General features: G+C 56.6%; 55 protein-coding genes and 6 pseudogenes (1 of these 61 running past the window's edge). 43 read left to right on the top strand and 18 right to left on the bottom strand.

Going from position 1 to position 55,559, the window contains the following annotated elements:
* The 3 genes from PCPL58_RS02000 to PCPL58_RS01990 form a co-directional block, all read right to left on the bottom strand.
* A protein-coding gene (locus tag PCPL58_RS02000; protein ID WP_005769724.1) for a recombinase family protein crosses the window boundary here: on the bottom strand, positions 1 to 368 show its 5' portion. The gene continues 253 nt to the left of window position 1, outside the view; the window shows 368 of its 621 coding nt (coding positions 1-368); the start codon lies at positions 366 to 368; its stop codon lies beyond the left edge, outside the window.
* Positions 369 to 754: 386 nt separating this feature from the next.
* Entirely contained in the window at positions 755 to 1,075 is a 321-nt protein-coding gene (locus PCPL58_RS28790; RefSeq protein WP_015060653.1) for a type II toxin-antitoxin system YafQ family toxin, read from the bottom strand.
* Positions 1,002 to 1,331 carry a type II toxin-antitoxin system RelB/DinJ family antitoxin gene (locus PCPL58_RS01990; protein ID WP_003381772.1) on the bottom strand — a complete coding sequence of 110 codons (330 nt, stop codon included), beginning with the start codon at positions 1,329 to 1,331 and terminating at the stop codon, positions 1,002 to 1,004. Before PCPL58_RS01990 ends, PCPL58_RS28790 begins: the two co-directional genes overlap by 74 nt.
* Before the next feature lie 361 nt (positions 1,332 to 1,692).
* Between PCPL58_RS01990 and PCPL58_RS31910 the strand changes: the two genes are divergently transcribed.
* The 6 genes from PCPL58_RS31910 (at position 1,693) to PCPL58_RS01960 (ending at position 6,059) form a co-directional block, all read left to right on the top strand.
* On the top strand, positions 1,693 to 2,136 hold the full coding sequence (locus PCPL58_RS31910) for a hypothetical protein (RefSeq protein ID WP_065348697.1): 444 nt from the start codon (positions 1,693 to 1,695) through the stop codon (positions 2,134 to 2,136).
* A gap of 434 nt (positions 2,137 to 2,570) precedes the next feature.
* The gene (locus PCPL58_RS01980) at positions 2,571 to 2,948 is read left to right on the top strand and encodes a hypothetical protein (RefSeq protein ID WP_065348696.1); all 378 of its coding nucleotides are present in this window, start codon (positions 2,571 to 2,573) and stop codon (positions 2,946 to 2,948) included.
* A 46-nt stretch (positions 2,949 to 2,994) separates the two neighbouring features.
* Positions 2,995 to 3,831, top strand: coding sequence for a DUF932 domain-containing protein (locus PCPL58_RS01975; protein ID WP_065348695.1), 837 nt, complete (start codon positions 2,995 to 2,997; stop codon positions 3,829 to 3,831).
* Between the two features lie 107 nt (positions 3,832 to 3,938).
* The gene (istA, locus tag PCPL58_RS01970; protein WP_002551322.1) at positions 3,939 to 4,961 is read left to right on the top strand and encodes an IS21-like element ISPsy4 family transposase; all 1,023 of its coding nucleotides are present in this window, start codon (positions 3,939 to 3,941) and stop codon (positions 4,959 to 4,961) included.
* Positions 4,958 to 5,767 (top strand): IS21-like element ISPsy4 family helper ATPase IstB, encoded by an 810-nt coding sequence (gene istB, locus PCPL58_RS01965; RefSeq protein ID WP_005741073.1) that lies wholly within the window; start codon positions 4,958 to 4,960, stop codon positions 5,765 to 5,767. Before istA (PCPL58_RS01970) ends, istB (PCPL58_RS01965) begins: the two co-directional genes overlap by 4 nt.
* Before the next feature lie 91 nt (positions 5,768 to 5,858).
* The gene (locus PCPL58_RS01960; RefSeq protein WP_065348694.1) at positions 5,859 to 6,059 is read left to right on the top strand and encodes a hypothetical protein; all 201 of its coding nucleotides are present in this window, start codon (positions 5,859 to 5,861) and stop codon (positions 6,057 to 6,059) included.
* A gap of 66 nt (positions 6,060 to 6,125) precedes the next feature.
* Here PCPL58_RS01960 and PCPL58_RS01955 read toward each other — a convergent pair whose 3' ends face one another.
* Both PCPL58_RS01955 and PCPL58_RS01950 read right to left on the bottom strand, forming a co-directional pair.
* Positions 6,126 to 6,404, bottom strand: a complete 279-nt coding sequence (locus tag PCPL58_RS01955) for a mobilization protein (RefSeq protein WP_004661031.1) — start codon at positions 6,402 to 6,404, stop codon at positions 6,126 to 6,128.
* 297 nt (positions 6,405 to 6,701) lie between these two features.
* Positions 6,702 to 7,046, bottom strand: coding sequence for a hypothetical protein (locus PCPL58_RS01950; protein ID WP_005622131.1), 345 nt, complete (start codon positions 7,044 to 7,046; stop codon positions 6,702 to 6,704).
* Between the two features lie 259 nt (positions 7,047 to 7,305).
* Between PCPL58_RS01950 and mobA the strand changes: the two genes are divergently transcribed.
* Together mobA and traI are read left to right on the top strand one after the other, a co-directional pair.
* Positions 7,306 to 7,635, top strand: a complete 330-nt coding sequence (gene mobA, locus PCPL58_RS01945) for a plasmid mobilization protein MobA (RefSeq protein ID WP_003344297.1) — start codon at positions 7,306 to 7,308, stop codon at positions 7,633 to 7,635.
* A 10-nt stretch (positions 7,636 to 7,645) separates the two neighbouring features.
* Positions 7,646 to 9,601 carry a TraI/MobA(P) family conjugative relaxase gene (traI, locus tag PCPL58_RS01940; RefSeq protein WP_065348693.1) on the top strand — a complete coding sequence of 652 codons (1,956 nt, stop codon included), beginning with the start codon at positions 7,646 to 7,648 and terminating at the stop codon, positions 9,599 to 9,601.
* Between the two features lie 243 nt (positions 9,602 to 9,844).
* Here the strand turns inward: traI and PCPL58_RS01935 are convergent, their stop codons facing one another.
* On the bottom strand, positions 9,845 to 10,210 hold the full coding sequence (locus PCPL58_RS01935) for a helix-turn-helix domain-containing protein (protein ID WP_019740136.1): 366 nt from the start codon (positions 10,208 to 10,210) through the stop codon (positions 9,845 to 9,847).
* 394 nt (positions 10,211 to 10,604) lie between these two features.
* Between PCPL58_RS01935 and PCPL58_RS01930 the strand changes: the two genes are divergently transcribed.
* The 30 genes from PCPL58_RS01930 to PCPL58_RS01785 all read left to right on the top strand — a co-directional run bounded on the left by PCPL58_RS01930 (position 10,605) and on the right by PCPL58_RS01785 (position 40,859).
* Positions 10,605 to 10,808, top strand: a complete 204-nt coding sequence (locus PCPL58_RS01930; protein WP_053486275.1) for a hypothetical protein — start codon at positions 10,605 to 10,607, stop codon at positions 10,806 to 10,808.
* A gap of 292 nt (positions 10,809 to 11,100) precedes the next feature.
* Positions 11,101 to 11,592: a lytic transglycosylase domain-containing protein gene (locus PCPL58_RS01925; protein WP_065348692.1), complete on the top strand. Its 492-nt coding sequence runs from the start codon at positions 11,101 to 11,103 to the stop codon at positions 11,590 to 11,592.
* 36 nt (positions 11,593 to 11,628) lie between these two features.
* Positions 11,629 to 12,102 (top strand): DotD/TraH family lipoprotein, encoded by a 474-nt coding sequence (locus PCPL58_RS01920; protein WP_065348691.1) that lies wholly within the window; start codon positions 11,629 to 11,631, stop codon positions 12,100 to 12,102.
* The gene (locus PCPL58_RS01915) at positions 12,099 to 12,899 is read left to right on the top strand and encodes a type IV secretion system DotC family protein (protein ID WP_007247253.1); all 801 of its coding nucleotides are present in this window, start codon (positions 12,099 to 12,101) and stop codon (positions 12,897 to 12,899) included. The genes PCPL58_RS01920 and PCPL58_RS01915 overlap by 4 nt, the downstream gene beginning before the upstream one ends.
* Positions 12,896 to 14,077, top strand: a complete 1,182-nt coding sequence (gene traJ, locus PCPL58_RS01910; RefSeq protein WP_065348690.1) for a plasmid transfer ATPase TraJ — start codon at positions 12,896 to 12,898, stop codon at positions 14,075 to 14,077. The genes PCPL58_RS01915 and traJ overlap by 4 nt, the downstream gene beginning before the upstream one ends.
* A 131-nt stretch (positions 14,078 to 14,208) precedes the next feature.
* Positions 14,209 to 14,442: a hypothetical protein gene (locus tag PCPL58_RS01905; protein ID WP_010209171.1), complete on the top strand. Its 234-nt coding sequence runs from the start codon at positions 14,209 to 14,211 to the stop codon at positions 14,440 to 14,442.
* A gap of 37 nt (positions 14,443 to 14,479) precedes the next feature.
* Positions 14,480 to 14,728 (top strand): hypothetical protein, encoded by a 249-nt coding sequence (locus PCPL58_RS01900; protein ID WP_053486299.1) that lies wholly within the window; start codon positions 14,480 to 14,482, stop codon positions 14,726 to 14,728.
* A gap of 79 nt (positions 14,729 to 14,807) precedes the next feature.
* Positions 14,808 to 15,305 carry a phospholipase D family nuclease gene (locus PCPL58_RS01895; protein ID WP_054998780.1) on the top strand — a complete coding sequence of 166 codons (498 nt, stop codon included), beginning with the start codon at positions 14,808 to 14,810 and terminating at the stop codon, positions 15,303 to 15,305.
* Between the two features lie 36 nt (positions 15,306 to 15,341).
* Positions 15,342 to 15,587, top strand: a complete 246-nt coding sequence (locus PCPL58_RS01890) for a hypothetical protein (RefSeq protein WP_004666892.1) — start codon at positions 15,342 to 15,344, stop codon at positions 15,585 to 15,587.
* A 28-nt stretch (positions 15,588 to 15,615) separates the two neighbouring features.
* Complete coding sequence (gene icmT / locus PCPL58_RS01885; protein ID WP_010208375.1) at positions 15,616 to 15,897, top strand: IcmT/TraK family protein; 282 nt, start codon at positions 15,616 to 15,618, stop codon at positions 15,895 to 15,897.
* A 504-nt stretch (positions 15,898 to 16,401) separates the two neighbouring features.
* Positions 16,402 to 20,382 carry an LPD7 domain-containing protein gene (locus PCPL58_RS01880; RefSeq protein WP_414860600.1) on the top strand — a complete coding sequence of 1,327 codons (3,981 nt, stop codon included), beginning with the start codon at positions 16,402 to 16,404 and terminating at the stop codon, positions 20,380 to 20,382.
* A gap of 25 nt (positions 20,383 to 20,407) precedes the next feature.
* A complete protein-coding gene (locus PCPL58_RS01875; RefSeq protein ID WP_010214729.1) occupies positions 20,408 to 20,761 on the top strand; it encodes a hypothetical protein in 354 nt (117 codons plus the stop codon).
* Positions 20,758 to 21,462, top strand: coding sequence for a DotI/IcmL family type IV secretion protein (locus PCPL58_RS01870; RefSeq protein WP_065348546.1), 705 nt, complete (start codon positions 20,758 to 20,760; stop codon positions 21,460 to 21,462). Before PCPL58_RS01875 ends, PCPL58_RS01870 begins: the two co-directional genes overlap by 4 nt.
* A 43-nt stretch (positions 21,463 to 21,505) precedes the next feature.
* On the top strand, positions 21,506 to 22,564 hold the full coding sequence (locus tag PCPL58_RS28770; protein ID WP_083188289.1) for a DotH/IcmK family type IV secretion protein: 1,059 nt from the start codon (positions 21,506 to 21,508) through the stop codon (positions 22,562 to 22,564).
* A 5-nt stretch (positions 22,565 to 22,569) separates the two neighbouring features.
* On the top strand, positions 22,570 to 23,928 hold the full coding sequence (traO, locus tag PCPL58_RS01860) for a conjugal transfer protein TraO (RefSeq protein WP_065348689.1): 1,359 nt from the start codon (positions 22,570 to 22,572) through the stop codon (positions 23,926 to 23,928).
* A complete protein-coding gene (gene traP, locus PCPL58_RS01855) occupies positions 23,925 to 24,635 on the top strand; it encodes a conjugal transfer protein TraP (protein ID WP_065348688.1) in 711 nt (236 codons plus the stop codon). Before traO ends, traP begins: the two co-directional genes overlap by 4 nt.
* 8 nt (positions 24,636 to 24,643) lie before the next feature.
* Positions 24,644 to 25,186, top strand: a complete 543-nt coding sequence (gene traQ / locus PCPL58_RS01850; RefSeq protein WP_065348687.1) for a conjugal transfer protein TraQ — start codon at positions 24,644 to 24,646, stop codon at positions 25,184 to 25,186.
* Between the two features lie 75 nt (positions 25,187 to 25,261).
* Positions 25,262 to 25,657 (top strand): DUF6750 family protein, encoded by a 396-nt coding sequence (locus PCPL58_RS01845; RefSeq protein ID WP_005740383.1) that lies wholly within the window; start codon positions 25,262 to 25,264, stop codon positions 25,655 to 25,657.
* Between the two features lie 81 nt (positions 25,658 to 25,738).
* Entirely contained in the window at positions 25,739 to 26,350 is a 612-nt protein-coding gene (locus tag PCPL58_RS01840; RefSeq protein ID WP_060404095.1) for a hypothetical protein, read from the top strand.
* On the top strand, positions 26,325 to 29,381 hold the full coding sequence (locus tag PCPL58_RS01835) for a conjugal transfer protein (RefSeq protein ID WP_065348686.1): 3,057 nt from the start codon (positions 26,325 to 26,327) through the stop codon (positions 29,379 to 29,381). The genes PCPL58_RS01840 and PCPL58_RS01835 overlap by 26 nt, the downstream gene beginning before the upstream one ends.
* Before the next feature lie 23 nt (positions 29,382 to 29,404).
* On the top strand, positions 29,405 to 29,641 hold the full coding sequence (locus PCPL58_RS01830; protein WP_007247241.1) for a hypothetical protein: 237 nt from the start codon (positions 29,405 to 29,407) through the stop codon (positions 29,639 to 29,641).
* Positions 29,642 to 29,683: 42 nt separating this feature from the next.
* Positions 29,684 to 30,898 (top strand): conjugal transfer protein TraW, encoded by a 1,215-nt coding sequence (gene traW, locus PCPL58_RS01825; RefSeq protein ID WP_065348685.1) that lies wholly within the window; start codon positions 29,684 to 29,686, stop codon positions 30,896 to 30,898.
* Positions 30,888 to 31,466, top strand: coding sequence for a conjugal transfer protein TraX (gene traX, locus PCPL58_RS01820; protein WP_004642775.1), 579 nt, complete (start codon positions 30,888 to 30,890; stop codon positions 31,464 to 31,466). Before traW ends, traX begins: the two co-directional genes overlap by 11 nt.
* Positions 31,467 to 31,596: 130 nt before the next feature.
* The gene (locus PCPL58_RS01815; RefSeq protein ID WP_032707393.1) at positions 31,597 to 33,741 is read left to right on the top strand and encodes a DotA/TraY family protein; all 2,145 of its coding nucleotides are present in this window, start codon (positions 31,597 to 31,599) and stop codon (positions 33,739 to 33,741) included.
* Positions 33,728 to 34,387 (top strand): plasmid IncI1-type surface exclusion protein ExcA, encoded by a 660-nt coding sequence (gene excA, locus PCPL58_RS01810; protein WP_044424882.1) that lies wholly within the window; start codon positions 33,728 to 33,730, stop codon positions 34,385 to 34,387. Before PCPL58_RS01815 ends, excA begins: the two co-directional genes overlap by 14 nt.
* A gap of 92 nt (positions 34,388 to 34,479) precedes the next feature.
* The gene (locus PCPL58_RS01805) at positions 34,480 to 35,679 is read left to right on the top strand and encodes a secretion/conjugation apparatus DotM-related subunit (protein WP_065348684.1); all 1,200 of its coding nucleotides are present in this window, start codon (positions 34,480 to 34,482) and stop codon (positions 35,677 to 35,679) included.
* Positions 35,680 to 35,764: 85 nt separating this feature from the next.
* Positions 35,765 to 36,850, top strand: a complete 1,086-nt coding sequence (locus tag PCPL58_RS01800) for a thioredoxin fold domain-containing protein (protein ID WP_065348683.1) — start codon at positions 35,765 to 35,767, stop codon at positions 36,848 to 36,850.
* Positions 36,837 to 39,125, top strand: a complete 2,289-nt coding sequence (gene trbC, locus PCPL58_RS01795; RefSeq protein WP_065348682.1) for an F-type conjugative transfer protein TrbC — start codon at positions 36,837 to 36,839, stop codon at positions 39,123 to 39,125. Before PCPL58_RS01800 ends, trbC begins: the two co-directional genes overlap by 14 nt.
* 77 nt (positions 39,126 to 39,202) lie before the next feature.
* On the top strand, positions 39,203 to 39,631 hold the full coding sequence (locus tag PCPL58_RS01790; RefSeq protein WP_011107000.1) for a GntR family transcriptional regulator: 429 nt from the start codon (positions 39,203 to 39,205) through the stop codon (positions 39,629 to 39,631).
* 409 nt (positions 39,632 to 40,040) lie between these two features.
* Positions 40,041 to 40,859: a hypothetical protein gene (locus PCPL58_RS01785; RefSeq protein ID WP_232002789.1), complete on the top strand. Its 819-nt coding sequence runs from the start codon at positions 40,041 to 40,043 to the stop codon at positions 40,857 to 40,859.
* A 750-nt stretch (positions 40,860 to 41,609) separates the two neighbouring features.
* Here PCPL58_RS01785 and PCPL58_RS01780 read toward each other — a convergent pair.
* Both PCPL58_RS01780 and PCPL58_RS30500 read right to left on the bottom strand, forming a co-directional pair.
* Complete coding sequence (locus PCPL58_RS01780; RefSeq protein WP_065348681.1) at positions 41,610 to 42,839, bottom strand: IS91 family transposase; 1,230 nt, start codon at positions 42,837 to 42,839, stop codon at positions 41,610 to 41,612.
* Positions 42,820 to 43,101: a hypothetical protein gene (locus PCPL58_RS30500; protein WP_065348680.1), complete on the bottom strand. Its 282-nt coding sequence runs from the start codon at positions 43,099 to 43,101 to the stop codon at positions 42,820 to 42,822. The genes PCPL58_RS01780 and PCPL58_RS30500 overlap by 20 nt, the downstream gene beginning before the upstream one ends.
* Positions 43,102 to 43,219: 118 nt before the next feature.
* Here PCPL58_RS30500 and hopBF1 point away from each other — a divergent pair, with 118 nt between their 5' ends.
* Positions 43,220 to 43,825: a T3SS effector protein kinase HopBF1 gene (hopBF1, locus tag PCPL58_RS01770; RefSeq protein ID WP_060403786.1), complete on the top strand. Its 606-nt coding sequence runs from the start codon at positions 43,220 to 43,222 to the stop codon at positions 43,823 to 43,825.
* Positions 43,826 to 44,304: 479 nt separating this feature from the next.
* Here the strand turns inward: hopBF1 and PCPL58_RS31905 are convergent.
* From PCPL58_RS31905 to istA (PCPL58_RS01760), 3 genes and pseudogenes are all read right to left on the bottom strand, one after another.
* Positions 44,305 to 44,400: pseudogene (locus PCPL58_RS31905) on the bottom strand (helix-turn-helix domain-containing protein); the annotation flags it as partial.
* Between the two features lie 491 nt (positions 44,401 to 44,891).
* On the bottom strand, positions 44,892 to 45,701 hold the full coding sequence (gene istB / locus PCPL58_RS01765) for an IS21-like element ISPsy4 family helper ATPase IstB (RefSeq protein ID WP_005741073.1): 810 nt from the start codon (positions 45,699 to 45,701) through the stop codon (positions 44,892 to 44,894).
* A pseudogene (gene istA, locus PCPL58_RS01760) lies at positions 45,698 to 46,375 on the bottom strand (IS21-like element ISPsy4 family transposase); the annotation flags it as partial. The pseudogene istA (PCPL58_RS01760) and the gene istB (PCPL58_RS01765), both read right to left, overlap by 4 nt.
* Positions 46,376 to 47,161: 786 nt before the next feature.
* Between istA (PCPL58_RS01760) and PCPL58_RS31900 the strand changes: the two are divergent.
* Positions 47,162 to 47,293: pseudogene (locus tag PCPL58_RS31900) on the top strand (hypothetical protein); the annotation flags it as partial.
* 150 nt (positions 47,294 to 47,443) lie between these two features.
* On the opposite strand, the pseudogene PCPL58_RS01755 reads toward PCPL58_RS31900, so the two are convergent.
* The 4 genes and pseudogenes from PCPL58_RS01755 to PCPL58_RS01740 form a co-directional block, all read right to left on the bottom strand.
* Positions 47,444 to 47,836 (bottom strand): annotated as a pseudogene (locus tag PCPL58_RS01755) (transposase); the annotation flags it as partial.
* Positions 47,799 to 48,542: a MobA/MobL family protein gene (locus tag PCPL58_RS01750; RefSeq protein ID WP_272939307.1), complete on the bottom strand. Its 744-nt coding sequence runs from the start codon at positions 48,540 to 48,542 to the stop codon at positions 47,799 to 47,801. The gene PCPL58_RS01750 and the pseudogene PCPL58_RS01755, both read right to left, overlap by 38 nt.
* A 153-nt stretch (positions 48,543 to 48,695) precedes the next feature.
* A complete protein-coding gene (locus tag PCPL58_RS01745) occupies positions 48,696 to 48,968 on the bottom strand; it encodes an arylsulfatase regulator (protein WP_065348678.1) in 273 nt (90 codons plus the stop codon).
* Positions 48,969 to 49,060: 92 nt separating this feature from the next.
* Positions 49,061 to 49,690: a recombinase family protein gene (locus PCPL58_RS01740; RefSeq protein ID WP_065348677.1), complete on the bottom strand. Its 630-nt coding sequence runs from the start codon at positions 49,688 to 49,690 to the stop codon at positions 49,061 to 49,063.
* 229 nt (positions 49,691 to 49,919) lie between these two features.
* Here PCPL58_RS01740 and PCPL58_RS01735 point away from each other — a divergent pair.
* Together PCPL58_RS01735 and PCPL58_RS30490 are read left to right on the top strand one after the other, a co-directional pair.
* A pseudogene (locus PCPL58_RS01735) lies at positions 49,920 to 50,892 on the top strand (Y-family DNA polymerase); the annotation flags it as partial.
* A 114-nt stretch (positions 50,893 to 51,006) separates the two neighbouring features.
* Entirely contained in the window at positions 51,007 to 51,312 is a 306-nt protein-coding gene (locus tag PCPL58_RS30490; protein WP_229687586.1) for a DUF4113 domain-containing protein, read from the top strand.
* A gap of 33 nt (positions 51,313 to 51,345) precedes the next feature.
* Here PCPL58_RS30490 and PCPL58_RS31895 read toward each other — a convergent pair whose 3' ends face one another.
* The 3 genes from PCPL58_RS31895 to PCPL58_RS01715 form a co-directional block, all read right to left on the bottom strand.
* Positions 51,346 to 51,765 (bottom strand): hypothetical protein, encoded by a 420-nt coding sequence (locus tag PCPL58_RS31895; protein WP_229687585.1) that lies wholly within the window; start codon positions 51,763 to 51,765, stop codon positions 51,346 to 51,348.
* A gap of 50 nt (positions 51,766 to 51,815) precedes the next feature.
* Entirely contained in the window at positions 51,816 to 52,820 is a 1,005-nt protein-coding gene (locus tag PCPL58_RS01720; protein WP_005615818.1) for a ParB/RepB/Spo0J family partition protein, read from the bottom strand.
* 100 nt (positions 52,821 to 52,920) lie between these two features.
* On the bottom strand, positions 52,921 to 54,048 hold the full coding sequence (locus PCPL58_RS01715; protein ID WP_065348599.1) for a ParA family protein: 1,128 nt from the start codon (positions 54,046 to 54,048) through the stop codon (positions 52,921 to 52,923).
* 742 nt (positions 54,049 to 54,790) lie between these two features.
* On the opposite strand from PCPL58_RS01715, the pseudogene istA (PCPL58_RS01710) reads away from it, so the two are divergent.
* Positions 54,791 to 55,559, top strand: a pseudogene (gene istA, locus PCPL58_RS01710) (IS21-like element ISPsy20 family transposase); the annotation flags it as partial.

Raw genomic sequence — 55,559 nt, 5'->3', positions numbered from 1 at the left:
ATGGCCGCCAGCATGCGGTCGGTGAACTCGTCCCCCGACTGGGCCGTCATGCCTTGATGACTGGTAGGCAGATCCACAGAGACGATCCGTATGCCTCGGTTATCGATTGCTGTTTTGAGGGATCGCCAAGCCTGGTCATCCATCCGCGACAGCCGATCGATGCTTTCCACCAGCAGCACGTCACCTCGGCGAGCATCTTTGAGTAGTCGGATTAATTCCGGGCGGTCGGCATGGCTGCCACTGGCATTTTCCATGTAGCACGATGCGATGGCCTTGCCGTAGCCGGAGACAAACGTTTCCAAATAATCGCGCGCTCGACTTGCGTCCTGGTCATCGGTCGATGCTCGAAGGTATGCACGAATGAACATCAGTAGATCCGTCTCATTTTGGGTGTAGTCAAATGATTGTATCAAATTGGGTGTGCGTTAAGTGCGCAAAGCTGAAATCGGGTCGTGCTGATTTTCGTGTCACTTGGGGTAGACCCTATATTGACATTTGTAGTAGCTACAACTGGTGACAAAATAGGTTGAGGACGTAACTGAACAAATGTAGCGACAAGTGATGACGAATCTAGCCAAAATCTTAGGCAAGCTGTCATAAACGTCATAAGGCGGCATTGCACCGCACAGATAGGCCTAAAGTGGTTCCGTTGATTGCTAATTCCGACACTGATCGCGAGTCGGCCTGCTCCGGTCTGCTGTCATGGTGCGCTCGCGGGCCATTCCACAGGCATAAAGAAACCGCCGCAGCGGGGTCATTTGAACAGCTCTGCATGAGTGCCTATATCAACAAAAATCACATCTGTTTTCGTAACCTGGTAGACCAGTAAGAAATCTCCTCGGATATGGCATTCTCGGTTACCCGCCCATTCGCCTTGCAATTCGTGATCTAGGTACTGAGCCGGCAACGTATCACCCTCCCAAAGCATTCTCATCACATCCCTGGCTTCGGTCATAGGCTGCCGGCCGGCATCATTGTGCCGCTTCCATGATTTCTTAAATTCAGGCGTGTACGCCGTTCTCTTTGGCAACGGGGCGCGCTTTAGATTTGCCGGTCTTGCGGGCTTCTTTGCCATCTAGATCCTCGAACAATTCGTCAATCGAGTCGAACCGACTGCGGATCTCACGGGCTTGAGCCAAAGCTCGAGCCGTTTTCTCGGAAGGCGCCTTCACTTCAAAAGGGAGCCCCCTGGTTTCCACAACTTGACGAAGAAAGAGACGCATCGCATCGCTCAGGCTCAGGCCGCAAGCGCTCAGCACTGCAGTAGCTCGCTCTTTCAAATCTTCTTCGATGCGGCAACGCACGTCGGTACTTTTCAGTAGTGCTGTCATAATATCACCTTTCAATGCTGTTTGTAGCTACATTGTTACTACGCTAATTCTGGGCCCTTTCGCAAGTAACTACAAGTAATCGCGCATCATTTCTGATCATCGGTCCAACCTGTGAAAGGCCTACAGCGAATTCCCACCGGCGGTGGAGACCGGCTGAATCGCAAGCCTATGTTCCCATCAGCGGTGCAAACCTGAACTCCCTCCTGGTATAGCAGGCATGAACGACTCGTTCAGCTTGACCCTGCGGCGAACGGTGGGCCTAGGACAGAAGTAGCTACATGTGGTGACGCTAATTACAATTTACAAGTTTAATCAAGTGTAGTTACATGTGATGACATAATAGATTTACTGGAATTATCTAATGTCCGTCCGTGATGATATGGTTTTGGCCACAGCTTCACAGATCCAGCAAACCTTCACTCCAACCCAAATAGCTCAGCTCATACGGTTGATCAGTCCTACATCGCAGTGCGCATTGATGAATCCACACGCGTTTGAGCGAGTGGTGACGTTTATGTCATGCAGCAGTGGGCACCGAGCCTATTCCGCAAAATCTCTGCATGCAGCCAGGCTCGTCCTGGTGATGGGGGCGAGCGTTGCAGAAGCGGCTGCTGATGCGGGATTAACAAGGCAGGTGGTACACAGACTCATGGCGCGCATCAAAGCGCGATTGGATGCTTCCCCTGATCACTCGAGCGACATCGGCGGTTCGACTTGTTCTGCAGCTGCAGGAGCTACGATCAGACAAGTTGAATCGCTCGAGCCAGATCGAGCAATGGGGGAGGAGAACGCTCTGTCCACCTGAGGCATACCTGGTTTGATCATTGCTCCACCCTGACGAGCGTTCCCCTCGCTGCGCTCAGGGCCGGGCTTTCGTGCTGCGCATCGAGCCAGGCCATGAAGCCGGCCCGTCTCGACCCTTCGGGCTTCAATCCTCGCCGGCAAGCCGGCTCTAACGCCTCCGGCCTCTCGGCCTGCGCGCTCCGCTTGCCGTCGCTGCCTGTACCTCCCGTATCACCTGCAGGCTTTGCTGCGCACCTTTCGCCGTGCGCTTGACGGTAGATCGAGCGCGGCACCTGACAAGGGTTCGGCTGCGCCCGCGACACTCCCCCGTTCAGACTCGCTTCGCTCCCTTAGCTGCGGCCTCGCATCGCGCCCTTGTCATGCACCTATGCGCCCGATCGACCTAAGCGCATCGGCGAAAGGCACTCAGCAAAGCCGGCACAGAGGTGAGACGAAATGAACAGACAAGCAAAGCAACAGCTGATGAAGCGCTTCACAAGCGGTCAGGTCGAGATCTGCAAAAAGCTGCTGAAACTGAGTCGCCAGGTACACAAGTTCAATGCCCGCGTCGAGTTCCTGGTGCTGACGTTCAAGCATGACCTGGCAGACGCCATAGTCCGGTATGAACTTTGGGACAACGGTTTCGAAGGCCTGGGCGAACGCCAGTTCGACAACTGCTTTGAAATGGGTGACTCGGCCGAGGTGATCGCCGAGCTAATCACCACAGCGCGTCGTGAAGGCTTCGTGGAAAAAATTCAGACCTGGTGCGGCAACGAATCGTTTGCCCGCTGGTGCAGCTACGCCGACCGCCAGGGCGACCTTTTCGCCGCTTAACCCCGCTTACGCCCGTCAGGCCGGGCGCTACACCAGGAGAAAAAATATGCGTATGTCCAGCAACTTCCGTAACCCATGCATGATCCGCAGTGACGTCGCACTGAGCAACGATCAGATCGCCCACTATGTGCCTTCCATCTTCGCCGAAGAAGCGCACGACAGTAGGTCGGCACGTTATCTGTATATCCCGACCGTGCAGGTACTTGATGCGCTGCGCGCCGAAGGATTTGAACCATTCATGGCCTGTCAGACACGCGTGCGTGACCAGGGCAAACGTGAGCACACCAAGCACATGCTGCGCCTGCGCCATGCGAGCCAGATCCTGGACCAGGAAGCCAACGAAGTCATCCTGCTCAACAGCCACGATGGCAGCAGCAGCTATCAGATGATTGGAGGAAAATTCCGTTTCGTGTGTGCAAATGGACTGGTACTGGGAGACGTTGCCGCTGACCAGAAAGTGCGACACAGCGGTCGTGGTGATGTGGTGCATGACGTGATCGAAGGCGCCTTCGAAGTGTTGAAGCATTTCGAACAGATCGACCACATCACCGCTGACATGAAGCATCAACAATTAGACCAGGACGAGCAAGAGGCTTTCGCATTGGCTGCCTTGGCGTATCGCTACGATCCGGCAGAAGGACCTGCGCCTGTTACCCCGTCCCAGTTGCTCATGCCACGCCGTCGGGAGGACCGTAGCAGCGACCTTTGGACCACCTTCAATCGAGTCCAGGAAAACACCATCAAAGGCGGTTTGACCGGGCGTAACAAGCAAGGCCGACGCACGACCACGCGAGCGGTCAATGGGATTGATCAGGACGTGAAACTGAACCGGGCCTTGTGGGTACTTGCGCAGGCTATGGGTGAGCACAGAAAAGCCGCTTAATTCAACACAACTGGGCGTTGGCTGTCACCGCCACTGTAAAAATGACCCCCTAACGCCAACCTAGAATTGACCCCCCTGGGTAAAACTGGCGGCTTTGAGCTGCCAATATGTTGACCCAGGAGCAGTCTGTGGAAATTAAAGTGTTGGCCCGTCAGGGCCATGGCATCAAATTCATCGCCCGTGAGCTGGGTATTTCGCGTAACACCGTGCGCAAGTACCTGCGAAAGGCCCGGTCGCTACCCAGTGACAAGGTGAGACCCGCACGTCCGTGCAAAATCGACCCCTTCAAGGACTACCTGCACGAGCGTATTGAGGCGGCGCGCCCACACTGGATTCCGGCGACCGTCCTGCTGCGTGAGATCACGGCATTGGGGTACAGCGGCGGCGTCAGTCGTCTGAAGGCTTATATTCGCCCCTTCAAACGTAAGGCAGAAGAGCCGGTGGTACGTTTCGAGACACTGCCCGGCAAGCAGATACAGGTGGACTTCACCACCATTCGACGAGGCCGTCAGCCGCTTAAGGCGTTCGTGGCGACACTTGGTTTTAGTCGAGCAAGCTTTGTCCGTTTCTCCGAGCGAGAGGACAGCGAAGCCTGGCTGACAGGGCTTCGGGAGGCGTTCGCTTACTTTGGCGGCGTGCCCGAGCAGGCATTGTTTGATAACGCCGGAACCATCATCACCGAGCGAGATGCTTTTGGGGAGGGCCAGCACCGTTGGCATCCCCGATTGGCTGCGCTGGCCGATGAGTTTGGTTTTATTCCCAAGGTCTGCCGCCCTTACCGTGCCCAGACCAAGGGCAAGGTTGAGCGCTTCAACGGGTATCTGAAGGGCAGTTTCATTACCCCGTTGGCCGCTACGCTCAAGAGTGCGGGTCTGACGCTGGATGTGGTGACGGCCAACGCACATATCGGCCAATGGCTCGACGAAGTCGCTCATCAGCGGATTCACGGCACGACGGGTGTTCAACCGGCGGTACGTCTGGCCCAAGAGCAGCAGGTACTATTACCACTGCCAACACAGAGCCTGCGCCCACAACCCGCCCAAGGCCTACGCCTGGGACGGGTCCTGCCGTACGAGAGCTTGCAGCATCCGCTGTCGGTTTATGAGCAACTGCTGGAGGTGAGAGCATGAACCTTCAGCATGCTCGCCTGACAGAACTATGCAAGGGGCTAAAGCTTGAGCGCGTCGGGGTGGACTGGCCGCACCTGGCCCAACAAGCAGCAAGCGGCGAAGACAGCTTTGCCGACTTCCTCGAAAAGCTGCTGGCTGCCGAGACCGATGCCCGAAGTGAACGCTCTCGACAGGCCCTGCTGAAAACTGCCGCGCTGCCCGCTGTGAAAACGCTGGAGCAATACGACTTCGCGTTTGCCACCGGCGTCCCCCGGGCACAGCTCCAGGAGCTGGCAGCACTGAGTTTTGTTGGACGTGCCGAGAACATCGTGTTCCTGGGGCCTAGTGGTGTAGGCAAGAGCCACCTGGCTATCGCCCTGGCCTACCGGGCAGTGATGGCCGGTATCAAAACCCGCTTCGTCACGGCGGCTGACTTGATGCTGCAACTGACCGCTGCGCACCGCCAGGAACGGCTCAAGGAATACTTCAGTCGTGTGGTGATGGCCCCTGGGTTGTTGGTCATCGATGAAATCGGCTACCTGCCGTTTGGTCGTGATGAAGCCAACCTGTTCTTCAATGTTGTCGCCAAGCGCTACGAGCAAGGCAGCCTGATCCTCACGAGTAACTTGCCGTTTACCCAGTGGGCCGGAACCTTTGCGGATGATCAAACACTGACAGCGGCCATGCTGGACAGGCTGTTACATCATGCCCATATCGTGCAGATGACAGGTGAAAGCTATCGACTCAAGGACAAGCGCAAAGCAGGAACCAAATCTTCTCGGGCCGAACCGGCTCGAAAATATGAACCCGAGGGGGGTCAAAACTAAGTTGGCGATTTAGCACGGAAGGGGGTCACTTTTTAGTTGGCGTTGACAGTTGGCGGCGCCCAACTCTGACATCAACGTAAGGATGAAGATAATGAACGGCTACGTAGTCACCTGGACCATCTACACTGAAGCGGTAGGCGCACATAAAGAAGCCGCCCTTGACGTCGCACAGCGTTTCTTCCAGGCACGTATCGCTGACGGCGAACCAGACAGCGCGTGTACATTTTTTGTCACCGGTATGGATGGTCAATCGGAAAAAATCGATCTTGCTGATTATCTTTACACTGATTGAAGACGGCTGCCTTGGAACAAAAAAGCCCCTCGATGTGGGGCTTTTTTTTTGGCTGGCTTTGAGCGCTCAGGCAACCTGAGGCTTCGCCCGAGGTGCCGCACGTTTGCGCTTAGTGGTCAGGTCGGTAATTTCCCGAACACTCACGTTCAGACCAACATCAGCGAGAGCCTGTTTAACCTCCGAGACGGAGTAACCCTTGGCCGAACACAGCTCAACGATTTGTTCTTTGAGCGACTGTAGCACTTCGGCCTGGCTCATTTTGTCCTTGCTCAGGTCTGGCAGATCGGCCAGTTTTTGACGGGCGGCTTCCAGGTCTTGTTGGGTGAATGTTTTCTGCTTGGCCATAGGCTTGGTATCCTGATGTACTGATGGGTTACTCTACATTAAGTTAGTGCTTTGAGCCGTGCTCTCGTTTCTTTGACCGTCTGGCGTATTCAGTTACCAGCAACGCAATACGTGCAGGGCATGTTCTCACACCTATTGTTCTGAGGGCTTCTTGTATGGCCAGCAGTGAGTATCCCTTTTCTTGAGACAACGTGTGAAATCTATCCGCAAGCGCGCTCAGAAATTGACCTTTCGACATTCTGTCCTGACTGAGGTCCGGCAAAGCCGCAAGAGCTCGCCTGGCGACCTCTACCTGATCTAGCGTGATTTTTTTCTTTTTATCCACGTATGCACCCGCATTCTGCTGATATCAATACACCGTGATGGGTCACGGGATTCAGGCTGATCAATGTCAAGCGTGAACATCACTCTACGCATCGTGCGCAGTTTGTCTACCGTCGAGCTGAATCCATGCTTTTCCAGGAAGTGCAAAATATCCGTGAGGGTAAAGTCTTCATCGTGCAGGGCCGCGTACAGTTTTTCGCTGACTGACGCTTCAGGCCCAAAGCGCTGGAACTTGTCCACCTTCAGCGAGGGGAGGCCGTCCAGAAACTCTCGGGCCGCAGCCAGATCATGCTGGGTGTACAGCCTTGTCTTTGCCATGAAAATCAGCCCCTTACGTGTCCTGCGCTTTTCAAAGGTCTGGAGAGCCTGCTCGAATTTCGGGCCCCAACCACCCCCGCAGCGCTCTTGCCCGCTTTAGGGTAATATGGTATTTAAAAGGTGTAAAGACGGTTTAAGATATTGACCGGAAATGTTTTGTACGGACGGCCCGCACGCGGTCCATCCGACAAAACCCGGATCAGGGCTCCGCCCCGACACCCCGACAGCGTTATTCAGTTAGTTAAGGTTGAGTCAGAGCATGTCGAAAAGCACAGCGCGTCAAGCAACGGTGAGGATCGAAATTCGTTGCACTGAAGAGGATGCGGCCTTGATTCGCGAAAAAGCGCTGGCTGCCGAGATATCTGTTTCAGATCTGATGCGTCGTGCTGCGCTGAATCGCAAAATAAAGACACCGACTGACAAGAAGCTTATGGCCGCGCTGCTACAGCTCGGTGGCTTGCAAAAGCACCTGTTCAACCAGATGCAGGACAGCATGACAACTGATCTGAGCAAGCAATTCTCTGACGTGTTGGTCGCCATCCGAAATGCCGTCAATGCCATCGATCTGTCCCAGACTCGCATCAAGTAGCTAATCAGCCATGAACGTCATCATCCCCCCGAAACGCGGCGATAAGGGCTCCAGCTTTAACCGGCTGGTGAGCTATATCAGCGACCGTGGTGACAAGCCCAAAGATGATGATCTAGTCAGCGCTGCGCCTCGCCAGAATGCTTCGCGCACCAAGAAGGCGATGTTTGATCGGCTTGTCGATTATGCGGATCGGAATGATAGTGAAAACCGTGCTGTCGTAATCACTGACGTGTTCCCCGATGGTCGTCAGCGCTTGATCAGTGGAGGCATTTCTTGCGAGACAAACTGCTTCTCCTGGGAGACATCGGCGGCGGAAATGAACATGGTTGCCGCCCAGAGTCGTCGCTGCCAAGACCCGGTCTATCACTTCATCTTGTCGTGGCGCGAAAACGAACTGCCTACTGATGCGCAGATATTCGAATGCGCCGAACACTGCATTCGTCAGCTGGGCATGGAAGGGCATCAGTACGTCACCGCTATTCACCAAGACACAGACAATACGCACTGTCATGTGGCGGTGAACCGAGTCAATCCCATTACCTACAAAGCCGCCGCCCTGTGGAATGATGCTGACATTTTGCAGAAAAGCTGTCGCGTTCTCGAACGCAAATACGGATTCATTCAGGATAATGGGAGCTGGCAGTGGGGCGTCAACGACCAATTGGTCCGCGCACCTTTCCGATATGGCAGCGCTCCGCAAGGGACTGTTCCATTGCAGGTCTATTCCAACACCGAGAGTCTCTATCATTACGCCGTGCGTGAGGTGCGTGAAAAAGTATCTGAGCTTATCGAGTCGCGAGCTATTACCTGGCGTCAAATCCACCTGGCCTTGCATGAACGTGGCTTGGGATTAAGGGAGCAAGGCGATGGATTGGTGATCTATGATTTCCTGCGACCAGAGGGTCCTGTGGTCAAGGCTTCTTCAGTCCATCCGACGCTGACCAAGTTTCGATTGGAAGCCCACATAGGTCCGTTTGAAGGACCTCCCACCTTCGAACATGAAGAATGGAGCTATGGTATTTTTTCCACTTACCAGCCTGCATTTGAACTCCGAGATAAAGACGTGCGTTTCGATCGCCGGCAGGCGAGAGCTGAGGCTCGGCTGGACTTAAAAATGCGCTACAAACGCTATCGTGAGGGATGGGAAAAACCTGATCTTCATGTCAAGGATCGATACCAGCAAGTGGCTGCTCGGTACCAGGCAATGAAGGCGGACGTAAAACGCTCTCAGCACGATCCTTTGCTTCGCAAGTTGCTGTATCGAGTTGCCGAGTTCGACCGGATGAAAGCCATGGCTGAGTTGCGCATCGAGCTTCGTGATGAGCGGCAAGCGCTTGCCGAAAAGGGCTTGCTTCGTCCGCTTGCATACCGTCCCTGGGTCGAGCAGCAAGCTCTCAGAGGAGACGTTGCGGCAGTCAGTCAACTGCGTGGATTTGTGTATCGAGAAAAGCGGAAGGAGCGCACTCCGAACGGTGGGTTTGATCGTCTTATCCAGTGCGGCCAGGCAGATGATTCTGCTGTCTATCACCTGCGCTCTTACACGTCACATTTGCATCGTGACGGCACTGTCGAATATCTGCGCGATGGCAGGGCGGGTGTGATCGACCGTGGCGATTTCGTCCACGTAAAACCGGGGTTCAATGACGACGATGAGTTGGACAACTATCGGCTGGCCGCCAACCTGGTATCCACGAAAAGCGGTGACGCTGTGAAGATCGTTGGTGATAACCAGTTCGTTGATCAGTTGCTTGATGCGGGATGTGGCGTAAACCATCGTGGAGGTCAGTACACGTTCCAGGTAACCGATCCAGACCAGATGGCACGCTACGACGTGATCGAGAGGGATCACCGTCAGTATTACGGCTACGACGAACCGGAGGTGAGAACGCATTCCCCAGCTCGGCATGACCCGGTGGATGACGCCCCCGATGATGGTTACCAGCCTCCAAGGCCGTTCGTTGGTTGAGGCGAAACATTGACCAGGACCGCGATAATCAGCATTTGGATCAGTAGGATCGCGGTGGCTCTTTAGTGGAAGTTGAGTGAGCCTAAGTAGTACCCTGATGCGGCGGCGAAGCTGGTGTGCAAGGCCCCCATATGGAGAAGAAGTCAAAACCCGTCATGCGGGCGATAACGACGTTGGCGAGCGCTACCAAGATTGACGTGGCCAAACCGCACAACGCGATGCCAAAGCTTTCGAGTAAGCCCTTCATTTATCACTGGATTCTGCAAGATCCAATATCACCCTCAGCTTTTCAGGGTTGTCTATGCACAGGGCGACCGTGAAAAGCTTTTCTCTTAAATCGACCAATTCCTGTCGTGAAATTTCATAAGACGAAGGGATGATTTCCGCTGGGCTTACCCCTAGGACGTCAGCCATTTTGGCGATCTGCTCGACGCTTGGGGAAAACTCTCCTCGTTCGTATCGCCCTATTGTCGCGGTTTCACAAGCCATTGCTTCCGCTAGCGCCTCCTGCGTGAGGCTACGATGCTTGCGAAGAGCCTTAATTCTAGTCCCAATGATTTTTTTGAGAGTGTCCACTAATCCCTCACCATTAAATTGGCGATGGTCCATTGTTGCTCCCTCCCAAAAAACGACCATAACTGCTTAAAAACTCAAAACTGTTGTAATTGTGCGGAATTGAATTATGCTCATCGAGAGATTTGCTATTACTTTAAATCGATTACTGGTTTTTTATACACGCTGTACATGCATACAGTTATTATGCTTCGTGCAGTTGAATTGAAGGCAGCGATGGGTCGGCCTTAACGGCTCAGAGGGTTGGCAACTGACCTAGGGTGCGCAGCGTAAAGCCCCAAACAAGTTTTCCGGCGGACAGGGGTCGCGGTCGGAAAGAACAGTGAGAGATAAGCCTCGGCTCGCCGCCAGTAGCGGAGCCGAGGGTTTCCCGATTGGCCTTGTATTGCAGGGCCAATCGGGAAACCAAACAGCCTTACTAGGAGTACCTATGACAGAAACCAAGCAGCAGCCACCCGCCAAGTCATCCAATGTGCACGTTGGTTTCGGGCGGTATGCAGCCCTAACCAAGACCGCCATTGATGCCAGCTACCAAACCGGTCAACAAATCACTACCTCACAGGTTGCGCAGTACCTCGTAGACAACTACTTGGAGGCGGCCTATATGGCCTTGATCAACGAGAGACAAAAATAGCCATGCGGGGGAGATAGTTTATGCAAGCTCGCATAGTTTTAACTGTGGTAGTTGCATCGCTTGCTGGTTGCGTTACAGCACCCAACCTGACCCAGGTTACGGCGGGGCAGTGGGTGGATGAGCAGATCCGGCAGAGCGCTTCTTCGGTCAGCCAAGCGCAGAGCCGGTTGCACCAGACCAGCGCTGTTCCTTCCTTTGCTCCCGTGTCAGCACCGGTCAAACCGACCGCTAAAGCACAGGCTCCCGCAGTCAAAGCTCCCGTCAGGCCTGTGCCTGTTGCCGGGGGTTAGCCATGCGCGGCCTATGGCTGGTTTTGGTGTTGTCGATGCCGTTGCAGGCCTGTGCTTTCTGCTTCCAGGAGGCTGGCCAGCGCTATGGAGTTGATCCGGTGCTACTGCAAGCGATCGGCATCACGGAAAGCAACCTGCAGCCTGGTGCTGTGAACCTTAACCGCGATTCGTCTGGAAACGTGCTCAGCACCGACTACGGCGTCATGCAGATCAGCACGCGCAACGCTAACCGACTGGTCAGGATGGGACTGATCACGCGAGCGGAGGACCTGCTCACCAACGCCTGCTTTAACGTTCAGGCGGGGGCTTGGGTACTGGCTCAACATCTTCGTGTGTGCGGCAATACCTGGCGTTGCCTAGGTTCGTATAACGCAGGCTTTGACCCTTCGCAACGCCAGGAGCAACGGCGCCTGCATTACGCGCAGCAAGTGCGCAATGTCTACGACCGCCTCAAAGCATTGGGCGCTGCACCGGCCCACCTCGCTATCCGTTAATGACTGCGCCCGGTTTGGGGTGTCAGGAGACTATCGATGAAATACTCCCTTTGGGCTGCGCCGGCGGCGGCATTGCTGCTGTCTGGCTGCCAGAGTTTTTGTGAGAAGCCGCCGGCGGCTCCTACGCCTTCTGCGACAGCTGCGCCGGTACTTGATCGGGTTGCGTTACAGCAAGAAACGCTGTGGATGGAAGGTGCGATCAATACCCGGTCAACCCTGCCGACCGATGCTATTCGTGCTCAGAGCGACCTGGTGGCGGTTGACTGGAGCGGTGACGCGATTGAGCTGCTGTCCCATCTGGCCCGCCAGCGCGGTCAGACGTTTGCCTGGACCGGCGTGCGTCTGCCCTTGCCGGTGAACCTCAAGGTCAATGGCATCACCTATGCGAATCTGCTGCGCCTGATCGAGATGCAAACAGCCTGGCGTGCGACCTTGACCCAGCTTCCAGGGCAACTAACCCTGGCCTTTGTGCAGGCAGAGCCTGCCAGGAAGGCGGGAGGGCGTCAGTGAAAAAATCAATTCTGACGCTTGTCCTGTTGCAGGGCCTCCAAGGGTGTGGACATACGCCACCTTCCACACCCTCCGATACGCCGGCTCCACTGGAAAGCTATCTTGCCCCCGCTGACCCGCCGTCAGCAGACGTGACCGAATCGCGGCGACAACTGCTGGAGGAATCGGGACGCAATACAGGGTTTCGCGGCGGTAAGGCTGAGCGCGCGTGGGAATTACGCCAGGCATTGGAGGGGCAGATCGGACGGCTCAACACCTTGTATGACTTTCGGACCCTGATCAGCCGTGAGGGCTGGCTACCGCCAGTCATCGACGAGGCGGTGGACGTGGCCCATATCACGCCACGGCAGATACGCACTGCAAGCCATGTTTACGAAATCATCGTGCCCGAACGGTTCGTCAGTAACCCTCCGTCGTGGCGTACCTGGTTGATGGCGGGCCTGTCATCGTCGGGCCCTGATGAAACCGTGGCAGTCACACCTGAAAACCGTTTGCAGAAGGCGCTTTGGCAAGCGGCGGTCCGCCAGGGCTGGGGTGAAGGGCGGCAAAGTGCCGATCAGACCCTTGAAGCCAATTTCAACCGCCTGACCCGAGATTACCGGGGCATGCTGATGTACTCGCAGTTACTGCGTCAGGGGTTCATCACGGCGCCGGTCGTCACGGATCAACAGCAGACCGTGACGGGGGATCGGCAGAAGCTGACCACCGGCGATCGCGTACGAAGCCTCAAGGAGAACGCTGGCTTTGTTCCCGACAAAACTCAGTGGCATCCGGTGATACGCAAGGTGCAGCCATGACCCAGACGACACAGACAATGGATTTTGCCCCCTACGCTTTTGAAGACGGGCTGAATGCAGACACCTTGCGCGATTTTTTCGTCTGGTGTGCACGGCAGTCAGCCAGCGACATTCACATCCAGGGCGGTAACCACCTGGTGGTCGGGCATCAAGGTCGCTTGCGCCAGGCCAGCCGGTTTGTGCTGGCTGACGATACGTGGTCCAAGCTCCTCGATGATCTATTCAGCCCTGAAATCCGGCCGACGGTACGCGGTGGTCGCCCTGTAGACCGGGCCATACAGCTGGATGGCGACATCAACCAGCGCTACGGCCTGGAGCGTGGCGAGCGATTACGCTTTCGCTGCAACTTTGTGCAGGCCACTGCTGGGCGGCTGGACGCCACCATCGCCCTGACGATGCGGATCATTCCATCTGATATCCCGGATCTAACAAAGATGGGGCTGGAAGAGGACCTGTTCGAAGCGTTGTTGCCGTCCAATGGTCTAGGACTCATTGGTGGAATCACGGGATCGGGTAAAAGTACCCAGGCGGCCGCTATCTACCGCTTTTGCCTGGACACCGATCCTGACCGCAAGGTGACCACGATCGAAGACCCGATCGAATTCATTCTCGCGCGTCCAGGGGATGTATTGGCCTCGACGCAGCTGCAGATAGGTCGAGACGTTGCCAACTATGCCGAAGGCATTCGGGCAGATCTTCGCCGGGCACCGTCGATCATCGGGGTGGGTGAAATGCGGGATCTGGAGACCTTCCAGGCGGCCGTTCTGGCGGGCCAGGTGGGCCATTTCAATCTCAGCACCTTGCACATCCACTCACCTGGAGAGGCGATTCCACGGTGCCTGACCATGGTGCCCTCAGAGATGCGCGAAGCTACGGCCCACGATCTACTGAGCGTTCTGCAATACATCATCGTGCAAAAGCTGCTGCGTACTACCGACGGCAAACGCCAGGCCGTACGCGAATACATCATCTTCGACGATGCGCTGCGCGCCAAGCTGGCCAGCATGCCTTACCCCGAATGGGGTCGGCATATCGACTCCATTATTCGCTTGGAGCAACGACGCTTCGCTGATCAGGCCTGGCGTCTTCATCTGGAAGGGCGCATTGACCGGCGTGAACTGGCGGTGGCGATGACCGCCTCTCAATTGCGAGAACTCGAACAGCGGGCCGTGTCATGAGTGACTTATTGGCTATACCGCTTCGGCGGGGAGGACTTCATATGCCTATCGAAACAATCGAGAAGGAGACCGATCTGCGCACCCTGTTCATCAGGGACTCTAATCAGCCATCGCCATAAGAGGGATACGCCATGTCCTGGGCCGATGCAGCAGCACCCATCGTTGCGCAAGTGATTCGCCAGGTCGGACGCACTGATATGAGAGTGCTGCGCAAGGCACTGGTGTCTGCCTACCCATGGGGTGAGCGTGAAAACGCACCGTACAAGGCTTGGCTGGCCGAGATACGTCGCCAGTTGGGTCATCCACTGAACGCGCCGAAGGCAGATCCGGCGAACAGGCAGATTGACCTGTTCGACCCACGTTAAGAAAACGTCCGCAATCATCCAACCAAAGGTCTTAACCATGAATGTTCGCGCTCTGCTCGTGGCCGCTACGGTCACTGCCTGCCTGACAGGTTGTACTACCCCGGCCCAACTCCAACAGCAGAACGACCAGTTGCTGCTGATCAATACCAATCTATTGCAGATCCAGGCTAACCAGCTTCAAGCCCTGGCGCTGCAGAAAACACAGGTTTCGCTACAGATCGAGAGCAACAACCTGCAGGCCCTGCGCAATGCTCAGGCTCAGCCAAAGGGGCCACGCCATGATTGAGCCTTTGGTGCAGTTCAGTCCCGCCAGTCTGGCAAACAAGGCGCGGTCCAGTTCGACGGTGAGAGCACTGGTGGCCTCGGTGCTGCTGTGCAATCTGACCTTTACTGTTCAGGCGGCTGAAATCCAGGTGGGTTTCTCACCCGAGGGCAGCGCGGAGCAGTTGGTACTCAATGTGATCCAGGGAGCCCGGCAGCAGATACGGCTGATGGCCTACAGCTTCACCTCTCCGAGCGTAGTCAAGGCGTTGGTGCAAGCCAAACGGCGCGGCGTCGATGTACAGGTGGTGGTCGATGCCCATGGCAACGACAACAGGGCCAGTCGCGCTGCGATGAACCTGCTGGCCAACGCGCAAATCCCTGTGCGCACCAACGCTGCGTACAAGATTCAGCACGACAAGGTGATCATCACCGATGGCCAGAACGTCGAGACAGGCTCGTTCAACTACTCGGCCTCGGCTGCCAAGGCCAACAGCGAAAATGCGGTGGTGATGTGGGACGTTCCTGCGGTGGCCAGCGTGTACCTGGAGCATTGGCAATCACGCTGGGTGCAGGGCCAGCCTTATCAGCCGACTTACTGAAGAGGATGTGGTGAAACGACTAGGGAAGGGAACGTCATGTGCCAAAACGCTCAGCAGTGCTGCTCAACCCCAGACGAATGCAAGGCCTTCCGAGACATTGAGGAACAGATCGGCCATTGCACGCCCGATCAGGCCTGGGGCATGTACTTCGTATCGACAGGGAGCGTGCGTGAAAACATCAGACTGGCGGTGATGAAACACATTGCCCAGGGCAACAAGGCATTGCTGGTTGAGTTCCCGGAACTTGCGCCGGCGAAAAAAGGAGATCACGAATCGGGCTAGCGTCCCAACCGCAGCATAGGAGTTATCCATGTCTGACCAGCAACTGCAACCGGGCTATTGGCGCAACGCCTCACGCCTTCTCAATCTCTACGGCATACCAGCCCCCTTGTTCTTGTTGTACCTGGCGTGGTTTCGCTTCCCCTCCATGGTCACGATCTACGTCATCACCGCCATTATTGGCGGCTTTCGGCTGCTCTCGTTCTTTGGGTGGACGTTCAAGGTCCTGGTGATGCGACTGGCTTACCTGATGCGCGGCAAGCGCTTGTCGGGGCGGCCCTGGTGGTATCGGCGTTTTACTGAGGGGGAGTAAGTAATGGCTTTGTCTTATGATGATGCAGAGGCGGTGATCGATGAGTTTTGCAAAACGTACCCGCAAGCCCTTACGATCACCTACAACCTTGCTTTGAACCAGGAAGAGTTATATGGACCACAAAATAGTGTCGCACTCCGGGGAAGAATTGACGGTTCGTATCGAGCGGCATCCAGAAGGGCAGATTTTGCCCTTGCCAACTGTGATTCGAACCAAGAGTTTGAAAGAACTCTTAGGCACGAAATACTCGGACATTATGGGATCAACACCTTCAGCCCTGCCGAGAAAAGAGCAGTCCTAGACGGGATTGTTGCGGGTCGAAATGCACCGAAACTGGTGGAGTTATGGGCCCAGGTTGATCAGCTTTATCCCGCGCTCAATGACTCGCGTAAAGCCGAAGAGGTCTTTGCATTTGCGTGCGAAAATATTGAGCCACAGGCCCGCGCTGACGCTACCTTGGGTGCCCAATCATTCAAGGAAACCTGCATAGATCGCTCTCGACCCATGCAGATCAGTGACCTCATCAACCTCACGACGATGGTGGCCGAAGGGTTGCACGACCGCAGCCGGTCGCAACAGAACTTCCCAGCGTCGGACAATGCCCAGTTCAAGATCGAAACAGCCCCTCGCACATCCGAATACCCGGTCTGGCTGGCCGTGCCGCCTGATGATCGTGATAAGGCTCGACTGTCTGCCGGACGACTCAGTGACGGTCGTGCGGCCATTGCCTGGAACAAAGAGGAAAAGCTGTGGTTTGCGAGACCTGGATGTGACCTTGATCGCATCACCGACTGGTTGCCTGATCCAAGCCGCCGCGCCGGTGGTGGGGACGCCGAATCAGAGTTTCTGGATGTACTGACTCAAGCCGGCCTGGTCGTCAAAGGCATGCCGGTGATGGACGGTAGTCGGCAGCGTGTAGCGACGGTCGATGACAAGCACGGCAAGAAAAGCGGTGTCTATTGCGGCTTTCTGGATCGTCGCCCTGCAGGCTGGTTCATCAACTACCATCGTGCCGATTCGCCCAAGGATGTGACCAACTGGGCGGCGACTGGCGGTGAGTCTGATCCGATCACCCGCCTGCACATTCGGGCCGGGGCCAAGCAAGCCCAGGAAGACGCCGCTCGTGATCGCGCTGTTACCTACGCCAAGCAGACGTTGGCTGCCAAGAGACTTTACGACCGGCTGCCCGCCGCAGACCCTGCGCACCCCTACCTGGTGCGAAAGGGAATACCCCCGACGCCCGACATTCGTCAAACACGAAACGGTGCCCTGGTGGTGCCGTTTTTTAATGCCTCGGGAACGTTCAAGACGTTGCAGTACATCCCACCCGAGGGTGAGAAGTTCCTCTTCAAGGATGCCCCCAAACAAGAGCATTTCCTGGTGGTGGGCGGCTCGCTCGATCCGGTCAACCCCATCCTGTATGCCGAGGGCTATGCCACTGCGCGCAGCCTGAACCTGGCCACCGGCCTGCCGGTGGTGATGACCATTGACGCCGGCAACATGGTGGCGGTGGCCAAGGTGCTGCATCAGCAGTATCCCGACAGTCGGCACCTGTTCATGGCGGATTTCGATCATGCCAAGGACGTGAACAAGGGGTTGATCATGGCCAATGAGGCGGCTATAGCGGTGGGGGGCCAGGTTCTGTATCCAACGTTCAACGACGCCGAAATTGCCCGTGGGTTCACGGACTTCAACGACCTTCACCAATCACGAGGACTGGACGCGGTGCGCGAACAGACCGCTCCCCTGATTCGACCGTATGAAGAGGTAACTACCATGCCGACAGATTCGAACACTCAGCCCCCGGACAATACTGCGCAAAAGGTAGCAACTCCCGCGCAAGAAACGCTGGAACTGGATGCAGCGCCTGCAGCTTCAATACAGGTCCCGGATCAATCCGCACCGCCGCAGACCCGTAGTGCTCAACCGGTTGCATCTGAAGCGTCATCTGTTGAAAGCCAGTCGCCCGAAACTGCCCAGGTCACTGAAGCACCTGTTGGCATTGATGATGCGCAGGTATCCACCCAGCCACCTTTGGCGTTGTCACCTGCTGAGCAACTGGCGTCGGTAGAGGCCGATCCTGACGCTTCCGCGATCGTTGACGAACAGCCCAAAGCGACAATGTCTGTGGCGACAGACCGCAACACGCCCTCTGACGCGCCTGAACTCATCCAGCCGACCTCGGCGGAGGTCGTGCCAGAACAGTCTAACGAAACCGCTCAACCAGATGCGCGCTCTGCTCAACAACAGGCACCGGGAGAGGCCGACCCAGGCTCCTCTGCCAACGTGGATGATCAGAAGAGGGCGGCACCACCTGCGGCGACAGACCATGAAATGTCCTCTGACGCGCCTGTACTCAACCAGCCGACCTCGGCGGAGGTCGTGCCAGAGCAGTCGAACGAAACCGCTCAACCAGCTGCGCGGTCTGCTCAACAACAAGCACCGGGAGAGGCCGCCCCAGGCTCTTCTGCCAACGTGGATGATCAGAAGAGGGCGGCACCACCTGCGGCGACAGACCAAGAAATGTCCTCCGACGCGCCTGTACTCAACCGGCCACCTTTGGCGGCGGCCGAGCCAGAGCAGTCAAACGAGACAACTCAACCAGCTGCGCCTCCTGCTAAACAACAGGCGTCAGTAGAGGCTGATCCTGACACTTCCCCCGTCGCTGAGGATCAACCGATAATCGCACCGGCAGGGCCTGCTCAAAACGAAGACAATGAAAGCCTTTCAGACGTGGAGGTTCCGGTGTCAGGGGCCCTGCCGCGTCGTTTCACCACAGCACGCAAGACCGGCCCGGCGGTCGTACCGGATGCTATCTTCGTAGGGGCTCCGATAGGTGCCGACGAGCCACAACTGCAAGCCAGCAACATCGATAAAGACGCTCTGTTGGCCCGCATCAGCCGTGAGGTTCAAGGTGACAATTCGGTGCTCTACAAGCTCGATGCCGAGCCTGCTTTCGTTGACCGTGGGTCGCGCCTGGAGATGGTCCAAGGCGCAGGTCAGGAAGATGAGAAGGTAATAGCTGCGTTGCTCACGGCAGCACAGTTCTACCGGGGGCGCATCGAACTGACCGGCAGTGACGAATTCAAGGCAAAAGCCATCGAGCTGATTGCTCAGCACCAGATCAATGTGGAGATGAAGAACCCTGCGCAGCAAATGTTGCTGGACGATGCTCGTAACGCGTTGAAGCAGCCACCTGTAACGCGTGATGCCATTCATGGTGATACGCCACCGCCGTATGGTGGTCCACAGCCGGCACAGGCGAAGCCCTCGGCACCGCAACCTCAACAAGCCGCGCCGGCACCGGTGCATTCGTCTGCGCCCGCGCCGGCGAGTACTGCTTATCAGCCGCTGGAGGTTGAGGGTCTGCAGCGGCCACTGGTTCAACCTGCACCACCGGCACAGCCTGACGCACCGGTCATCAATCCGCCCTCGGCAGCTCCAGCATCGGATCAGCCTGCAACATCAGCGAATCAGCAGGTGTCGCCCGCCATCCATCAGCCTTTCCAGGCGGCCAAGGATGGCGTGACAGGCAAGATCCTCAAATGTGGCCAGAAGCCGTTTCGTTTTGAGCCAGACAAGCCCGAGAGCACCTTCATCACACTGCGTACCAAGAACGGTGTTCAGACTTTTTGGGGCAAGGAACTGGCGGGGCTGCTGCGCCAAACCCGTGTGCAGCCAGGCAAGATGGTGACGTTGCAGTGGCTGGGCAATTTTCCGGTTACCGTCAAGGTGCCCCGCAAAAACGAGCAGGGCGTCACCGTGGGTTACGACGATAAAGACGTCCATCGCAACCAATGGGCCCTTAAGGTAGAGGGTAACCCCGCAGTACGTTCTGGCCAGGATGAGGGCGTCAAACTCGGCGCCTATGACGCCGGGCGTTTCGCCGTGGTGCAACAAGCCTGGCTTGCGCAACTGGGCGTGGAGGCTCCCTTGCCCACGCCACCCACGGATGGCCTGTATTGGTTGACCCCAAACGGTGAAGGCAGCGCAAAAACGGGTGACGAGCTGTCGGCCCCTCGGCCGCCGATCGACCCCAACAACACAGCGGGACAACCCGTCATCAGCAGTTGGTCACAGGATGGCCATCTGGACATGTACCTGGTGCGCGGCGATGGTCCCTATCTGCAAGGTGTGGTGCGTCAGGGGGACCAGATTCAGCATGTATTGGTGAGTCTGCCAGGCCGTGACGATGGGCCGTCGATGGTGTTTAACGCCATTACCCCCGAGGGACTGCTGCCGATCGGCACGGGCAATGGCATCAACCGCTCTGGTGGCGAGCCGGTTTCGAGAGAGCACATTGCCTTCAAGCTCGAAGGCGACAGCGCTGTGCGCATTGGCAAGCTTGACGCGCCTGGCGAGGTGCCCCCGACCTTGCACGCCCTATTGGGCTTCGATCAGCGCTGGAAAGAGGAAAACACCCTCCCAAAGTCAGCTCCCACAGTGGCACCGTCAGTACAGCCGAGCGATCCACGCCCGGTGTAAAACGCAAACAGCAAAGGAACTCATCATGAAGAAAAGCATGTGCGGTGCACTGCTGATGGTCGTGTGCTGCCTGCCCGCTGTGGGAAGCGCAGCGGTGTGCCGCTCAGGACAAGCGGCCAGTGTGGGCAGTCAGACTGCGTATGAGCGAGCCAGGAGGGCGTCGGACGTGTGGGCAGAACGCGAGCGCGCCGTCTCAGACGAACTCCAGGATTGCTTGTCGCGCATTCGCACCACCAGCACCAGCCTTCCCTCGTTCCCAAGCCTGGAAGACCTGATGAACCAGGTGGCCGATCAGGTATGCCAGGCGGCGGTGGACAAGATCAACAGCCACATCCCCAGCGGCTCGGACCCTTGGCAGTCGGTAGGAGGTTCATTGTGACTGACTCATCAGAGAAGTTGCCCGTGGAAGAGTCTTTGGAAAAACCCCACCTCCCCACGGCGGAAGATCAGCACACGTTCGAGCATGCCATGCAGTTGCAGCGTGACCGTGCGTTAGGTGCGGCTTTCGCCCATCGCTGTCTGACCGCAGTGCTCTGGATGGCACCTGCACTGGTGCTATCGGTCAGCGTGAATGGCTACCTGGGCTGGCAGGTCGCCCATCCTCCGGTGAAGTACTTCGCGGCCGAGGGTGGTCGCGTGACCAAGATCATCCCTACGGACAAACCAGGGCATAGCAGACGTGATGTGTCGGCTTTTGGGGCCGACACCATTCGCCAGAGCTTCACCCTGGACTTTGTGCATTACCGCGATCAGATGACCCAACTGGGCGAGCGCTACTCGGAAGTGGGCTTTGAGGACTATTACAAAGCCTTGGTGGCCTCGAACGTGCTCAAAGCGGTCAAGGACCAGCGCATGAACCTCTGGGTGGATGTTGGTCCAGGGGTGATTCACGGTAGCGGGAAGATCGGGGACAAGTTTGCCTGGGAGTACCAGTACCCCGTGACTTTGAAGCTGGATGGTCAGCAATCCGGCAGTCCGCCTCAGCGCTTCATTTTTACGCTGCGCATTCAGCAGACGGACGTTCGCGTGAAAAACGCCGGGCTTGAAGTCACCCAGGTCATCACCACCAACGCTAACTAAGGCCATTTCGCGAGTTATTGACGCCGCTGGCCAGGAAAATCCCATGAAAACTTCAATTGCGCTGGCCCTATGGCTAGCGGCAGGCGGCTACGCCTGGGCGGATGAAACTGTCAGCCCAGAGGCCGCTCCGGCTAAATCTGCGGTTCCCCCCTCTGCCCCCGTGACGCCTGCTGCGGGGGCTGCACCTTCGGGCTGGGCTACGGGCGTGGGTGTAAACCCAGCAGCACAGAAAGCCGGATCGCCGGCACAAGGTAATGGTCATGTGAATGCAGCACCCGCTCAGCAACCGTCTGGAAATGATCCGCTCCCTCCGCCGCCATCCGAGCTTTTTCAAAAGGCTCAGGACAGCGTTTCTCCGCTGACTCCCCAAGAGATTCGGCAACTGCGCGGGCAGGTTGGAGAGGTTGACAAGGCCATGGCCGCACCGCAGGTCGCCATTGTGCCGAGAATCAGCGCACAAACGGTGAATCTGTCGCCGGGGGCCAGTTTGCCGCTGGTGCGTACGGCGGTGAACTACCCCACTTCCTTGACCTTTATCGACAGTACCGGCGCGCCGTGGAAACTGGGCGCCGCGCCCATCAGTGGCAACCCCGATATCACGCCGTATTACGTGCCCAATAGCCCGGTCATGGTCTTGTACGCCGCAAAGCCGTTTGCCAGCGGGAACGTCACGGTTTACCTGGAAGGTTTGGCCGTGCCGATCATGCTCAACGTCAGCAGCGGAGAGTCGGATACCAAGGCCCAGACGTGGACAGTGGACAGTCGCCTGGACTTGCGTGTGCCCAGGCGTGGGCCAGGGGCTCAGCCAGGCGCCGCTCCCGAGGTCCGTATCGGCTTGCACGATCGGGTGCTGCAGGGTTTTCTCGATGGCGTTCCACCCAAGGAAGCCAAACAGCTCAAAACCACCGGCAACGTACCGGACACCACGGTGTGGCAAATGGGCGACGACCTGTACATCCGCACGCGGGCTGATATCCGGGACGAGTTCGAATCCACGTTGTCGTCGGCAGACGGTACGCATCTCTGGAAATTACCCGTGACGCCCTATGTGTCGTTCTCGGTCATGGGCCACACAGCGGCCCTCAACGTCGCCTTGGAGTAAGCATCATGGCAAACGAAAACGATGCCAAACGCGACATGAAACTCACCGCAGCGCTGGTTGGAGGCGCATTGGTGGTCGTTTTTGGCGGTGCCTATTACCTTTGGGACTGGCTGGCCAGGCCTGAGCCGGCGCAATCGAAGGTAGACCTGGGTCGAGTGGCACAAGCTTCGCGCAGCCACAGCACGGAAAGCCCTGCCTATCGCGATCTGCTCAAGCAATACAACGAGGAAGGGGCCAGCACGGCTAAAAACGAAAACAGCAGCTTCATTGCCAGTATGCCCATGGAGCAGACGAGCGTGATGCTGCCTGTGACGAAGGCCAAGCCTGCCCCTCAGTCAGAGCCTACCGCCCGGCGTAGCCGTACTCGTCAGGACGAGAACTCAAAAGACTCCGAAAAGAAGGAAGACCCGCGTCTGAAGGCATTGCTCGCACGGATCAATCCTGAAAAAAAAGCCGAAGAGCGGCGGTCCGGACTGGTCTTCGCCCATGTTTTAGGGGGAACTAACGCTTTGAATGGCTCAGGCGATACGACCACGGGTTCTGCTGGAGGCTATGACAGCTGGAGTGAAACCCTGCCGGGAGGTGCCAAGCTGAAAACCGCTTCCATGAAAAGCACCGCAGAACCCTATTCACCTGTCGAAGTGGTGCCGCCCTACTGGCGCGGGGCTGGCGTGATCGATATCGGTGTGGACTCGGACAACAGCACCACGCCGGTGCTGGGCAAGCTGTCCGGGCCGTATGCCGGGGCTGTGCTCAAGGCACCCGAGGGCGCCAGGTTGGCCGGTGATGGTGTGGTGATCCACTTCACTGAAATGGCCTTCAAGGGCGTCAATTACAAAGTCGATGCCTATGCGCTTCAGGACGACACCCTGTTGGCCAACGTGGCTTCTGAAGTGAACCATCGCTACATGTCACGCATTGTGTTGCCAGCGGTACTGGGCGGCATTGGCAATATCAGCGACATGTACTCACAAGCCAATACTCAGGTCCTCAGCAATGGCTTTTCCACCCAGACCGCTCGACCAGGCATGCCGGATGGAACGGCGGTCGCCGGTACCATTCTGGGCGGTGCCGCCGGCCAGGCGGCCAAAGTGCTGACGGATGATGCCGCTCGCACCCCGGCCACCCAGGTCAATGTGTTCAAGGGGCAGGTGGTCGCGATTCAGTTCATGCGAGGCGTATACGCAGGTGATGCCGTTGCCCCAGGGCGAAGCGGTGAAACGGTGCAACCTGCGGCTCCCGCTCAGGCCGTCATGTCGGCACAACCGCAGTCCCCAGCTCAACCGCTGACGCCTGATCAATGGCGTGCGCAGACCCAGACGCGAATCCAGGCGCAGCGCAAGCTGCAGGAGAGTCAACAATGAGCGAGTTCAGTCCAGCAGAGCCCAAGGCATCGACTATTGAAATGCCGGCTCCCACCCAGGCTCCCAGTCGTAGCGTGTGGCAACGCCCGATCGTCATGGGGCTTTCACTGCCCTGGCTGATCGGCATTGCCCTGTTATTGGCACTGGTTGGCTGGTACTTGTTTGCCCGCGAAGAAAACCCGTCAGTCAATCGCCTGGCCTTTGAAAATGACTTAGAACAGCAGCCTTTGCCCGCTGAACAGTCGAGTACCCACCCTGTTGCAGCCGCTGCCGAGTCTGATTTGGGCCAGTTCAAGAACGAGGTCGCGGCCATGATCGGCGGGGTGCGTACCTACGCAGAGGTGAATCGCACCGCGATCCAGCGCTTGTCCGAAACGATCAAGACTCAGGGTGTTGCACAACAGGCGCTGCAACAGCAATTGGCCGAGGCACAAGCGCAAAACAGCGTCTTGTCAGCACGTGTGTCCTTCCTTGAAGGACGACCTGGTGCGACGACCACGACACAGCAGGCCAGCAAGCCAGTCGCTAAAACACGTTCGCCGTTGAATGGCATGCGCGTGCAAGCCATTCAGAACGGCATGGCCTGGGTGTACTGGCAGGACAAGACCTGGGCCGTCAGTCCCGGCGAGAAACTGGGCCAGGTGACCGTCACCGGCATCAATCCCCAGGCCCGTGAAGTGCTGACCAGCGCGGGCACAATCAAATGAGGTAAATCATGGACGGCAGTACTGACGCGATTCAAATGTTGGTCAATCTGTCCCACAACCTGCTGACTTCCTTCGTCAACTTTGCCTTCACGCTGGGCAGCTTGTTTGCGGTCACCGGCGCTGTCACCTACCTCGCGACTCACGCCAGTGCCGCGCGCAAAGCGCCTGGCCATGCGGAAGGTGGCGGCAAGGTCATCGCCGTGTTGTTGCTCTGTGGTGGCCTGGCCGGCCTCGATCAAATGATCGGTGCTGCCGCTCGCCAGTTTGGTTGGCAGGGCGCGACCTTCGATGCCATCAGCTACGTGGACGTGGGCACCTTTGGTGTCGCAGCCGATGCGGCCAATGCCGTGTTAAGTCTGGTGCGCATGCTGGGCGTCTGGTTCGCGCTGCAAGGCATGTTGTCCTGGAAACGCTCGTTCAAGGACGGGCATACGGGCCTATCGGCCAGTCAGGACGTTTCAAGCGGTACCCTCAAGTTTGTCCTGGGCGTTTTCTGCGTATGCAATCCGTACCTGCTTAGCGCCCTGCAAAAAACCCTCGGCCTGCTGTAAGCAGATCGGGATGTCAAAGCGCCTCGGCGCACCTTCGATAGTTACACCCTACTGATTAATCCCTAGGAGTTGGTTATGTCCAAAGACGTAATGCTGTGCGCTGCTGTTCGCCTTTCTGTTTTCAAAGACGGTCTGCGTCAACGCGCATTGAAGTGCCTGACGGCAGCTATGGCTGCCAACCCTGTGCTGGCTTTTGCCGGTGCTGCCGGTGCCGACATTGCCGGGATGGGTGATTCGGCAGCGGTAGGCGCCACGTCGCTTAAGAAATCTGCACTGACCATTGCTCAGTTTGTCGGTGTGATCTTCGTGATCGGTGGGCTGGTCGCGGCCAAGAACAAGAAAGACAACCCGCAGATCAAAATCGGCGCGATCGTCGCGTCCATCCTGTTCGGGGTATGCCTGGTGGTTGTGCCTGAAATCATCAAGCGCTCACAAGCGCAGGTCGGCCTGGCACCCGTGGATGTGGGCTAAGCCAACCTTCCTGCGGTGACTTCGGTCATCGCAGGGCCTCCCCTCTGAAACCCAATTCTGAAGCTTGCAGAAGGCGAAGCTATGGATGTTGATCTATCGCATATCCCCCTGATGCTCGATGTCAGCGGTGATCCTGAAACGCCGGTACCGGCGGCTATGCCGGGCGAGCAGTGCGCTTGCTGCGGACTGTGGACTCAAAAGCTGTGGCAGGGGGCCCGATCAGGGTTTACCGCCTCCCATGCGGTTTGCACCCTGTGCTACCTGGCCGGGCACCTGGACAGCCCAACGGCGGCTCATGGACTGCTGGCCTATCTGCCGGGTATGAGCATGACCGATGTGCATCACCTGCAGCGTCGTGCGCTGATTGCCATTCTCGGCGGTACCCGCACGCAGCGTGCCCAAGGCAAAAGGGTTCTGCTCTGGCTGGCTCGACATGGCCGTGAGGTGGAACAAGCCTGGGGCACGACACGTGCCGGCGAATTCGCCATGGCCTTTCAGCGTCTTCCTCCTCACAAGCGCTCGACCCTTCGAAACCGCCTGGAAGGCTGTGCCCTGATCCTGCCGGCGGACATGTTCGAGGATCTGTCGCTATTACTGCCCACCGGCAAAACGGTCGCGGGGGCACTTTCCTCCCGCAGCTGGGACACCTATAAACGGAGTGACTTTTATGCCGAGCTTGATCCGTTGGGTTGAAGACCTGATCACAGAAACCTCCCGGTTTGCCGTATCACGCGATCTGCCCGACTATTGCGACTTGAACACGGTACTGCGTCTGACGGACGACGATCGCACTCGCCACCCAGCCCTCAATGCCCCGTATGTACTGGTCAACGACGATGGCGATTACTGCTCGGTGTATGCCGTTGCCGGCAGTTTTTGTGACACCGACGAAGCGGCACCCCTGGAGGCCCCTTATTCCTGGGCCGGCCGCTTGGAGCGCATGATGCATGCGCTGACAGCCCACTATCGCCGACATGGACACAAAATCAGCCTGGTGTTCGACGATGACCCTGATCGAGGCCGCGAGGACGTCGAACGCCTGCTGGCCCCTCAGTACGCTTCTGTCAAACGGACCGGCATCGACTTGACGCCGATCCTGGACGAAAACGTTGAAAAGCTGGCCCCCTGGGTTTCGCGCGAACGCTGCTACCTTGTGTGTTACACCGGGCGCAAGGCGCTCTCGGCGCATGAACTGATCGATGAAAATCGCCGTATCAAGCAGTTGATCGGGCAAAGCCCGGATGCACGGTATGGACAAAATCCGGTCCTGGCTGAAATGGCCGGCCTGAAAATTCGCCACGACGCCTTCATGAGCGCAGTGGAAGCTGCCTTTGGAGATGACGGCCAGGGTGTGCTGCTGGAACTGCTCGATGCCCATGCAGTGGGCCAGGCGCTGCGCGCTCAAGTGGACCGGCTCGGTACCAGTGAGCATTGGTACCCGCTGCTCCCTGATGATCCGATCACCCCGCACGGTGTACGTAACGGCGACGATCACACACCGTTTCTGGCCCCGCAGCTGAAATTTCAGCTGATGAACCAGGACATGGAAACCAACGGCAACAAGCTCTGCGTCAATGGGATGTGGCATGGCACCTTGTCTGTCGTCCTGGGACCGCAGACGCCGCAGACCTTTGCCAAGCTCAAATCGCTGGTCCCTCGCGGCGTGCCTTGGCGCGTACGCATGGACCTGATGCCTGGGGGCATGAAGTCGCTAGGCATGAAAAAAGGCACGTTGGACTTCATGGCGTTTGTGCCGCCGCTTCGGCCCATCTGGAACTCCATCGAAACGCTGACAAAGGTTGAGCAACAAGAGCCGGTATGCGTCATGACGATCATGGCCTCCACCTGGGGGGACAGCCAGGCCGCAGTGACGCGCCATCTGACGCTGCTGACCCAGGCCTTTCAGGCCTGGGGGGTGTGCGAGGTGACGCAAACCTTCGGCAACCCGGTACGCGCATGGGCCTCGACGCTGGTGGCTTCCAGCAAAGGCAGTGGCCCGAACCTGTTGTATCCGCCGCTTTCAGAGGCGCTGAACCTGTTGCCGCTGACCCGCCCGGCCTCGGCTTGGGAGGAAGACGGCAACGCCTTGTTCGCTACGCTCGATGGCAAGCTCTATCCGGTCGGTCTGGCCACCCCCAAGCAGAACAAGCTCACCAGTGTGGTCACCGGCTCTTCCGGCCAGGGCAAGTCGGTGCTGCTGAACAAGCTGGGCAATGTCATGGTGTCCAGCGCCCAGCAGCGATTACCGTTCATGGCGGGGGTGGACAAAGGTTTCTCGATGCAAGGTCAAGTCGCCTTGCTGCGCGACAGTCTGCCGCCGGAGCGCAAGGACGAGGTCGTGGGCATTGTGCTGCAGAACAGCCCCAAGCATTGCCGGAACCTGTTCGATATCCAGCTGGGCGCGCGGTTTCCGATCGCCCCCGAGCGTAACTGGATCATCAGCATGCTCACGGCCATGTGCATTGATCCCTCTACCGGCAACCCGCCAAACGAACGCGATACCCGGCAGATACTGGACCGCGTCATCAGCATGGCCTATACCGCCAATGCCGAAAAAAGCCCCAGAGCCTGGGCGCGCGGGGTCGTCCCCGGAGTGGACACTGCCTTGAATAAAAGCGGGTTGATCGAGCGCTATCCGGCCCAGTGGTGGGATAGCAGTACCTGGTATGAGGTGCGCGATCTGTTGTTTGAAGCAGGCTTTGTTAAGGAAGCGCAGCTGGCCCAGTTCGAAGCGGTGCCGGAACTGGCCGACATGACCACCTTCTTGAACCATGAAGACGTAGAAAGCGCCTATGGTCGGGTGCAACGTGATGGCAGTCAGGAGCTGTTGCTGGAGTACTTGCACCGCTGCATGACTGACGCCTGTAGAGAATTCAAGATGCTGGCCGGGCGGACGCAGTTCTTGATCAGTCCACGCACGCGAGTGATCGCGATCGATCTGAACAATGTCATGGGTGATAACACCACCAATGCTGGCCACCTGAAAACCGGAATCATGTTCCTGTTTGCGGGCCAGGTGGCGGGGGGCGATTTTGTGTTGCCGCAATACCGGGATGAGCTGTTGGAGGCGGTGCCCACGCTTTACCACCCCATGCATCTCGACCGCCTGGAACAGCTGGATCAGGAGGTCAAAACCAAGGTCTACGACGAGCTGCACAATGCCAAACAGGTGCCCTTCATCTTTCCCATGCTGGAAACCCAGGACCGTGAGCAACGCAAATTCGGCATACGCACGGTGTTGTCCTCGCAGTACGTGAGCGACTTTCCCGACGCCATTCTGAATTCGGCCAACTCGCTGTACATGATGGAGGTGGACCCCAAGGACGAGAAGCTTCTGACCGACACCATCAAAGTGCCCAAGGTCACTCTGCAGCGCTTTCAGCGTTTGGGCTCAGGTCCAGCAGCGGATGGCAGCGGCGTACCGTTTTTGGGCGTGTTCCGAATCAAGGGTGGCGGCACCCTGGCGCGCATTCTGAAAAACGCCATGGGGCCCCTGGAGCTATGGGCGTTGGGTTCTTCACCGACTGACAGTGCCCTGCGCAGGTTGCTATATGACGCCGTCGGCGGTGCCACGGCTCGCGCCATCCTGGCCAAAGCCTTTCCCCAGGGCACGGCAGAAAAACTCATCGCGCTGCGCCAGAAGCAAGCGGGTGAAGCTGATTCCAACAACGTGATTCGCACGCTGGCCAACGAGTTGATCAAACAACGCGGCTACAACCTCTAGCCAATAAACGGAGAGCACATTCCATGAATAACGAAAATGATTCCCTGCACGACGCTTTGCGTGAAGCGAGCCCGGATCAATTACAGGCTTTGGCGGAGCTGGCCACCTGGATGGCAAAGCACCATCGGTTGCTGGTCGTTGGCCGGTCAAACGGTATTCGGATCGGCGCTACGGATAAGGTCATCCAGTTCATGCGCGAACACCTTGACACCGAGCTGGCGGATACGGTCTCGGAGAACCTGGTGCGCGTTGCGAACTGATAGGAAATGTCAGTCCCGGCTACGACATTTGAGGAAGTGATTGTGAAAAAGCGCTATGCATTAACGGCGATAGCCGTGGGGGTACTGCAAACCCAACAGGTCCTGGCGTACGTCCAGCCGGTGGCCGTCACGGGCAGTGTTCCTATTGAAACGCAGGTGATGCCGGCCATGGGCGGCCTTCAAGCTACCCTGGCGGAAATCCTGACCACTGAGACACAAATCGGCACGGCCATCGTGCAGGCCAGTGACAAGCAAGTCGCGGTTATTTCTGAGGCCGCACGTGCCCAGCGCGAGGCCGATATTTTTGGCCGTCAGACCGAGCGCCTGGAGCGTGCCCGAGAACAGTACTCGGTCGCTGACAGCATCTGCAGCGAGTCGGCCTCTGGGGTCGCGGCCACGGTGGGGAAGGTGAGCCGTGCGCAAACGGCGGTGCTGGCCAGCGGGGCAGGCGTCGGCAGTGCTGTGGTGCAGAAGACCATCGCTTCCGAGCCCGTGGCCTCGCGTCAGGGTGGCTATCGCAGTGCCGCCATGCACGCGCAGTACTGCACACAAAGCGAATCGGCCCAGTACGGCGGTACAGATCTGTGCCCGCAGGTCTCAAGCTTGCCTGGAGGCGACATCGAAATGCGCTCGTTGATCGACGGGGCGGGAGCCGTGGGCAAGGCCCCTGACCTGACGTTCAATCAGGATCAGGTCGATGCGGGCATGGCGTACATGAAGAACTCGGCACGCCATGACGGGGGGCGGGCACCGGGCAAGGGCGATATCCAGTCGGCCACGGGACGTGAGTATCAGGGGCTGATGACCCAGTACAAGGCGATTCAGAGCGCCGCGACTCAACCGCAGCTAGACATTATCGCCGCCAGTCAGGCCAATCCGGCCACACAGGAGGCATTGCAAGAGGCGCTACAGAATCCGTCAGCGGCAGAGTACTTCGCTTCAACGGGCAGCCAGCAAGCACAACGCACCGGGGTGATGAGCGAGCGCGAGCTCGAGGCTTTCGAGGTGGGCAGGCGCTATGCCAATACCGCCTATGAAACCGACCTTCAGGCCCTGAGCGGAGACAACCTGATACGTGAATTGGTACGCGTGCAGAGCCTGGGCAACTGGCTGCAGTTGGGACTCAAAAACGACCAACGCCAGGCCAACATCATTGCCGGCCAGCAACTGGCCTTGGCGGCAGACGCCAAATACGTTCCGCAGCTTCAGGAACTGGGAGCAAAAATGAGTTCGGGGGTGACCGCACATGAAAACTGATCAATCGCAGGCTGAGTCAGGAGCCGCACAGGAGGACAAAAAGCCCCGTACCCCGTTAAGGCAAGCGGGCAGTGTCGGCCTGTCCATTCTCAACCCATTTTCGGACCTGGCAGTGCTTTATCGCCGAGGTGTTAAACCCGGTGTAGGCCGGCTTCAACAGGCGTGGACTCTACTCAATAGAGAAAAAACGCCGGCTGAGTCATTGGACTGGAGTCGTGCCGTAGCGCTGTCCGGCAAGACACCGGAGCAACTGCATACCAATTTCAGGCGCATTCAGGTTGGCTGGTGGTTCCTGATGATGAGCGCAGGCGGTCTGGCAATCGTGCTGCTGGCCATGGTCTTGCTCGTTCAAGGGCTTCCCGGCAGCACCCTGTTGCGTGCGGTGCAGACAACCCTGGTGCTGGCCAGCTTGAGCGCAGCAGGGTTCGTCAAAGCCTTGATTGCCACCTACCGCCTATGGCAGCTGCAAACGAGGCGCGTCAGCGAGAGCGAAGGGGGCACGTTCAGGGACTTCCGGGCTCAGAACCGGTGGGTGCGTCAGGTCATAACCCTGAGAGCGAGGACGTGATTCACCCCAATAGGTAAGGGAAACCCCTACCTTCTTGCTCTGGGTCGGCTTGCGCTTTGGCGTGCGGCTTTTTTTCTGTTTCATCAGTACGGCTCCTCTCCTGGTCCGGAATATCACACGGTAAAACGCTATGAAACTTACCAATAGACTCGGGTGGGTGGGACTGTTGCTGCTTGTCTCCCTGCCGGCACTGGCCGACAGTGTTGATTATCAGACTATCAGCGCGGCGGCCCAAAAAACCAACGACCTTTCCCGGCAGGCGCTGGTGATGATCTTCGGCCAGGTCGTCGTCGATCCCTTCGCACCTTCAGAACCCACGTTGATTGGGTCGCTGTTCGCAATCATTAATGGATTTTTGGGCGTGTTGGCCATGTTCTGGTTCTTGACCATCACGGTGAAAACCATTGTGAAGGCCGGCCATCAGGGACAGGTATTCAACGGCGGTCGTTCAGCCCTGTACCCGATCATGACGTTTGCAGGGTTCATCACAATCGTACCCACTCAGTCAGGCTGGTCGTTGGCCCAGCTCACTATGTTGTGGGCCACCTCGGTAATGGGAATTGGCAGCGCCAATCTGCTGACCGACAAGGCCGTGGACATGATGGACAGCGGCTACTCGATGGTGACGCAACCCACGGCTCCTTCAACCCGAAGCGCGGCGCGGGGCATCTTTGAAATGAACCTGTGCAAATACGCGATCAACAGTGAGCTGGAGTCGCTGTATGCGGATGGTGTGGCCAACACGCCATTGATGACCACCAAGGGGGGCAACGGCCAATACGACACCGGCAACGGCAGCGCGGTCTGTGGTTCTGCCAAAACACCCAATACGGGCCGGACCGGGACTTGGAACCTGCTGTTTGACAGTGACGTAGACACGAGTGGGGTGATCACGGCGCAGCACCAAGCGCTAGACACCATGCAGAGCACCCTGGATCAAGCGGCACAGGCGTTCGTAGACACCTACCTGAGCAAGCGTGACCAGGATGTAGGCAGCTTCCAGAACGTCGAAACGCAGATCCAGAATGCAGCGGCGGCGTATGAAAATACGGTGAACCTGGCCATTAACAAGATCGACTTCAAAGACACGCTACAGAGCCAGCTATCGAGCCAGCTCAAAAGTAGTGGTTGGGTGGCACTGGGCAGCTGGTACCACACCTTTGCCACAGCTAATAACAAGACCAACGACGTGGCCAAGGCAACACCGGTCGTGACCGGTATGAGCAACATGGGCGAACACGGTACTGGCGATTTGTATAACGAGGTGTTCGCGGCCTACAAAGCGCAAGTGCAGAACAGCACGTACACGCCTCCACTGGGGACGCAGATTGCCAAGGATGATGGAGCCGCTGCTACGGCGGCAGATCCAGACTCTGTGTTCGTGGGCTTTTTCAACAAACCGATGCAGAAAGCGATTAGCTCAATAGCAACTTGGGAAATTGGAACAGATGCCAGTTTTTCCAATCAGGTAAACCCGCTGATTAAGATGCAACAGGTAGGTGACGTAACATTAGATGTAACGGCTACCTTAACAACCGTCTATGCAGTCGCCGTGGGCGCAGCCTCGGCAACCAGCAACTCAATACTGGGTAAACTTGGAGGTATTTTTGCCATTAATGGGGGGGCTGTGGCGAAAGACGTATTAAATTCCCTTGCGCCCATTTTCTTCTTTTTGATGTTCGCGCTGATGGCCATCGGGTTCTCGTTGGCCGTCTTCCTGCCAGCGGTACCCTTCTTGTTCTGGATGATGGGTGTATTCAACTGGCTGGTCAGCGTACTGGTAGGGTGCGCCGCTGGCCCGATGTGGGCCGCAACGCACCTGGGTGCAGAGGAAGACAAAGGCAGCCGTAGTGCCTATGGCTATATATTCCTCATCGACATGATGCTGCGGCCTTCGCTGATGGTATTGGGGTTCTTCTTTGCATCTGTGACAGTGGTGGCCGGCGGGACGATCCTGAACCTCCTGTTTGCTTCAGCGCTTGCTAATGCCAATGCGGATTCCATGGTAGGCATTTTCAAAGCAATAGGCTGGCTGATGATCTATGCCCGTATTGCGACCTTTGGTGTGACGCGTCTTTTTGGACTTCAGGCGTCTTTGGCTGATTATGTGATTTCGTTCCTGGGCGGTCGCGAAGGTGCTAACCTCATGGGCGGTATGGTAGACAATATGAAAGGCATGTTTGGTGCCGCTGGAACCGGGGCGCAGCGCGCTCCAGGAATCAAAATGCAAACTAACAAGCCGAGTGAGGGAGGTAATGGTGATGGCATTCAGTAAGCCAATTCAACGCCTGAAAACGCCGGGAGAAGCGTGGTTGGGAATCGTAAGAACCCTCTACATGCTATTTGCTTTCCCGTTCTTACTATTTTTTGGTGTAGCAATGCTGGCCATGACAACGTCCTCTAGAACTAATCATCGGCTGCCAGGTGATGAACTAGGGACTGCCCTCATTTGGGCAGCAATACTCTTGTCGGTTGGAATATTCGCTTACGGAATACGCAGCCGCAAACGGACGTTGAAAAGCATCACAGCAGCCCTGCGCGACCCAGCCTATTTTTCCCCTGATGAAGGGTATGAAATTTACCAGCAAGGGGCCGGCAAGTATTTGGGTATCGATACCCGAAACGGCACCATTCTGTATGTGCACAGGATCCGAAAGGGGCAGGTGGATGTGGTGGCCTTGACCATGAATGACTGGACCAAATGCGAAGTCGAAGGCACCAACATTTTTCGCCTCTTCACGCAATTTACTGACCTGCCGCGTCTTGAGATTTTCTGCCCTTGGGCAGAGCGTTGGTATGACACCATCGGAGTCATGCGACAAAAGCAATACACCAATGCCCAGGCATTCAAACAGCATGTGCATCACCGCCTCGAAGCGCTTGAACGTGATCTGAACGTGCAGATCCCACGCCTGGCGTGAAGCCATAACCCCTCCGCAGCTGTTCCCGACGCGCTTTACCTTTTTCTCACACCGCCCAATTCGGGCGGTGCGACTATTTGTGGGGCATCGCAATGCAAAATCGACAATCCCAAGGTGCATGGGAGGGCGAGCAAGCGCAGATGTTATTGGCGCTTTGTGCAGCCGTCCTGTTGTGCTGGATGTTCTTCGATATCTTCGTGTACTGGACCACCTGGACGCTTTATTGGTTATGGAAAATGGTGGATTTTCCCTTCATCCATGCCTGGGCCGGTGGCAAGATCAACCTGCTGGCCGACGTGGCCAACCACGCCAAGGCCGTGACGCTGGATGAGTGGCTTGAGGTGATGAACGCTACCAGTGGGATTCTGCTGCTGTTCCTGATACCGCTGGTGATTGTGAGCAGTTGGGGGCTGGCGCAGCATCCGGTACTGCCGTTTCGCAGCAAACGTCTGGTGAACATTCACACGTTGCCTGGCTTGGTGAGCCGTTTCGCACCCTCGGTCATCCCGGTTTTGGCTGCGTCTGGTCCCGATGGCCTGATGAACGATACCTCTCCCAGCAATGCCTGGGCGCTAAAGCCCGAGGAGTTTGCCGAACGTTACAACCTGGTGCAGCGAAAAGTGCTGGATCGGGAGGCCGCTCGTGCGGTGTTCGAGGAACAGGTCGGAGATGTTCATGATGGCCTTCTGGACTTGACACCCTATGAACGGGCCTTGCTGGCCGTATTCGGTCTGCAGGTTTTCCTCAATGACCGCAAGGCAGCGACCCGGTTGCTCGATGACCTGAACCGTTCCTGCATGATCAAGGGGTTGTTGCGGCGCAAGACCTTCTCGTTGACGCCGCTGTACGGCTTGGCCGACGCGGGGTTTGATCGCGTTGCAAAAGCACCGGGCGTCAGTGAGTGGCTGCAAAGCCATAGATCGATGCGCACCGCGCTGGTGGCCTTGTATGGCCGCGATCTGCGCTTGGCGCCGGCGCGCTTTCGCTGGCTCAAGGGGGTTAACCGTACTTTGTGGTATGCCTTGCACAGTGCCGACACGGCCAAGGTGTTTGTGGAAGGCGCTGGTGTTCAGGCTCAGGCGCGGGCAGAAGTCCATGCCAGTAAGCTGGGGCTGCCACGTCCTGGGTTGATGGTGACCCAGGCCATCGATGGCTTGCAGGCCGAGTTGGAAAGCATCGGTCTGGTATTTGCGCGACATGTCATCACGCCTAAACGCCGGGAGGCCTCTGACCTTCCTGTCATGACGGCGGTGTATGCCGCGCAGTCTACTGAGTTAACTGAGCCAGCCTGAAGCGCTACGTCTCGCCGCGCCCTTCATATCCCCTTTCTGACACTGTTCCATTCAATTGAATTCATCTTCTATCAGAGGAAACCCCATGGCCTCGGCATCTTTGCGCGCCCCGTTTTCGGTGGACATTCAAGGCGATCAGCTGGTTGTCTATCAGGCAGATCAGGAAGAAGGCATCGTGACACGCACGATTTGCACCCTGGACCTTCGCCATCAGCACTCGTTTTATTTGAGCAATGACGGTGTGGTCTGCCGCGATGTTCAGGGTTTTGAATTCTCACTTGAAACCCATGACAGTGACGAAACCCATGAGCTACTGACCGCACTGTCGCGGGCTTTGCTGCGTCATGGACGACGCAAGACCCAGCGGCGTCTGATGAGCGTGTTCGTGCTGTTGGTTGTGCTTTGCCTCGGTGCCCTATGGCTTGGCCGAGCGCTTGAATTGCCTGTTGTAATGCCGGCGGCCCAGGTCATCACGCCCTCAGTCCCGAGCGCCCCCAAGCCGGACCTGGCCAAGCGCAGCGCGCCGGCGCCGATCGCTTCTGAGCCACGCCAGTCCGCTGCAGACGTGGCACCTGACGATGGCTGGACATTGCCCAGGGAGGTTCGGGCCACACTCCCTCAAAAGCTGCACAACGCTGCGGAGCGCAAGCTGTTCACCGTTGACTATTCCAGCGGTCACGCGCGCACGCTGTATGTCTTTTCGGACCCTGGCTGTCCGAACTGCCAGCGTCTGGAGTCGTCCCTCAACACGCTCTCCGACGCCTTCAACGTGGTGGTTTTTCCTGTGCCGGTGATCGGCAAGGAGAAGTCGATAGCCGCCATCACGCCGGTGCTGTGCTTGCCGCATGAGCAACGCAAAGCTGCGTGGGATCGCCTGTTTGATGCAGCCCCCGAGGGTGTGAACCTTGGGAAACCCCCGTTAAAGCCGGCGTCGGAAGGGGTGGAGTTGAAAGCGGCGCAACCAGTAGGCACGTGCGATGTGGCAGAAAAGGCCTTGGGGATCAACCAGACGGCCTATCAGGCCTATCGCATACCGGGCACGCCCTGGGTGATCAGCGACGATGGGCGCTATGTGCCGCAGGCGTTGTTGCGTGATCCGATCAGGCTCAAAGCCTTCCTCGATGAGCAACCTGCCCGCCAGGTTCAGGAGGTGTCGAATGCGCCCCAATGACTACGCCGTCGAGCGCACCCGCCTTAATCGGCGGGTTTACCACTCGGCATTGGCTGAGTGGTTGATGGGCCCCGGTAGTCTGACGCTGGGCCTGGCCGGGTCTGTGGTGGGAGGCGTTCTGTACCCGGTCAGCCTGTGGCTCAGTCTGCCGGCCTTGCTGGTCTGGTCACCTGTCATGCTGCTCGAACCCTGGCAGATGCCCATGCGCATGCCTTCAGACATGGACCGCCTCGACCCTTCGACGCAACGCCAGGTGACGGGCAAGCTGCTGGGTTTCTTGCCGGTCACAGCCATGCGCACGGTGATGCTCAAGGCAGCGGGCATCTTGTACATGGGGTACCTGCGCGGTCGGGACGCCGGGCGTGAACTGTGGCTGTCGCTGGATGACATGACCCGCCATATTCTGATGTTCGGTACAACCGGTGCCGGCAAAACCGAAGCACTGCTGGGGTACGTGTTGGGCCAGCTGGGCTATGGAAAGGGCCTGATTTATTCGGACGGCAAGGCCCAAAATGATGTGGCCGCCGCGATCGTGTCGCTGGCCCGACGCTTTGGCCGTGAAGACGACGTTCGGATGATGAACTTCATTACCGGGGGCCGCTCCAGGGCACAGGAACTGCTGGAGGACAACAAAAGCAGAGGGCAGACCAATACCGTCAACGCGTTCGGTATTGCTCAGGAAACCTACATCATCAACCTGATGGATTCGATGTTGCCTCCTGCGGGCAACGATGCCGGCTGGCAAGAGAAAGCCCGGGCCATGATTCAGGCTTTGGTGTTCTCCCTGGTGTACAAGTGCCGGCGTGAAGGCACGGTCATGTCCCAGCGCACGATCCAGGCACATTTGCCGTTGCGGGCCATTGCCAAGCTCTACATCCAGTCGGTGGAACAGCAATGGCATGAAGACGCCCAGTTACCCCTGAAAAACTACCTGGGCACATTGTCCGGTTTTGACCTGGCCAAGGTGGATTCGCCGGAGGAATGGGCGACCACCGCGTTGGATCAGCATGGTTTTCTGATCCAGCAGTTCACCCGCATGCTGGCCTTGTTCAATGACACCTACGGCCATGTGTTTGCTCGTGACGCCGGCGACATAGACCTCAAGGACGTGGTGCATAACGATCGCATCCTGGTGGTCCTGATTCCTGCGCTGGAAATCTCCTCGACCGAGGCCGCGACCCTTGGGCGTCTGTACGTGTCGCAATTGGCCATGATCCTGAGCCAGGATCTGGGGGAGAAACTGGAGGGCAAACCCGAAGACATCCTGGTGATCCGCAAGTACAAGGACCGCTTTCCGTTCTTGTGGATCTGCGACGAGGTCGGGGCCTACTACACCGAAAAGCTCGGCGAGCTGGCCACGCAGGTACGCTCCCTGGGGTTTTGCCTGCTCCTGGCGAGTCAGGAGGCGCAGCGCCTCAAGTCGGCGGCCGGCGACAAGGTGTGGACGCTGATCGGGAACATGGGGGTCCGAATCACCGGCAAGATCATGGACCCCAAGGACACTCTCGAAATACTGCAGTTGATGGCCGGTACCGAGTACCTGCCAGTGATGAGCGGTATGGTGCGTCAGGCCGGAATCATGGGGGCCAGCTGGGAGGAAGCAGACACACTGAGCCTGAAAGATGAGAAGAAAGTCAGCGTCGAGGAAGTGCAGCAGCTCAAGGAGGGGGAAAACATCACGCTGTTCAACGGACAAGTGATTCGCGGCAGCTCCTTGTACATTCACGATGCTGACAAGCTGTCCAAGGAAGCGATCCGGATCAACCGTTTCATCGAGGTGGCCCCGCCAGCGCTGGACACCTTGTTGGCCGGTGCACCTGCCCGCATTCGGCGCAGCTATCCGCGCGCGGACCGCGTGCAGCAGATCCTGTACCACCTGGCGATGAAGCCTGGCCGTTCAGACCTTGAAAACCTGGTGCTGACAGATCCGACGTTGGTCGTCTTGAACGAGCTGGGAGAAGAGTGGCGGCTGATCTGGCGTCGCCGTCCTGGAGCGGCAGTGCGCAGCACCTTGTTATGGCACACAGCGCTGGAGCATGTGCCCAAGCGCGGAAGCGGCTACGTGGCGCAATCGTCCACGGCGCTGGACCTGACCGTCGGCAGCAAGCGGTTGCAGGCCTACCAGGCGCAGCACATCGATCCGGCCAGAGCGCCGAAAGTGAAGGGCAAGGCGCCTGCACCTAGAGCCGCAACGCCTGTTCCACCAAGCCACGACCAGTCACCGCCCTATTTCGACGACGGATCGTATTCGCCGGCGCCGTTCGACTGGGATTAATAGACCGCAACCCTGTGCCGCGCCGATACCGATGCGCCGGCGCAGGGTTGTGTCGCATGCGTAAAAAGGAGCTGTAAATGAGTAACCGCAAAACGCAGAAACTGCACGCGCAGCACGTGCTTGAAACCATAGCCCTCGGCATTGCACGGCCTGTAGCGCTGCCCCGGGAGACAATTGAAGTGGCGCTTCGCGAAGCCATCATTGATGGGCGGCTTGAACCGGGTGAACCCCTTACGCATCAAGCCATTGCCAATGCCTTCCAGGTCAGCCGTATGCCGGTGCGCGAAGCGCTGCGTTCGTTGGAGACGCAGGGCTATATCGCCGCGCAGTACCACAAAAGCTACCTAGTCACGAACGGCAATGAGCCTCCCCAGTACGGTCATCTGCCGGGCTTGCTGAGGTGCGTTGCAGAACGCCATACAAAGCTGGGCGATTTCGAATCAAAAGTGGCCTTTGAAAACGAAATCCTGCGTGTCCTGGGTCAACTGCGCCCTACCACGTGCTGATGACTGACCTAGCTTGTTGAAAGCAACGGATTTTGTAACGCGAAAAGCGAGGCTCCCATGCTACTATCCGGCACAGTTTTATTTGCAGGAAAGCGACGATGTAGATTCACGAATTGCAGAAACCAAAAAGCCCCGCTTGCCGGCGGGGCTTTTTGGAAAATCTTGAACAGGCCAGATGCTCAATCGACACCTGTTCAACACACATAACGTGAGCTGATTATGGCGTTCACTGCGGCTTTGTGCAAGCCGTCAAAAGTGAAGCCTTCAGTTCACCGCTGAACGGTGGACTTATGGAAAAGATTCTTCAGCAGGCTGTGCCCCTTCTAAAGGCAGACCTGTACCCCCAGCATCACCAAAACCTGACACTTTTTACCGTAGCGCATGGCCTTCATGGCCAAGGCGGTGAAGCATGAGGCACCTCAAGGCTGTCAGGCTCTCCCCTTCTGACCCTCACTCTGCTTTACGTCGCCCCGGTCGGGCAAAGCCTGCCCGTTACGCGGCTCCCCGTCACCTCTCTGAACAACAGCTTAAAAATCCCCTGATCCGCTCGGCCTATGAGCGCCTGAGCAACATGGACCGCTACCGGGGCCAATACCTGCGCCGCCTGGATGGCGTTCACGGCGATCGGCGTACCCGGCGAGAGAAGTTTCTGGCCATTGAGCGCGTGGCCGAGCAGCTGCTGGTGCGTCTGGACCTGGCCACCAGCGTGCTGGGCTACATCGACCCTGCCAATGGCCGTTATGTGCTGAACACTCAGTGTGGCATTGCCGAGGATGCCGGTATCTCTGCACCAGCGCTGTGTCGCCTGATGAAAACCCTGGATGATGCGGGGTATGTGTACCGCCGTATCGAGCGCATTCGCCTGGACGAGAAGGACGATAACGGTCTGCACCTGGTGCGCACCCGCGTCCTGATCCGCTTCACCAAGCTTTTCTGGAAAGACCTTGGCCTGGCCTATGTTCATGAACGCGTGCAGAAGTCGGCCAAGAAGCGTCGCGATGCTCAGCTGCGCGACATAGGGCAACAGCGCTTGGCGGACATGGAAAAGCACTCTCTGGAACTCCAGCGCCGTGAAACGTCGCGTCAGCGCTGGCAGGCCAAGGAAAATCGGGAGGCGGGCGTACCGGATACGCAAGATGTCGCGGACTCCAGCACATCGCCGCCAGTGAGCAACACCGTGTCCAGTGCGCTGGATAGGCTCCTGGCGTCGAGGAGCAAAAAAGCCTAACAGGCCCCACGTTGTCTGAAAACTGCATCCGCTCACGCGGAGGCATTGTCACGCCTGCGATTTAAGGGCGGTTGGTGGCCTTATGGCCAGGCACCACAATGACCGCTCGACGGCGCTGGTTGTGCCGCTTTTTGGCTGTGCCAACGGCTCTTTGTGGCCACGCCGGAGGTGGCGCATTGGAGTGTTTGAAATAAATGAAATTTTATCCCCCCTTCAGTTTCCCCTTTCAGGAAAAACAGGGATTTACGCGGTGGAAACCACCTCATAAAGCGGTAATGCACGCGCAAGTCGTGCCTTCGGCACGGCGCGTATGTCTGCGCCTATACGTCAGTGAAACAGCCTGTCTAAGCGGCCCAGGCCGATGAAGCTGCCCTGCCCTGGCCTGCGGCCACCCTGCGGGCGCTAAGACCCGGATAAATCGGCCCAGGGCGGCAAGCCGCCCCAGTCCTCAACCGGGCGCGTGTGCGCGCAGCCTGCTCAGAAAAATAATGTGCATGGTCAATCGCTCTTTGCCTTCAATTAAGGCATGCGTTTTGCGCAGCTGGTCGGCTTGGCATGAGTTACTTCTTGATGCATAGGAATTTCAAAATGCCTATGCATGAACCTGACGCTGTGAAGGAGGCGTCATGCCTTCATAGCGATGCGTAGGAAGACGCTGATGCGTTACTTATGCAGTGAAAATCCCTATCAATCCGAATTTGTGCAGGTTATTTTACCGCTGAGCCTAGGTGCGGACGCACCTTCCCCCTGTCAGGGCTTCACGTACCTCATCTGCGCGATTGCCTGAGCGTTGAGGACCAGTCCCTGCACCGTCAGCCCGCTGATTGCCGCCGTGTATACCATCCGTGCGCCACACAGCACGCAACGGAACGGATCGACGTTTAGAAAGGCTTTGGCCATCGGCGCAAAATACAGCTTTGATACCGGTCCTGGCGTCGCCATCTTCAGTGCTTCATAGACCTTTGGCAGGTACTGCCCGCAGACCCGATTGGCCAGAAAACCAAAATACCGGATCATCCGGAAATGCTTTTCCGGGATGTGCTGCACCACCCGGCGCAGCATGTCGGCCTGGCTTAGCGTTTCCTGCTGATAGGTCTGCGTGCGGTGATCCAGGTAGGTAAAGCTCAACGTGGCCCCGCAGGTGTAATGCGCCAGACGACTGCCCGAGATCGGCGGTTTTTTCAGGTAGCGGCCCAGGTAATTGACGGTCTTTCGGCCGTTTTCCGTCTTCTTCGACAAGTGGATGTGCCAGTGCTGGCCACCAGCGGTCAGTATCAGACGGTGCCAGTCGCTTTCACAGTGGATGTGGGCCAGCTGCGGCGGCATCGTCAATTGCGAAAGCGGCTGTCCCAGCAGGTAATCGCGCACCAGCCACATCCAGCGCCGCCGCAGGGCCTCTTTGTGGAACGACAGATTTTTCCAGACGCCCTGCTCATCCAGGCCGCCCGCGGTCACCGACAGGTGGACGTGGGGATGCCAGTTGAGCCGCCGGCCATAGGTGTGCAGCGCCCCGAAAATCCCGACGCGCAAACCGCGCCGCTTGGCGGTGTAGATCAGGTTATCGGCCGCCAGACGAAACAGCGCATCGAGCAGCCAGCGGTTGTAGAAGAACAGGGACCACAGCGTGTCGGGCAGCGTGAACACCAGATGCTGCCAGGGGCAGTCGGGCAGACGGTTGTTTTGCACGGCGATCCACTGGTCGGTGGCCTTTTTGCCGCAGGAAGGACAGGCCCGGCAATGGCAGGTGTTGCACAGGTATTTGACGTGCGGGCAATGCTCATTGGCACAGGTGTAGTGTTTGACGCCCAGTATCGAGGTGCCGCAGGCGAGCATTTTGCTGATCGACTCCACTTCGATTTGGCGCAGACCGCCGGCTTCCAGCAAATCTGCCCAGCAGCCGTTGGCCGTGAAGAGGTTTTTGAGCGGTCGAGGTTTGTAAGCAGGCGGTGCAGAGGCCACGTCAGCAGGGCGGCTCCTCATCGTGGTGAATGACGGCGGTGATGGCGAATCCGCCTGGCCCTTCTCTCATCGAAACGCTTACGCAAGAAGCGTCGGGAAACCTGTCGTTCAGATACGCTGTCTGGCAGCAACTACAAAGATCGACATCACCCAAAGGATCGACATCGAAGAAAAATTCGGTATCGGGAACGAAGGTGGTATGCCCGGCGCGTTGGAGACGGGTCTGCTTTGCCTTGGCTTTTGCCCGGCTTGCCCGTTTACGTTTTTTTGTCTCTGACGCCATGTGTAAGCCTGTGCTGAGGAGGGATCGACTCAATTTTGGCTATGATAACCGATTTCAAAATCCCACAATTTGCAGCCGCAGGCTGCCCTGTTCAGTCGCATACACAGCGGTGACCATCATGCCAATTGTTTCCAATGCTACCTCTATCCAGCGACATCCGAATATCCAGGATGTCGCTGCGCCTACTGAATTTACCTCAATCCCGTCCGTGGGCGAAAAGCTTGGAAGCGGAAGTCAGAAGGACGTTTATCATTCTCGGCAGGATCCACGGCAATGCATATGCCTGATCCGGCTAGGCACAACCGGGATTATTTCAGGAAGTGATTACGCGGCAAAAGAGCTAAAGATGACCAAACACCTGAAAAACCTTGGATTTCCGGTCGTTGATGCGCATTCCTTAGTCAAATACGATAACAAGGTCGGGATAGCAAAAGACTACATTCATCATGCTCTGGACTCCGAAGACGTTATCCATAACCGCAAACACATTCCAACCGACGTGGCTTTCAATAACAACGTTCTGAAGGACTGTGACGAGATCATATCCAGACTCAAAACCCATAACCTGCACATTGAAGACTTACAGTTCCTGATCGATGGGTATGGTCGGGTGCGAATCAATGACCCACGAGACGTAATCCGGTCTTCGCCAGAGAAGAACATCGCTAAAGTTCGAGAGTTGCGCGCCATTGCGTTGAACAACCTTTTGAACGACGACGATTAGCCGTCCCTGAGCTGATAAGCAAGCCAACACCCAACCATGAACCGCTGGATGATGGGTCAAAAGTTCTAAGACGATTTGACCCATCGGGTGACCAAATAACCTCTGCGTCTCAGCTCCGGTAATAAAATCATGGCTCGATTGACGGAGGGCTACGTCAAACTCTCAGGGATTCTGGGAGTCGAGGCAGTGCCGTCCACATCAAAAAGTAAAGACGTTGGAATGGATCACGTGTGGACCTCCTGCTAGCTACTACGGCTTGCGTTTATAAAACGTTGGGCTCGCGTTTATCCGTCATTTTGAACCCACATTATTTGACGCTATCGGGAATGTCCGGCCCACATTATTTGATTCTATCCAGACAGTTGCCCACATTAACTGACTTTATCCGCGTTCCCGACCCACATTATTTGCGTCTATCCGCAAGCCATAATGCATCAGCCTCAACGAGGCATCTCTGCCTGGTGCCCCTCCAGGTCCGCTCATGTCGCAGCCACTCCAATTGATTGGCGCGCAAGTGTTCGATAGACCGTTGGTCTTGATATGGAAAACACTTCGGCCAGATCACTGATCGAGTACTGGGGTTTGGGGAGCAACGGAGCAGAAAGTGCACTTAAGCCCAGTACCTGTCTGTAAACCCGCGTGCAGCTTAGCCGGTACGATAAAACCGCCGTTTTGTGAAACCACTGCTGCGAGCACCAAGGAAGGCAATAACACCCCGAAAATCGGTACGATAAACTCGTTCAGCGAACTCTAGCCGCGTCTTAAGTGCGTTTACGGTTCCATTGCTCCCCGGACCCCAACATGAGGATGGTTCATGATGGGGAGTGCGCGGATGAGTTTTGTGTTCTCCGGCGCATTCTTGTGTTGATTCGCTCGATCTACATAGAATGCGCTGTGGTTACTCATTGCTGGGGTGGGTTTCAGCGCTTTGTTACCTTTCTCAACGCATCAAAATAGACACCTACAGGAGTGGTAAGGTGAACAATCGACGTAATGATTCGGATGATTTGGTACTGCTTGTCAACGCCAACTAAAAAGTGACCCCCTTCCGTGCTAAATCGCCAACTTAGTTTTGACCCCCCTCGGGTTCATATTTTCGAGCCGGTTCGGCCCGAGAAGATTTGGTTCCTGCTTTGCGCTTGTCCTTGAGTCGATAGCTTTCACCTGTCATCTGCACGATATGGGCATGATGTAACAGCCTGTCCAGCATGGCCGCTGTCAGTGTTTGATCATCCGCAAAGGTTCCGGCCCACTGGGTAAACGGCAAGTTACTCGTGAGGATCAGGCTGCCTTGCTCGTAGCGCTTGGCGACAACATTGAAGAACAGGTTGGCTTCATCACGACCAAACGGCAGGTAGCCGATTTCATCGATGACCAACAACCCAGGGGCCATCACCACACGACTGAAGTATTCCTTGAGCCGTTCCTGGCGGTGCGCAGCGGTCAGTTGCAGCATCAAGTCAGCCGCCGTGACGAAGCGGGTTTTGATACCGGCCATCACTGCCCGGTAGGCCAGGGCGATAGCCAGGTGGCTCTTGCCTACACCACTAGGCCCCAGGAACACGATGTTCTCGGCACGTCCAACAAAACTCAGTGCTGCCAGCTCCTGGAGCTGTGCCCGGGGGACGCCGGTGGCAAACGCGAAGTCGTATTGCTCCAGCGTTTTCACAGCGGGCAGCGCGGCAGTTTTCAGCAGGGCCTGTCGAGAGCGTTCACTTCGGGCATCGGTCTCGGCAGCCAGCAGCTTTTCGAGGAAGTCGGCAAAGCTGTCTTCGCCGCTTGCTGCTTGTTGGGCCAGGTGCGGCCAGTCCACCCCGACGCGCTCAAGCTTTAGCCCCTTGCATAGTTCTGTCAGGCGAGCATGTTGAAGGTTCATGCTCTCATCTCCAGCAGTTGCTCATAAACCGACAGCGGATGCTGCAAGCTCTCGTACGGCAGGACCCGTCCCAGGCGTAGGCCTTGGGCGGGTTGTGGGCGCAGGCTCTGTGTTGGCAGTGGTAATAGTACCTGCTGCTCTTGGGCCAGACGTACCGCCGGTTGAACACCCGTCGTGCCGTGAATCCGCTGATGAGCGACTTCGTCGAGCCATTGGCCGATATGTGCGTTGGCCGTCACCACATCCAGCGTCAGACCCGCACTCTTGAGCGTAGCGGCCAACGGGGTAATGAAACTGCCCTTCAGATACCCGTTGAAGCGCTCAACCTTGCCCTTGGTCTGGGCACGGTAAGGGCGGCAGACCTTGGGAATAAAACCAAACTCATCGGCCAGCGCAGCCAATCGGGGATGCCAACGGTGCTGGCCCTCCCCAAAAGCATCTCGCTCGGTGATGATGGTTCCGGCGTTATCAAACAATGCCTGCTCGGGCACGCCGCCAAAGTAAGCGAACGCCTCCCGAAGCCCTGTCAGCCAGGCTTCGCTGTCCTCTCGCTCGGAGAAACGGACAAAGCTTGCTCGACTAAAACCAAGTGTCGCCACGAACGCCTTAAGCGGCTGACGGCCTCGTCGAATGGTGGTGAAGTCCACCTGTATCTGCTTGCCGGGCAGTGTCTCGTCTGACAGGGTGCTGGTGAGCGGCCTGACGCCGAGTTGAGGGGTTGGTGTGCCTGGCCGGTATTCTCCTATGCACGGAACCGTTGTACTTAACTTACCACTAATGGAAGATTTCCAATTTTTTTCAAACTTTCTGATCAGACAAGATGGATTCTATGAAACTTAATTGCACTTTCTCTAAAATCAAGTTTGCGGCCTTAGCCGGTCTTACTGTCATTTCTCTGCAAGCACCCCTTGTTCATGCCGACGGTGGCGCTAATATAGGTGGCTCTCAAAACCAAGGAGACCCGATCGCGAGCCGTGGTGGTGCTAGTGGTGCCAAAGCTGGTGCTGGTGGTAGTGCCAATGCTGGGGGTGGGGGTGGTGCCAAAGCTGGACCGCAGCCATCCACCTGCTGTACTCCCACCGCTTGTATTACTCCTTGCCCATAAGACTGGATGATGGAGAGTTGCTGGCCCAAGGTATTGCTGATGGCGTCATTCAGGTGCCGAAAGAACACTCAAAATGACAGGACGGTGATTTCGACGGTTTGGGCGTACGTTAAATCACCGGTTGACATAATTTTTATTTGTGCAATTAGTGAAGCACTACTTGTAGCGGCTTGCAATCGAAAACAGCCGTGCTCGCAATCAGCGCAATTTTCGGCTCAGATTAACTGCGACTGACGGAGCCGTCTGGCTCAGATTAATTGCGAGCGAGCTTGGTAACGCTTTGCCATGCGAGCATCCAGCCAATCATGGCGGCAATTCTACCCCCACCGACTTTTCGTACAAAACCTAGCTCAAAATGGACGCCAAGCGTAGTTCCATTCCTGTTGACTCGTTGCTGCAATTGCGGCAACGGCTCGACCGCTTGCCAAAGAAAAGTCCGGAGCGGGCTACACAAGTGGCAGCAATAGCTGAGTTGTACGGCGTGTCCCCTAGGGAGACGCTGAACAATTAACCCGTTCGCACCGTCCCCATTTCCAAGCCGGTTTTTTTCAACCTGCCGGCCTTATTTTACGTTTCTCGGGCAGATTTCTGCCCTCATTTTGCTGAAAGGCGGGCCAGTCCCGTCTTTCAGACGGATTTATCCTGCCGCCTGTTGCAAATACCGCTTGGCCAGCATCAGATTGGCCAACCCAAACAAACTGAACAACTGCGCTGTATTCTTTTCCAACCCACGGTAGCGAACCTTGCGATGATTGAAGCGCACCTTGATTACCTGGAAGGGGTGCTCGACCTTGGCACGCAGTTGCGCCTTGGCATATTCAATTTTGCGCTTGACCCGATACAGCACGCTGCCTTCGCCGTGCTGCTTGTAACTGCTTGGCCGTGCTGCAATCGACCAGATAACGTCCCGTTCAGCATGCTCCGGTCGCTTGGCCGCACCGGTGTATCCAGCGTCACCCGAAACATAGGTTTCGTCACCGTGCAGCAACTGGTCAACCTGGGTGACATCCGCCACGTTGGCGGCCGTCCACAGCAACTTGCCGGTTGCCATCGCCCCGATCAGAGGCCTTTCCGCGGCGTTCCATGTCGCTGGCCACCGGCCCCAGATGCATGGTCGCCTCGCGATCTAGGCCCTGCGCCTTGAGACTGCGTGAATCGATCCGGGCATCTGAACCAGCGTTCTCCAGGGCGCGGTTAGCCATCCTCTCCCACAACTGGCGGATGGCGACCACTTCATCTGCTGCGGAACCAAGGCCCACGCTGCGGCGTTTGGTATCTGAAAGCTCGATGGTGGACTTTTCACCCATCACCAGCAGACCAGTTGCATCACGGCTGACCTGCCGGGTAGTGGTCATCACAAAGGCATGGTGGTTGCGGTTGTCGCCTTCACGATTTGGCAAGTGGATGGCCAAGTCAACGGCAACGCCGTAACGGGTGGCCAGCTCGATGCCAAACGCAGATGCCAGTTCTTGGCGCGCGTCTTCATCCAGTTCGGCGGGTAGCGCGATGATCCACTCGCGACCTGTCCGGCCATCCTTGCGCTTCTCTGCGGATTCGGCGGCGTTCCACAGAGCATTGCGCTCGGCACTGGTGCCGTCCGGCAACATGATTGCTGTGTAAAAAACACCATCGCGCCATGTGTAGTCATGGACGAGACCGGTACGCATATCGACCAGCTCAGTACCAGACCGATAGGCAGCCGCAGCAACGGACGAACGTCCGGCACTGCGTGCTATCGATTTTGTACTGGCGTGGAAGATGGCGATGGCTTTTGCCTCTGTTTTGGCTTGTGATCTTCCCCAAATGGGGGCGCTTCAGAAACCGGATTTTAAAGTACGTTAAGCTGATTTCAATCGTCATAACCGCCAGAATTCTCTGGTCTGTCACTTTTAGTGCTTTTTCGGTACCTGAATGACGCCATCAGCAATACCTTGGGCCAGCAACTCCATCATTTTTGCGAAACGAAAAAAACCTGGATATTGCAGGCAAATATAGTCCATTTGGATTTTTGATGAGCTGTCGAGCACCTGTTTGAAAGCCATCATATAGTCATAGCAGCCCTGAAGTAGCTGGCTATCGCCACTTTCTGTCGATGGAAATCGGCTGGCATAATCATGGACTGTCTTCGCCAGCTGGTGTTGCTCTGCGGATAAATCGAGCATTTTTTTGCCTGATGAAAGGGTTCGATACTGTTGACCAAGAGGCTGGAAATAATTCAGCAAGGTCACAGACGGTTACTGAACCAAGCAGCACCTCAGACATCTGCCTTAGTCGCCAGGTACTGCGACCAAACGCGTTTTACCTGGCTGACGCTGACCCCTGCCAGCCGAGCAGTCTCTGCAATGCTACACCCGCCGCTTTTAAAGGCAATGATCTGTTCATGCACTTTAGCATTCGGCTTGCGTCCTCTATATAGACCAGCGCTCTTGGCCAAGTCGATGCCTTGCCGCTGTCGCTCTCGACGGTCTTCGAAGTCGTCACGCGCTATTTGCAGTGCCACACGCAACAGCATGTCTTGTACGCCTTGCAACACCACCTTGGCGACGCCACCGGATGCCTCGGCCAATTCCGATAAATCGACGATGCCGGGCACCGCCAAACGTGCGCCCTTAGCCTTGATCGCACCCACAAGCTTTTCTGCTTCGACCAAGGGAAGACGGCTGATTCGGTCGATCTTCTCAGCGATGACGACTTCACCTGGTTGCAGGTCCTCGATCATGCGCAGCAGCTCGGGACGGTCGGATCGAGCGCCCGAGGCCTTTTCGCGATAGACCGCAGCCACGTAGTAGCCCGATGCTCGCGCATTGCCAATGATCGCTTCTTGGCGCAGCAAGTCCTGGTCTTCGGTACTGACACGCAGGTACACCCGCGCAACATTGACCATAGAGCCATGGCTTATCAGCTATGGCTCTATGGGTATAACAGCAAGCCTATAGAGCCATCTTGGAAAGAACCACCCTTTTGAACCATACCGAGCGCGAGTGGCGGGGGTTAGGTTGTTTTCTGTTCCGTTACTCCCCAAACCCCGTGGTGGAAGATTCCGGCCATTACGACGACTGAAATCAGCTTAACGTACTGTAAAATCCGTTTTCTGAGGCGACCCCAAGTGGCCGTCCATCGACGAAGCGTTTTTAGACCTGACCGGGATGCCTGGCAATATGACCGAACTGGGCAGATCGATACGATCCAAAGTCCATCGCTGCACCGGAATTCCCGTGGGGGGTGGGGATTGCACCGACCAAGACACTGGCCAAGCTGGCCAATCACACGGCAAAGCGTCTCCAGGCGCACACCGGCGGGGTCGTGGACATCTGCGACCCTGTAAAACGTGATTGGGTGCTGCGCAATACCTCTGTCGGAGAAGTCTGGGGCATTGGTCGAAAAATGAAAGCGCATCTGGAGGGCATGCGGATCCTGTCGGCCAAGGACCTCGCTATGGCGGATCCCTGGATGCTGCGCAAAACGTTTAGCGTTGTGATCGAGAAAACTGCACGGGAGCTGGCGGGTACTGCGTGCCTGGAGCTGGACGAAGTCGAACCGCCACGCCAAGAGATTTGTTGCAGCAGAATGTTCGGCAAACGACTGACCGAGCTGGGGCCGATCAAGGAGGCGGTGGCCACCTACATGATGCGTGCGTCTGAAAAATTACGTGCCCAGGGCTCCGTGTGTAAAAAGATCAGGGTGAGTATCCGCACTGGCATGTTCAATCCTGACGAGGCCAAGTATGCGAATGGCGCACTGGTCCAGCTGCCCTACCCCACCAACGATGTGAGGGTGATGACCCAATACGCGACGGAGGCGGTTTCGCGGATATTTCGTCCAGGCTTCAGGTACAGCAAAGCAGAAGTGCTGCTGATGGATATCTGCCAGCCAGGCGAATTTACCGATGACCTGTTCACGACCAATCAGCCGGTGAGTTCGGATCGACTGATGGCTGCTTTGGACATGATCAACGGCAAGTGGGGACGTGGGACGCTGCGTACAGGATCAGTACCTGCCACACCGGACTGGGGCATGCGGCGTGAGCTGATGAGCCAGAGCTACACGACGCGGCTTGATCAGCTGTGGGTTGTAAAGGCGAAGTAATCAGGGTTTTGGGATGATCCGCCGTGTGCCTGAAAACCTTAGCGTACGATTTTTTCCGAATTCTCTGGCTCCCCTAACGCACAACAAAACCGCCAAAGAAAGGCGGTTTTTTTGTTGGCTGATCGGTTAGAGGCTGTCACACGTATCTACCGGCCCGGGTTCAGGTACAGCAAAGCAGAAGTGCTGCTGATGGACATGTGCCAGCCAGGCGTGTTTACCAATGACTTGTTCTCAATCGCACAGCCATTGAGCTCCGACGTGCTGATGGCTACCTTGGACCTGATCAACGACAAGTGGGGCCGTGGCACCCTGCGAACAGCATCAGTACCGGTTACGCCTGATTGGGGGATGAGGCGTGATCAGATGAGTCAGAGTTACACGACGCGCCTGGATCAGCTATGGGTTGTAAAGGCCAAATGATCAAGCGCGCCAGTGAAGTGATAACTCGTTGGCTTACCTAGCCCGCCAGGTGAAATATGCAATGCCATATCCGCCGAACAGGATGAGAGCCCATCCACCCCACTGAGTATATCCATTTGCCCACCATTCCAAGTCTTGATACTCACTAGGCAGGCCGGGGAAATACAGCGACTTGGTGCCCCAATACTGCATGGCTGGCCACATACCGCTCCAGAGAGTGGAAAATGCCAACGGTAAAAGTGCCCTGAAGCCGAGGAACCCATTTGTCAGCTCGCTCCAGACTGCATAGCCAATCATACCCAGGGCCATTAAAAGCGCTAAAAGTACCCGCCCCCCGGCTGTGATGTCCACGCCCAGGTAGTCTGAAAACGCCTTGGCAACAACGTAACAGACCATGGCAAGGCCCAAGGTAAATGCAAGTATTTCAGCTCCGCGATTTTGATTTCTATCCATTTGGTTATCCTTTTTCGTTGAAATTATCCAATCTTTGCGCTGATTTTGGTTCACTGGCCCGACGGGGACTCATCAGCTTCTAGGATTTGAGCTTTATCCAAAGAATGCAGGAATGTCAAAAATTCCTGAGCGAGTTTTGTAGCGTCAATTCCCTTTGCACACTTGACCTCAACCCTGTCACCCAGAATACGCAGTGTCCCTATCCCGTCTACTGCACTTTTTTTTGCCTGCTTTGCTTCAGGTCTGCTTACCGAATCAACTTCACGTCTTATCAATTTCAGTGCAGCTTCTTGTGGCAGTCCAGTTGAAGCCATTTTTTCGACCACATTTACTACTAAATCTTCATTGATAGTGGATAGGTCTTTGAAATCTTTAGCGTAATTCGCCGTGATTAGCGCTGGATGCCCGTCCAGTATTGTGCGTATGCTCTCGGGTAATTGTGTCAGCTGCAGGAGACGGCTGATCACTGAATGATTCGTACCTAGTCGCCTTGCTAGAGCACGCATACTCGAATCTTCACCATTTTTGAGAAGACAGTAATAGCTACGAGCTTTCTCATAGTCTGTGAGGTCTTCCTGGTCGTTGTCTGTCAACGCCAAAAGCATTGCGAGATCATCTGACATGGGCTTGACCATAGCTTCTATGGTCATGTTGCCGATGAGTTTAGAAGCTCTCCATCGACGCTCCCCGCCTATCAACTCAAAAAGTCCGTTCGGCAGCGGCCTGACAAGGATTGGCTGTCCCAGACCAATTGTCTGGATTGACGTTCCAAGATCTTCGAGTGCAGCCTGATCGAAAACTAATCTTGGCTGAAATGGTGATTTTACTATCTGGTCAACATTCAGAATATGGATAGCGGTCCTGCTTGAGGCCGCTTCTGAATTCGGCACCTGTAGTTGTGGTGATTCGGAGTCTTGGCTCATTCTTTGAAGCATCGCGGCCCTCCCTGTCGGCTGCGCCGTCGTTGAGTCAGGCGTGGTTATCGGCGTCGGTGCTTTCAGCCCTTTGATGGCTGGGCCGACTTTAGGTTTTCCCGGGAAATCATCGGATTTCATGATTATTTATCCGTTTCTTAGTGGTGCTACTAGCACCAGTCGGTGTTTGTGGTGCTACAAGCATCAGTGAGCGGTGGTGCTAGAAGCACCATGTTTAAAATCAGGCGGCCAAGCTGCGAATCTTCTGCAAGATTTCACCAAAGACAAGCCTTGCAGTGTCGATGGTTTGTGAGTTCGCCCTCTTCCACAACATGAGAGGAATACCATCATCCAGTGACTTCGAATAATCTTCGGAAAAATAGATTTTTTCCTCAGTTACCTGCCCAGGGAAAAGCGTGTTGAGTGATTGAAGATTTGCTAACAACCTAGCGCGCTTGCGAATAAACATCGTAGGAATAGCCATGAGAGCAGGCGCATAGCTGTACTCTTTTGCGAATCGAGCGCACCACTCATACAACCTTAACAGTGCTCTGAACGAAAATTTGTCCATCCGAACGGGGCACAACAATAGATCGCTAGCTGCAACTGAATTCTTGGTCAATCGAGAGCCAGCAGGCGCGTTGTCAATAATTATCAGGTCATAAACAGAAAGGTCACATCCTGGTACTTTTCCTGCATTTGCGTCTTCGATGAATCGGGCATACCACATATCCGAATTGTTCGAAGCATCGAGCGCAACAGCCAAATCCTCAAGATATGTGTCAGCCGGGATGAGATGAATGCCGTTTTCGCCAAAAGGTTTTTTGATCACATCAGCGAGCACCTTTTCTGAAAAAGGCTTCATTCGAAGCAACGGGCTGAGAAGATTGCCAAAATGTCCATCCACCAGCCGATCTGAAGGAATATTCATGTCGACGAGATCATCTGGGCTGAGGTCGGGGTCATAACCCAGCATGTTTGAGGTATCACCCTGAGGGTCATTATCGATAATTAGTGTCTTAATCCCTGCAAATTGAGCGCTAATAGCAAGGTTGACCGCGGTAGTGGTCTTGGCAGTCCCGCCCTTTGGCACGAAGGTTGAAGCGACAATTTGACGACCAATTGGTTTGAGATGGCCTAGCGACCGACGCAGCGCGGCGATGTTGAAAAGATCCGAGGCCGTGTAGACCCTGGATGTAGACGACCCACGCTTTATGCGTTTGATGTCCAAGCCGTGTTCTTCTTCAATGGCCATAAGTCGACGCGTAGTCAGACCGAAGCAGCCAGCGGCGTACTGAGGCGTATAAAGAATGGAGTTGAAGTCTACAAAATTCTGCTGTTCAGCTATTTCGTTATCGGCAGGAGTCATGCGCGAGGTCGCCTACTAGATGAGTGAGACTTTCACTATAGTTCGTGATTTTTAATAAATAAAGCCTTTGTTCCGGTATTCATTATTATTTAGCTGTTTTAGCAGAATTTATTTGCTTCTGCCTTTAAATCTAGTGGAATGACAGCGTTCGTGTGATGACCTTAGCTGGAAGAATGGCTAACTCAGTGGGCGGCTGCTGTGTGCTGCTGATACGTGGCCGCGCTACTGGCTGCATCACTTGCAGGATGGCAATTCTCTGCGATTGCAGCCGAATCCACTTATGGACGAGGTTTGCGTTGAGACTGTGGCTCAGTGCGACGCTGGCAATCGAAGCACCGGGCTGAGCACACTCTTTGATGCATAGGAATTTCAAAATGCCTATGCATCAAGCTGACGCTATGGAAGGAGGCGTCATGCCTTCATAGCGATGGGTAGGAAGACGCTGATGCGTTACTTATGCAGTGAAAATCCCTATCAATCCGCATTAACGCAGGTTATTTCACCGCGAAGCCTAGGTGCGGACGCACCTTCCCCCTGTCAGGGCTTCACGTACCTCATCTGCGCGATCGCCTGAGCGTTGAGGACCAGTCCCTGCACCGTCAGCCCGCTGATTGCCGCCGTGTATTGTTGCCGCTGACCGAAAACTGACCCAGTAGAGGCTGTTCTGCCGACTGAAAACTGACCCAGGTGTTCAACTGCTTCTGCTCACTTTTTGGAGCAGGAGAACACAGGGGTGATCAGCATGGAAATGTTGGGAAAAATCCGGCGGATGTACTTCCGCGACAAGCTCTCGCTGCATCAGATAGCCAAGCGTACCGGGCTGTCGAGAAACACCATCCGAAAATGGGTCAGAGCGCCCGAAGCCAATCAACCAGCGTACCAACGGTGCGCATCCTTCAATAAGCTCAACCCTTTTCACGAGACCTTAGAGCAGGCGCTCAAGGCTGATTCGTTCCGGCCAAAAACACAACCGTAGGAGCGCCAAGGCACTTTTTGAGCAGATCAAGGCCGAGGGTTATGACGGCGGTTACAGCCAGCTCACGGCGTTTGTCCGCTCCTTTGGCGGTGCGAGCAAGGCAAGTCTGTACGCGCTTTTGTACCGCTGACTTTTGCCCTCGGTGAGGCCTTTCAGTTTGACTGGAGCGAAGAAGGCCTGCTGATCGGTGGCCTGTTTCGACGTATCCAGGTCTCCCATATGAAGCTGTGCGCAAGTCGCGCGTTCTGGTTGGTTGCGTACCCCAGTCAAGGCCACGAGATGCTGTTTGATGCCCATACACGTTCGTTTGGAGCGTTGGGTGGCGTGCCACGTCGCGGCATCTACGACAACATGAAAACGGCTGTCGACAAGGTTAACAAAGGCAAAGGCCGCACGGTCAATGCCCGGTTTTCCGTGATGTGCGCGCACTATCTGTTCGATCCGGACTTCTGCAACGTGGCCTCTGGCTGGGAGAAAGGCATCGTCGAAAAGAACGTGCAAGACAGCCGGAGGCGAATCTGGCTCGATGCTCAAA

Origin of the sequence: Pseudomonas cerasi, assembly GCF_900074915.1 — a bacterium.
Taxonomy (GTDB): Bacteria; Pseudomonadota; Gammaproteobacteria; order Pseudomonadales; family Pseudomonadaceae; genus Aquipseudomonas; species Aquipseudomonas cerasi.
Note: the sequence above shows the minus strand (reverse complement) of the source record. Positions and strands in the feature narration are given on the sequence as shown.

Excerpts from the sequence above, each read along its gene's own strand:
- PCPL58_RS01930 (WP_053486275.1), top strand. The coding sequence starts at position 10,605 with ATGACAGAAACCAAGCAGCAGCCACCCGCCAAGTCATCCAATGTGCAC.
- PCPL58_RS01715 (WP_065348599.1), bottom strand. The coding sequence starts at position 54,048 with ATGACTCCTGCCGATAACGAAATAGCTGAACAGCAGAATTTTGTAGAC.
- PCPL58_RS01830 (WP_007247241.1), top strand. The coding sequence starts at position 29,405 with ATGAATAACGAAAATGATTCCCTGCACGACGCTTTGCGTGAAGCGAGC.
- PCPL58_RS28770 (WP_083188289.1), top strand. The coding sequence starts at position 21,506 with ATGAAAACTTCAATTGCGCTGGCCCTATGGCTAGCGGCAGGCGGCTAC.
- PCPL58_RS01980 (WP_065348696.1), top strand. The coding sequence starts at position 2,571 with ATGAACAGACAAGCAAAGCAACAGCTGATGAAGCGCTTCACAAGCGGT.
- PCPL58_RS01975 (WP_065348695.1), top strand. The coding sequence starts at position 2,995 with ATGCGTATGTCCAGCAACTTCCGTAACCCATGCATGATCCGCAGTGAC.
- traI (WP_065348693.1), top strand. The coding sequence starts at position 7,646 with ATGAACGTCATCATCCCCCCGAAACGCGGCGATAAGGGCTCCAGCTTT.
- mobA (WP_003344297.1), top strand. The coding sequence starts at position 7,306 with ATGTCGAAAAGCACAGCGCGTCAAGCAACGGTGAGGATCGAAATTCGT.
- traP (WP_065348688.1), top strand. The coding sequence starts at position 23,925 with ATGAGCGAGTTCAGTCCAGCAGAGCCCAAGGCATCGACTATTGAAATG.
- excA (WP_044424882.1), top strand. The coding sequence starts at position 33,728 with ATGGCATTCAGTAAGCCAATTCAACGCCTGAAAACGCCGGGAGAAGCG.
- traX (WP_004642775.1), top strand. The coding sequence starts at position 30,888 with ATGAAAACTGATCAATCGCAGGCTGAGTCAGGAGCCGCACAGGAGGAC.
- traJ (WP_065348690.1), top strand. The coding sequence starts at position 12,896 with ATGACCCAGACGACACAGACAATGGATTTTGCCCCCTACGCTTTTGAA.
- PCPL58_RS31895 (WP_229687585.1), bottom strand. The coding sequence starts at position 51,765 with ATGGATAGAAATCAAAATCGCGGAGCTGAAATACTTGCATTTACCTTG.
- PCPL58_RS01790 (WP_011107000.1), top strand. The coding sequence starts at position 39,203 with ATGAGTAACCGCAAAACGCAGAAACTGCACGCGCAGCACGTGCTTGAA.
- PCPL58_RS01845 (WP_005740383.1), top strand. The coding sequence starts at position 25,262 with ATGTCCAAAGACGTAATGCTGTGCGCTGCTGTTCGCCTTTCTGTTTTC.
- istB (WP_005741073.1), bottom strand. The coding sequence starts at position 45,701 with ATGAACCTTCAACATGCTCGCCTGACAGAACTATGCAAGGGGCTAAAG.
- PCPL58_RS01840 (WP_060404095.1), top strand. The coding sequence starts at position 25,739 with ATGGATGTTGATCTATCGCATATCCCCCTGATGCTCGATGTCAGCGGT.
- PCPL58_RS01745 (WP_065348678.1), bottom strand. The coding sequence starts at position 48,968 with ATGCTCGATTTATCCGCAGAGCAACACCAGCTGGCGAAGACAGTCCAT.
- PCPL58_RS01720 (WP_005615818.1), bottom strand. The coding sequence starts at position 52,820 with ATGAAATCCGATGATTTCCCGGGAAAACCTAAAGTCGGCCCAGCCATC.
- PCPL58_RS01900 (WP_053486299.1), top strand. The coding sequence starts at position 14,480 with ATGAATGTTCGCGCTCTGCTCGTGGCCGCTACGGTCACTGCCTGCCTG.
- PCPL58_RS01955 (WP_004661031.1), bottom strand. The coding sequence starts at position 6,404 with ATGGCCAAGCAGAAAACATTCACCCAACAAGACCTGGAAGCCGCCCGT.
- PCPL58_RS30500 (WP_065348680.1), bottom strand. The coding sequence starts at position 43,101 with ATGGCGTCAGAGACAAAAAAACGTAAACGGGCAAGCCGGGCAAAAGCC.
- PCPL58_RS01785 (WP_232002789.1), top strand. The coding sequence starts at position 40,041 with ATGAGGCACCTCAAGGCTGTCAGGCTCTCCCCTTCTGACCCTCACTCT.
- PCPL58_RS01815 (WP_032707393.1), top strand. The coding sequence starts at position 31,597 with ATGAAACTTACCAATAGACTCGGGTGGGTGGGACTGTTGCTGCTTGTC.
- PCPL58_RS01780 (WP_065348681.1), bottom strand. The coding sequence starts at position 42,839 with ATGAGGAGCCGCCCTGCTGACGTGGCCTCTGCACCGCCTGCTTACAAA.
- PCPL58_RS01890 (WP_004666892.1), top strand. The coding sequence starts at position 15,342 with ATGTGCCAAAACGCTCAGCAGTGCTGCTCAACCCCAGACGAATGCAAG.
- PCPL58_RS01920 (WP_065348691.1), top strand. The coding sequence starts at position 11,629 with ATGAAATACTCCCTTTGGGCTGCGCCGGCGGCGGCATTGCTGCTGTCT.
- trbC (WP_065348682.1), top strand. The coding sequence starts at position 36,837 with ATGCGCCCCAATGACTACGCCGTCGAGCGCACCCGCCTTAATCGGCGG.
- PCPL58_RS01990 (WP_003381772.1), bottom strand. The coding sequence starts at position 1,331 with ATGACAGCACTACTGAAAAGTACCGACGTGCGTTGCCGCATCGAAGAA.
- hopBF1 (WP_060403786.1), top strand. The coding sequence starts at position 43,220 with ATGCCAATTGTTTCCAATGCTACCTCTATCCAGCGACATCCGAATATC.
- PCPL58_RS01805 (WP_065348684.1), top strand. The coding sequence starts at position 34,480 with ATGCAAAATCGACAATCCCAAGGTGCATGGGAGGGCGAGCAAGCGCAG.
- istA (WP_002551322.1), top strand. The coding sequence starts at position 3,939 with ATGTTGACCCAGGAGCAGTCTGTGGAAATTAAAGTGTTGGCCCGTCAG.
- PCPL58_RS28790 (WP_015060653.1), bottom strand. The coding sequence starts at position 1,075 with ATGGCAAAGAAGCCCGCAAGACCGGCAAATCTAAAGCGCGCCCCGTTG.
- PCPL58_RS01835 (WP_065348686.1), top strand. The coding sequence starts at position 26,325 with ATGCCGAGCTTGATCCGTTGGGTTGAAGACCTGATCACAGAAACCTCC.
- PCPL58_RS01925 (WP_065348692.1), top strand. The coding sequence starts at position 11,101 with ATGCGCGGCCTATGGCTGGTTTTGGTGTTGTCGATGCCGTTGCAGGCC.
- PCPL58_RS01905 (WP_010209171.1), top strand. The coding sequence starts at position 14,209 with ATGTCCTGGGCCGATGCAGCAGCACCCATCGTTGCGCAAGTGATTCGC.
- PCPL58_RS01880 (WP_414860600.1), top strand. The coding sequence starts at position 16,402 with ATGCAGATCAGTGACCTCATCAACCTCACGACGATGGTGGCCGAAGGG.
- traQ (WP_065348687.1), top strand. The coding sequence starts at position 24,644 with ATGGACGGCAGTACTGACGCGATTCAAATGTTGGTCAATCTGTCCCAC.
- PCPL58_RS01875 (WP_010214729.1), top strand. The coding sequence starts at position 20,408 with ATGAAGAAAAGCATGTGCGGTGCACTGCTGATGGTCGTGTGCTGCCTG.
- PCPL58_RS01800 (WP_065348683.1), top strand. The coding sequence starts at position 35,765 with ATGGCCTCGGCATCTTTGCGCGCCCCGTTTTCGGTGGACATTCAAGGC.
- PCPL58_RS01960 (WP_065348694.1), top strand. The coding sequence starts at position 5,859 with ATGAACGGCTACGTAGTCACCTGGACCATCTACACTGAAGCGGTAGGC.
- PCPL58_RS01740 (WP_065348677.1), bottom strand. The coding sequence starts at position 49,690 with ATGGTCAATGTTGCGCGGGTGTACCTGCGTGTCAGTACCGAAGACCAG.
- PCPL58_RS31910 (WP_065348697.1), top strand. The coding sequence starts at position 1,693 with ATGTCCGTCCGTGATGATATGGTTTTGGCCACAGCTTCACAGATCCAG.
- istB (WP_005741073.1), top strand. The coding sequence starts at position 4,958 with ATGAACCTTCAGCATGCTCGCCTGACAGAACTATGCAAGGGGCTAAAG.
- icmT (WP_010208375.1), top strand. The coding sequence starts at position 15,616 with ATGTCTGACCAGCAACTGCAACCGGGCTATTGGCGCAACGCCTCACGC.
- PCPL58_RS01935 (WP_019740136.1), bottom strand. The coding sequence starts at position 10,210 with ATGGACCATCGCCAATTTAATGGTGAGGGATTAGTGGACACTCTCAAA.
- PCPL58_RS01950 (WP_005622131.1), bottom strand. The coding sequence starts at position 7,046 with ATGGCAAAGACAAGGCTGTACACCCAGCATGATCTGGCTGCGGCCCGA.
- traO (WP_065348689.1), top strand. The coding sequence starts at position 22,570 with ATGGCAAACGAAAACGATGCCAAACGCGACATGAAACTCACCGCAGCG.